This is a genomic window from Pseudonocardia sp. NPDC046786, from assembly GCF_040645415.1.
Lineage (GTDB): Bacteria > Actinomycetota > Actinomycetes > Mycobacteriales > Pseudonocardiaceae > Pseudonocardia > Pseudonocardia kongjuensis.
On the sequence record NZ_JBEYYF010000011.1, the window covers coordinates 1 to 57,671 of the forward strand.

Here is a 57,671-nt window from a genome sequence, read left to right on the forward strand (position 1 = left end):
CAGGAACAAGATCGACAGCCATGTCGAGCGACTCTGCCGCAGCTCAGTGAGTGTCTACAGCAGACACGCCGAACTCATTCTGAAACCATCTCTTACTCACGTGGGTGTCCTTCCCGACCACAGTGTTGATCACTGTGGTCGATCTTGGTCCACCCGCGGCTTACACACCTGCCGTGACACGCCCACGTGGGGGGGGCTCACCGCGCACCGCCGTCTGGCCCGCGACTACGAACGCCACCCCGCCGCATCCGAGGCCATGATCCGCTGGGCCGCGATCAACACCATCACCCACCGCCTCACCCGCGGCAAGCCGGCCACCCGCCAACAGAAGTACGCCTTCACCCGCGACTTGATCTTCTCAAACACGTTCTCAGCTACGTCGGGGCCGTCCTCCCTTCTCTGGGCGAGACCAGCGTGGTGTTCGCGACGCCCGGAACGCTGGTGTCCGGCCTGAACGCCACCGCCGAGGACTCCGCTCGGGCGAGGCCCATCAAGGGATCCACCTCCGCGGTGGACCTCGTCAGGGCCGCCGTCGCCGACCGCCAGGAGCTGCCATCCGAGCCAATACCTGTCGACCGGAGCCACGTCGATCTCCGTATCGACTCGGCACTGGTGTCACGAGTTCGCCGCTACACGCGCGACACCCGCATGTTGCACAACGACGGGAGCCCGACCCGGTTTCCCAGACACGAACGGTGTGGTGATCATGCCGCGGTAGCGGCGGTGGCGAAACCACAGGTCACGACACCGTCCCGGCCGGTCGTGGGGCTCAGCCCGCGGCGTTCTCCCGGGCCCGCAGGTCCTTGCGCAGGATCTTCCCGGAGGCCGACTTCGGGATCTGCTCGATGAACTCGACGACCCGCACCTTCTTGTGCGGCGCGACCTTCTCCGCGACGAACGCCATCACCTCGTCCTCGGTGAGGTCCGCGCCGGACGCCTGCTTCACCACGAACGCCTTCGGCACCTCCTCGCCCTCGGCGTCCTTGACGCCGATCACCGCGGTGTCGGCGATCTTGTCGTGGGTCAGCAGGAGCGCCTCCAGCTCGGCGGGCGGCACCTGGTAGCCCTTGTACTTGATCAGTTCCTTGACCCGGTCGACGATCGAGTACACGCCCTCCTCGTCGACGACGGCGATGTCGCCGGTGTGCAGGTAGCCCTCGGCGTCCTTGGTGGCGTCGGTGGCGTCGGTGTTGTTCAGGTACCCGACCATCACGTTCGGGCCCTTCACCCACAGCTCGCCGCGCTCGCCGACGCCGACCTCCCGGCCGGACTCCGGATCGACCAGCTTGCACTCGATGTTGGGCAGCGCGAAGCCGGACGAGTTGAGATCGAGATCGCCGCGGTCGTCGGGCATGCAGTGGCTGACCGGCGAGAGCTCGGTCATCCCGTAGCCCTGCAGCACCGTGCAGCCGAGCCGCTTCGCGACCGCGCGGCCGAGCTCGCCGTCCAGCGGCGCCGCACCGGAGAAGACCGTCTTCACGCAGGACAGGTCGTAGGAGTCGACGATCGGGTGCTTCGCCAGCGCGACCGCGACCGGCGGGGCGATGTAGAGCCGGTCGACCGAGTACTTCTGGGTGATCGACAGGAACTGCTCGAGATCGAACTTCGGCATCGTGACGACCGTGGCGCGGGCGTGCAGGCCCTGGTTCATCATCACGGTCATGCCGTAGATGTGGAAGAACGGCAGAAACGCCATGATCTTGGTCTGGTCGGTCACCTCGCCCATGACCTGCACCTGGAGCAGGTTCGCGACCAGGTTGCGGTGGGTCAGGATGACGCCCTTGGCGAGTCCGGTCGTGCCGGACGAGTAGGGCAGCACCGCGGTGTCGGTCGCGGTCGTGGTGAGCTCGGGGGCGGGCGCCCCGGACGAGACGAGATCGGCGAGCGAGTCGTGGCCCTCGACCTTGTCGATGGTCAGCACGGCGTCGGCGGACAGGCCCGCCTCCGTCGCGCCGGCCAGCGCGCGGTCCAGGAACGGCGACACGGTGATCAGCGTCGTGGCGCCGGAGTCCTTGAGCTGGTGTGCCAGCTCGCCGCCGGTGTACATCGAGTTCGCGCTGGTCACGATGCCGTTCGCGCGCAGGATGCCGTGGAACAGGGCCGCCCACTGGGGCAGGTTCGGCGCGAACAGCGCGACCACGTCGCCCTTGCCGATCCCGCGGGCGGCCAGCCCGCCGGCGATCTTCTCGACCAGACCGTGGAACTCGGTGAAGGTCAGCTGGTCGCCGGTGGTGCCGTCGAGGAACGCGGGCGCGTCGGCCCGGTCCCCGAATCCGTCGGCGAACAGGAACTCGGTCAGCGAGACATCCGGGATCTCGACGTCCGGGTACGGGCTGCGCATCGACAAGGCGTCGCTCCTTCGCGAGGTCCATCGGGAAGCCGGGCGGCGGGAGGCGCGCCCGGTGTTCCGCAACATGCTAGGCACTGCCGGCCGTCCCCGCCGCCGCGCGGTCGGAAAAAGTTACCCACGAGTCACCGCGGGACCCGGAGCGGCCGGTGACGAATCGCGCGGCGTCGGCCACCATGTCAGGACACAACGGCCCCCGATCCCGAGGCGGCACGCATGACGACACCGCGCGAGCCGTCGACTCTCCGGGCGGAGCTGCTGCGCCGCAAGCCGATCCGGCCGCCGAGCAGCGGATCGGGGCCGGACGAGCTGCGCCGCACGATCGGCACCTTCCAGCTCGCCGCGTTCGGCATCGGCGCCACCGTCGGCACCGGGATCTTCTTCGTGCTCTCCTCCGCCGTCCCGGACGCCGGGCCCGCCGTGGTGCTCTCGTTCGTGCTCGCCGGCGTCGCGGCCGGGCTCTCCGCGCTCTGCTACGCCGAGATGGCCTCGGCCGTCCCGGTGTCGGGCAGCACCTACTCCTACGCCTACGCCACGCTCGGCGAGGTGGTGGCGATGGGCGTCGCCGCCTGCCTGCTGCTGGAGTACGGCGTCTCCGCGGCCGCCGTCGCGGTCGGCTGGAGCGGCTACCTGAACGAGGCGCTGGTCAACATCACCGGCATCGAGCTGCCGCAGGCGATCCTGGCCGCACCCTGGGACGACGATCCCGGCGTGGTCAACCTGCCGGCCGTCGTCCTGGTCGGGCTGTGCATGGTGCTGCTGATCCGCGGGGCCAGCGAGTCCGCCCGGCTGAACGCGATCATGGTGGCGATCAAGCTGGCCGTGCTGGCGATGTTCGTGGTCATCGCCTTCACCGCGTTCGACGCCGACAACTTCGCCGACTTCGCACCGTTCGGCACCGCCGGGGTGGCGACCGCCGCCGGGGTCATCTTCTTCTCCTTCATCGGCCTGGACGCCGTGTCCACCGCGGGCGACGAGGTGCGCGACCCGCAGCGCACGATGCCGCGGGCGCTGCTGATCGCGCTCGCCGTCGTGATCACGTTCTACGTGCTGGTCGCGGTCTCCGCGGTCGGCACCCAGCCCTGGCAGGACTTCGAGGGCCAGTCCGAGGCCGGGCTGTCGCAGATCCTGAACAACGTCACCGGCTCCACCGTGTGGGGCACCGTGCTGGCCGTCGGCGCGGTCATCTCGATCTTCTCGGTGACCCTGGTGGTGCTCTACGGGCAGACCCGCATCCTGTTCGCGATGGGCCGCGACGGGATGCTGCCACCGGTGTTCTCCCGGGTCAGCCCGCGGACCCGGACGCCGGTGCAGAACACCGTCATCGTCTGCGCGGTGGTCGCGCTGCTGGCCGCTTTCGTCCCGCTGGACCATCTCGTCGACCTGGTCTCGATCGGCACCCTGACCGCGTTCATCGTGGTCTCGGTCGGCGTCATCGTGCTGCGCCGCCGCGAGCCGGACCTGCCGCGCGGCTTCACCGTGCCCGGCTACCCGGTGGTCCCGGTGCTGTCGGTGCTGGTCTGCGGCTACATCCTGATCAGCCTGCACTGGATCACCTGGCTGGTGTTCGCGGCCTGGGTCGCGCTGTTCCTGCTGCTCTACGCCCTGTACGGACGCCGGCACTCGGCACTGGCCCGGGAGAACGCATGACGGTCGTCGTCGGGTACCTCCCGCACCGCGGCGGGCCCGGGGCGCTCGATCTCGGGCTCCGCCTCGCCCACGCCCGCGGCGAACCGATGCTGGTGGTGACGGTCGTGCCACGGCAGTGGTCCACGCCGTCACCGGCGAAGGTGGACGCCGAGTTCGGCGAGTACGCCCGGCGAGTCGGCGAGGAGGCGACCGCCGCCGCCCGCGCGCACCTCACCGGGACCACCGTGCCCGTCGGCCATCGCGCGGTGCCCGGCCGGTCGGTCGCCTCCACCCTGGTGGACGTGGTGCAGGACGCCGGCGGGACGGTGCTCGTCGTCGGTTCCGCGGCCGGCGGGCCGGACGGCCGGATCGGGCTCGGCACGACCGCGCAGAAGCTGCTGCACGCCGCGCCGGTCGGCGTCGCGCTGGCCCCGCGCGGCGGCGGCTCACCAGGCTCCCCTGATCCCGGTGACGCGCCGTTCGGCCGGCTCACCGTCGCCTTCTCCGACAGCGACTCCTCGGTGCGCACCGTCGCCGCCGCCGCCGGCCTCGCCGCCCGGCTCGGCACCCCGCTGCGGGTGGCGAGCTTCGGCGTCCGCAACGCCACGATGTACCCGCCCGAGGTCGGCCTGCACGCCGAGGACTCGATCCTCGAGTCGTGGGCCGACCAGGCCGCCGAGGCGCAGCACAGGCTGGTCGCCGACGGCACCGTCGACGCCGGCGTGCCGTGCGTGATCGGCACCGGCACCGGCTGGGACGAGGCGGTCGCCGCCGTCGACTGGCGCAGCGACGAGCTGCTCGTCGTGGGATCGTCGGACTCCGGCCCGCTGGCCAGGGTGTTCCTCGGCTCGCGGGCGTCCAGGCTGATCCGGGCCGCACCGGTGCCGGTGCTGGTCCTGCCGCACCTGAGTTCGAGGAGCTGATGCCGGTGTCCGGGTTCGGTGTGCACTCCGAGGTGGGACGGCTGCGGCGCGTCCTGGTCTGCTCGCCCGGCCGGGCACACGAGCGGCTCACCCCGTCCAACTCCGACGCGCTGCTGTTCGACGACGTCATGTGGGTGCAGAACGCCCGGCGCGACCACGCCGCGTTCGTGTCCGCCATGCGCGGGCTCGGCGTCGAGGTGCTGGAGCTGCACGACGTGCTCGCCGAGACCCTCGCCGTGCCCGGCGCGCGGGCCTGGCTGCTCGACCGCAAGATCGTCCCGAACCAGGTCGGGCTCGGGCTGCTCGCCGAGACCAGGGCGTTCCTGGACGGCCTGACCGATCGCGAGCTGGCCGAGTTCCTGATCGGCGGGCTGTCCACCACGGACCTGCCCGGCGACCTCAGCTCGCCGTGGATCGCGCTCGCCGGCGGCACCGGCGGCCCGCCCGAGTACCTGATGCCGCCGCTGCCGAACACCCTCTACACCCGCGACACCACCTGCTGGATCTACGGCGGCGTCACCCTGAACCCGCTGTTCTGGCCGGCCCGGCACGGCGAGACGCTGCTGATGAAGGCCGTCTACACGTTCCACCCGGAGTTCATCGGCGCCCGCGTGTGGTGGGGCGATCCGGAGCTCGGCTGGGGTGCCGCGTCGATCGAGGGCGGCGACGTGATGCCGGTCGGGAACGGCGCCGTCCTGGTCGGGATGGGCGAGCGCACCTCCCGGCAGGCGATCACCCAGCTGGCCGCCGCACTGTTCGACGCGGGCGCGGCCACCCGGGTGGTGGTCGCCGGGATGCCGAAGCTGCGCGCCGCGATGCACCTGGACACCGTGTTCACCTTCGCCGACCGGGACGTCGCCACCGCCTACGGCGGCATCGTCGACGGCATCCGCACCTTCTCGCTGCGCCCCGGCGACCGCGGGCCGGAGGCGACCGAGGAGAAGGAGCCGTTCGTCGACGTCGTCGCCGACGCGCTCGGCCTGCCCGAGCTGCGGGTACTGCCCACCGGCGGCGACATGTACGCCAGCGAGCGCCAGCAGTGGGACTCCGGCAACAACGTGGTCGCCGTCGAGCCGGGCGTGGTGTTCGCCTACGACCGCAACACCCAGACCAACGAGATCCTGCGCCGGGCCGGGGTCACCGTCCACACCATCGTCGGGTCCGAGCTGGGCCGCGGCCGCGGCGGTGGGCACTGCATGACCTGCCCGCTGCTGCGCGATCCGGTGCGGTACTGAGCAGTCCGGACTATCCGTCGATCAAGTGCGCGAACGCCGCCAGGTTCGCGGTCGACTCGCCGTGCTCGCTGCGCCAGGCGTACTCGCGCCGGATCGAGGAGGCGAACCCCAGCTCCAGGAAGGTGTTGAAGTCGCCGTCAGCGGCCTGCAGCACCTGGCCGAGCACCCGGTCGATCTCGTCGGCGGTGATCGCGTGCAGCGGCAGCCTGCCGACCAGGTGGATGTCGCCGGCCCGGTCCAGGCAGTAGTGCACGCCGTAGAGCCGGGCGTTGCGCAGCAGCATGAACCGGTAAACGCCCTCGGCGTTCTCGTCAGGACGACGACAGACGAACGCCTGCACCCCGACGGTCTGCTCGCGCACCAGCAGCCAGGTCTGGGTCTGCAGCCGGGCCTCGCCGGGCAGCGTCACCAGCCACTGCCCGGGCCCGCGGTGGACGTGCTCGACGCCCATCCCGGCCAGCGCGTCGGCCACCACCGGATCGAGATCGGTCATCGCCTGCCCCCCTCCCGCACCTGGAACTCGGCGCGGGCCTCGTCGTAGGCGCCCAGCAGGGCCTCGGTCGTGCGGTCCCAGGAGAACCGGCGGGCGTGCCCGGCCGCGACGTCCGCCATCCGCTCGCGGCGGGCCCGGTCCAGGGCCAGCTCGCCGAGCGCGTCGGCCCAGTCGGAGATGTCGTGCCCGCTGACCAGCAGCCCGGACCGGCCCTCGGCGACGGCCACCGGCAGCCCGCCCACCCGGGTCGCGACCACCGGCGTGCCGCAGGCCTGCGCCTCCAGCGCGACCAGCCCGAACGACTCGTTGTAGCTGGGCACCGCCACCACGTCCGCGGCCCGGTAGACGGTGACCAGCTCCTCGCCGCCGCGCGGCGGCAGGAACCGGACGACGTCGGTCACGCCCAGCTCGGCGGCCAGCTCCTGCAGCGACGTCGGCTCGGCCAGGCCCGACCCGGACGGCCCGCCCGCGACCAGCACCACCAGCCGGTCCCGCAGCGACGGGGTCCGCGCGAGCAGCTCGGCGGCGGTCCGCAGCAGCACGTCCGGCGCCTTGAGCCGCTGGATCCGGCCGACGAACGCGAGCACCACGGCGTCCGCCGGGAGGTCCAGCGCGGCCCGGGCGGCGGCCCGGTCGCCCGGCCGGAACCGGTCGGTGTCGACGCCCGGCGGGATCGTGACGGTGCGCCGCGGATCGGCGTCGTAGAGGTCGATCAGCTGCTTGGCCTCGATCTCGGTGTTCGCGACCAGCCGGTCCGCCTCGGCGACGACCTGGTCCTCGCCGATCAGCCGGACCCGCGGCTCGGGGGTGTCCCCGGCGGCCAGCGCGGCGTTCTTCACCTTCGCGAGGGTGTGCGCGGTGTGCACCAGCGGCACCCCCCACCGGTCCCGGGCCAGCCACCCGACCTGGCCGGAGAGCCAGTAGTGCGAGTGCACGACGTCGTACCAGCCGGGATCGTGCCGGGCCTCGGCCCGCAGCACGCCCGCGGTGAACGCGCACAGCTGGGCGGGCAGGTCGTCCTTGCCGAGCCCCTCGAACGGACCCGCGGCGACGAACCGGACGGTCGCACCAGGGGCGAGCTCGACCGTCGGCGGCTGCTCCGACGACGTCGCGCGGGTGAAGATCTCCACCTCGACCCCGCGCCGGGCCATCCGGATCGCGGTCTGCGCGACGTAGACGTTCATGCCGCCTGCGTCGCCGGTGCCGGGCTGCTCGGTCGGGGAGGTGTGTACCGAGAGCACCGCGACCCGGCGCGGAAGCTCTGACGTCACGGCATCATCCTGACACGCCGCCGCTCGGCGAGCGCGGCCACCAGCGCCCGCAGCGGGTCCGACGCGTGCCACCCGCCGTCCGGCCCCGGCCAGGCCGGGACGATGACCGCGCCGCCGCCGTCCAGATCGACGACCAGCCGGTCGTGCCGCCGCAGCTCCCCGTCCGGCGGGTCGGCGCCGATCGCCCGGCAGGCCAGCACGATCTCGGCGTCCTCGGTCCAGCCGAGCGGCTCGCCCGCGCCGCGGACGGTGCCGGTCACCCGGGCCGAGGCGGCCGGCAGGTCGAGCAGCTCGGCGAGCGCGTCCGGGTCGTCGCCGCCGGGGACGGCCGGGACGTCGCCGAGCGCGGGCAGCACCCACGGCGTGTCCGCGACGACCGCGCGATCGGCCGGGACGACCGCGCCGGTCAGCGTCCGGACCTGATCGGGCGGGTCCAGATCGTCGAGCTCGAACACACCGGCGCGCAGCGCCGCGGCCAGCGCGGTGTGCACGATCCCGGCGACGTCGCCGGTGACCGGGCGGGCCGGGTCGGCGAGCCGGTCCAGCAGCTCCACCGCCTCGTCGGGGCCGCCGATCACGATCCCGGCCCGGACGCCGATCGCGGTGAGGACGGCGTCGTCGGCCGGACCGCCGAGACCGTCCAGCGGCGGGAGCGGATCGTAGAGACCGGCCAGCGTGGACGCCGAGGGCAGCCGCCAGGTCGACGGCAGCCGCCCGCCGATCCGCACGTGCCGGGACAGCCACCACGCGGTGTACCCGGTGAGCATCGCGGCCCGGGTGTCCCGGTCGGCGGCGAGCAGGGCCAGTGCGGCCGGCCAGGCGTCGTCGTCGACGAGATCGAGATCCCGGACGGCGGGGCCCACTGCCCCGCCGGCCCCGCCGCCGTCGTAGCGGTCGGCGTCGTAGCGGTCGGCGTCGTAGCGGTCGGCGTCGTGCAGCACCTCCGGATCGAACTCGGCCACCGCGAACCGGTCCAGCACGCCGGCCGCGACCAGCGCGTCCCGGCCGGCGTCCAGCCAGCGGGCGTCCAGGATCCCGACCGGGGCGTCCGGGTCGAGCAGGGCGCGCAGCGGCGCGTCGGGGAGCACCAGCTCGTCGGCCCGGGCCGGGGCGCCGTCGTCGGCGGTGAGGGCGAGCGCGCCGAACCGCGGATCGCGCGCCGCGGACGGCGTGTCCAGCAGCGCGAGCACCGCCCGGGCCAGCGGCTCGGTGTCCAGGCCGGCCTCGGCGTCGTCGACCGAGCGCTCGACGGCGTCGAGCAACGCGGGCGCGGCCAGCAGCGTCTCGGCGTCGGCGTCGGCGGCGCCGAGCCTGCGCAGCAGCGGGTGCGCGGCATCGGGATGGGCGATCCGCAGCTCCGGCAGCTCCGGGGTGGCGGCGTCGGCCAGCAGCACCGACGCCGGGCCGGGCACCAGGCGACCGTCGGCCAGCGGGACCGGCAGCGCGCCCAGCTCCGCGGAGAGGCCGGGGATCCGGTCGACGGCCGGGGCGAGCGCCGCGTAGAGCTCCCGCCACCAGGCCGGCGCCGTGTCGATCCCGGTCAGCCGCTCGGCCAGGCCCGCCGGGCCCAGCCGGTCGACGTGCAGGCCGGGCGGCGGGACGACGCCGGAGGCGACCAGCCGGTCGAACGCCGGACCGGCGGCGGCGAGCAGCTCCGGCAGGCCGGCCGGGGTGTCGCCGCCGAGATCGAGGTACTCGGCGCGGTCCGGGGCGAGCGCCCCGCCACCGGCCGCCGCGGGCAGCCACGGCGTGGAGCCGAGCTCGGCGTCGATCGCGGTGCGCAGCAGCCCGTCCAGCGGGGAGCGCGGGAAGCCCGGCTCGGGCACCAGGGCCGTCCGGAACTCCGGCCCGACCGCACCGACGAGCTCGGCGTAGGCCCGGGCGGCCTGCCCGACGAGCTCGCCGGTGGCCGGGTCGTCGGCGCGGATCCGACGGCGGTCCGGGTCCAGCGGGAACGGCGCGAGCAACCGGGCCGGCAGCGACAGCTGCTCCGCACTGGGGGTGGGGGCGTGCAGCACCTCGCCGGCGTCCGGCGGGTACGGGACCGGGCGGCCGTCGTCGTACGGGAGGGCCCAGCGCGCCGGATCACCGGCGAGCAGCAGCTCGCGGTCACCGATCCGGACCCGCCCGGCGCCGCGCTCGGTGCGGATCAGCGTGGTGTCCCCGGCGACCACCTCACCCAGCGCGGGCAGCGCGAGCATCAGATCGGCCGCGAGCCCGGCGAGCTCGGCGAGCAGCGTCGCAGGATCGGCGGCGTCGGGCCGCAGCCGGACCTCGGTGGCATAGCCGACCGGCGGTGGCTCCTCGTCCGTGGGCCAGCACAGCCGCAGCACCGGCACCCGCGGATCGCGGGCCAGCTCGTCGGCCGCGGCACCGCCCAGCGCCGCCACCTCGGCGGCCGTGCGCTGCGCGGAGAACGCGACCCCGCCGTCCGCGGTGACCAGCCGCGGCTGCGCGCAGATCGCGGACACCGCGGCGAACCCGACGCCAAACCGGCCGGTCGCGCCCGCGGCGTCGCGCTTCGCCGACGCGCGCAGCGCCGCCAGCGCGGCGACCCCGGCGGCGTCCAGCGGGGCACCGGTGTTCGCGATCCGCAGCTCGCCGTCGTGCACCCGGGCGAGCACCCGGCCCGGCACCCCGGCGGCGACGGCCGCATCCGAGGCGTTCTGCAGCAGCTCGGCGGCCCAGGTCCGGGCGTACCCGCCGCGGCGCAGGTCGTCCTCGGCGTTGACGTCCTCCCGGAACCGGGTCGGCGACGACGACCACGCCGCGAGCACCCCGGTCCGCAGCGCCGCGGTGCCGAACGGGTCGGCGGGAGGTCCGCTCAGTGGGAACCGACCGGTTCGAGGTCCACACCGTCGTCGTAGACCAGGGCCGAGACGTACACCGGAGACCCGGCCGGCTCGGTCACCGACGAGTGCGCGCCGCAGCCGAAACCGACCGCGACGACCTGCCCGTCCGCCGGGGCCGAGCCGTTGGCGCACACGCCGAACACCCCGCGCAGCGAACCGGCGATCGGCAGCATGAACCCGCAGGTCCCGCAGGACGCGGGCGCCGCCTTGGCCAGGTCGGCGGCCGGGCCGCGCTCGCCGTGCTGCCAGCGCTCGGCGGCCGCGGCGCGGCCGTCCGCGGACAGCACCCGCTCCCGGCCGAGCCCGACCTCGTGGGCCAGCTCCTCGAACGCCGGATCGCCGCTGTCGACGTAGCCGGGCACCAGCCGCGGGTCGTCGGCCGGCGGCGGCAGCAGGTCGCCCGGCTTGAGATCGCCGGGCCGGACCCGCTGGTCCCACGGCACCCAGCTGGGCGCGACGATGGCGGTGTCACCGGGCAGCAGCACCGACTCCGAGACCGTCGCCGGCTCGTGCGGCCCGGCACTGGCGACCGTGACGGCCCAGCGCCAGCCGCGGTAGCCGGGCAGCTCCGCGACGAACGAGTGCGTCACCGAGCCGTCGTCCTCGGCGGCGGCGCCAAGGTGCAGGCCCACCGCGGCGACGGCGTCCGCGCGGCCCAGCTCGTAGGCCGCCTCCTCGACGGCGGCGGCCCGGGCGACCTCGACGGCGTCGAACAGCTCCCGCGGCGCGACCCGCGCCTCCGGCGCTGCAAGCGGTGCAGGCGCCTCCGGCGCTGCAAGCGGTGCAGGCGCCTCCGGCTCTGCAAGCGGTGCAGGCGCCTCCGGCTCTGCAAGCGGTGCAGGCGCCTCCGGCGCTGCACCCGGTGCGGGCGCCTCCGGCACCGTGGCCCCCTCGGGGTGGGAGGTGTCGTCACCAGCAGTCACCTCACCAGTGTGCCACCCGGCTCCGGGCATCCTGGGCCGGTGCCCGTTGCGCTGCTGCTCCCCCTCGTCCTCGTGCTCGCGGCGTGCGGCGCCGCCGCACCGGCACCCGGATCCGCACCGGTGGTCCGCCCGGAGGTGCTGGCCGAGATCCCGCACGACCCGACGGCGTTCACCCAGGGCCTGGAGCTGCACGACGGCGTCCTCTACGAGGGCACCGGCCGGGTCGGCGAGTCCGAGATCCGGGCCCTGGACCCGGACACCGGGGCGCTGCGCGCGGCCACCCCGCTGCCGCCCTCCTACTTCGGCGAGGGGATCACCGCCGTCGGGGACGCGATCTGGCAGCTCACCTGGCGCGACGGCGTCGCCCTGGAGTGGGACCGGGACACCCTGGCGCTGCGCCGCGAGGTCCCGGTCGACGGCGAGGGCTGGGGCCTGTGCCTGGCAGACGACGGCCGCGTCGTCCGCTCCGACGGCACCGACCGGCTGCGCTTCCACGATCCGGACGACCTCGCCGAGACCGGCTCGGTCGCCGTCACCCGGGACGGCTCGCCGCAGCAGCAGCTCAACGAGCTGGAGTGCGTCGGCGACCGGGTGTGGGCGAACGTGTGGCAGAGCGACGAGATCGTCCGGATCGACCCGGCCACCGGCACGGTGGACCTGGTGGTGGACGCCTCCGGGCTGCTCGACCGGGCCCGCGGCCGGGACGCCGACGTGCTGAACGGGATCGCGCACGTCGCCGGGGACGAGTACCTGATCACCGGGAAGCTGTGGCCCGCGACGTTCCGGGTGCGGCTGGCGCCGCCGGCCTGAGCCCGGTGCGTCCGGCCGGGTGACGGCGCGCCGGGACCGCCCGGGGACGGCGAAACCGTCGGTGCCGCGGCGCACAATGGGGCCATGGCCCCGAACCCGTTCCGGCGCCGCCGCGACCGCACCGCGGGTCCCGACAGCTCCGGCGGGCGCACCGGGCGGGTCGCGCGGCCGGATCCGCGCACCACGCCGATCGCCTCGGACCCGTCGCTGCGCGAACCGGCCGGCGACGCCCGCACCGGCCCGCGGAAGCTGACCGTCACCCGGGTCGCGGTGCACCGCACCCGGGAGCTGACCGGGCGCGCCGTGGGCCTGTTCCGCCGGGCCGCCACCGCGGACGGCGCCGACGGCTCCGGGCTGACCGCGCTGACCTACGCCACGATGTTCACCTACGCGCTCGACGCGGCGGTCGCCGTGGCGCTGGCGAACACCCTGTTCTTCGCGGCGGCGACCGCCGAGTCGACCGCCAACGTCGCGCTCTACCTGGCGATCACGGTCGCCCCGTTCGCGCTGGTCGCGCCGGTGATCGGGCCGATGCTGGACCGCCTGCAGCGGGGCAGGCGGATCGCGATGGCCGTGTCCTGCGCCGGGCGGGCGGTGCTCGCCGTGGTGCTGGTGTTCCACCTGGACACCTGGGTGCTGTACCCGGCGGCGCTCGGGATCCTGGTGCTGAGCAAGTCGTTCCTGGTGCTGAAGGCCGCGGTGACCCCGCGGGTGCTGCCGTCGTCGATCACCCTGGCCACCACGAACTCCCGGCTCACCACGTTCGGGATGGCCGCGGGCGGCGTGGCCGGCGCGGTGGCCGCCGGTGCCGCCTGGGCGTTCGGCTCACCGGGCGCACTGTGGTGGACGGCGGCGCTCGGCGTCGCCGGCGCGGTGCTGTGCCTGCGCATCCCGCGCCGGGTGGAGTCGACCGCGGGCGAGGTCCCGGCAGCGGTGCCGGCCGCCCGGCCCGGGACCCGGCGCGCCAGGGTGCCGGCGACCCGCTCGGTGCTGGTGGCCCTGTGGGGCACCAGCACGGTCCGGGTGCTGACCGGCTTCCTGACGTTGTTCGTCGCGTTCGTCGTCAAGGCGGGCACCGAGCAGGCCGGCGGCGACCCGGCCCGGCAGGTGATCGTGATCGGCGTGGTCGGCGCGGCCGCGGGCACCGGCCTGTTCCTCGGCAACGCGGTCGGTGCGCGCAGCCGGTTCGGCCGGGTCGAGCCGGTGGTGCTCGCCGCGGCCGGCGCGGCCGTGCTGGCCGCGGCCGGCGCGGCGCTGGTGCCCGGGGTCCCGGCGGCGGTCGTCGTCGCGCTGATCGCATCCACGGCGAGCGCGCTGGCGAAGGTCTGCCTGGACGCGGTGATCCAGCGCGACCTGCCCGAGCACGCCAGGGCGTCCGCGTTCGGCCGGTCCGAGACGGTGCTGCAGCTGGCCTGGGTGCTGGGCGGCGCGATCGGCGTGCTGGCCCCGCACGACACCTTCCGGACCGGTTTCGTGATCGCCGCCTGCGTGATCGCGGTGTTCGCGCTGCAGGCGGCGATGGTCCGCCGCGGCAGCACCCTGGTCCCCGGCCTGGCGCCGCGCGCGGCGCCACCGGCCGCCGCTGCGGTGCGCTGACGTCGCGGATCGGGCGCCCGGCCGCGGTACGTAGGCTGGCCGCCGTGATCACCCGATCCCGCCGGTCCGGCCGCGCGCTCGCCGGGCTGCTCGCCGTCGCCACCGTCCTGCTCGCCGGCTGCGGGACGTCGCGGCCCACCGTCACGTTCGACGTCGACGGCACCTCGCTCACCGCCGCGCCGACCCAGTTCTGCGACAACCGGATGGAGAACTGCTCGGACGAGCCGAACTCTCGGGTCACCGCGGACGTGCCGCCCGGCACCCCGATCCGGATCACCGTGCCGGAGGAGGTCTCGGAGGGCCCGTGGCAGGTCGCCTACGCCTTCACCCGCGGCGACGACCCGGCCCCGATCGAGCAGCGCAGCGACATCGCCACCCCGGGCAGCCGCGGCGAGTACACGCTGATCCTTCCCTCCGAGACCGACCGGCTGGTCACCGCGCAGGTGCAGCTGTTCGGCGCGGCGCCGGCGATCGACCCGGAGACCGAGGAGCTGGAGTTCCCGGTCCGGGCGACCTGGGTGCTGGTCGGGGAGCAGCCGGCGGGCTGAGGGGCCTCGGGCGACGCCGGTCGTGAATCCCCTCAGCGCCCGGCGTGCGCCCGCCCGCCCACCAGCAGCCGGGCCAGCGCCGCGTCCGACGCGTCCAGCGCCTCCCGGTCCCAGGTCGACGAGCTGACCATCAGCTCGTCCGCGCCGGTCCGGGCCACCAGGTCGTCGAGCAGCTCCGCGACGGTGTCGGGATCCCCGGCCAGGGTCCGGGCCAGCGACCGGGCGACGGTGTCCCGCTGCCGCGCGGTGGTCCGGCGGCCCGGGTCGGGCGGCTCCAGCGGCGGGAACTCGCCGGTGGTGCGGGCGGCGGCGAGCGCCCACGCCTCGGACAGCGCGAGATCGGGGTGCCCGACCAGGATGTCGGCCGAGACGACCAGGTGCGCGGCGTCGCCGGCCCGCTCGCGGTAGCCCTCCAGCGCGGCGCGGTCGTCGAGCACCGGCCCGCCGACGACGGCCGGCAGCCCCAGCTCCCCGGCGAGCCGCAGTCCGGCGCCGGTCGCCAGCAGGAACAGCGGGACCGACCGTTCCGGACGCGGCCGGACGGTGACCGGGCCGGTGCCGTCCAGGAACGAGCGCAGCTCGGCGAGCTCGGCCCGGAAGGTGTCGTCGTCGGCGGCCGCGGCGCGCAGCGCACGCCGGACCGGCTCGGTGAAGCCGGGTGACCGTCCGATGCCGAGATCGATCCGGCCCGGGTAGAGCGCGGCGAGCATCGCGACCTGCTCGGCGACCACGATCGGCTGGTGGTTGGGCAGCATGATGCCGCCGGAGCCGACCCGGATCCGGTCGGTCGCCGCGGCCACCGCCGCCATCAGCACCGGCGGGCTGCCGGACGCGATCCCGGGCACCGCGTGGTGCTCTGCCACCCAGAACCGGTGGTAGCCGAGCTGCTCGACGCGCCGGGCCCGGGCCACGGTGTGCCGCAGCGCGGCCGAGTCGGGCTCGCCGGCCCGGGTCCGCGAACGATCCAGCAACGACAGGCGCACGCCTGCCGGAACGCCGCGCCGGCGCCCGGCATTTCCGGGCGCCCGGCGGGCGTCAGCCGTCCAGGTCGCGGGCGACCGCGCGGACCACCTCGGCGGCCAGCTTGCAGGTCTTGCGGTCGGGATAGCGGCCGTGCCGCAACGCGGGCTGGATCTTGTTGTCCAGCAGCCGCATCATGTCCTCGATCAGGCCGTGCAGCTCCTCCGCGGGGCGCCGGGTGTTCTCGACGGCGGACGGCTGCTTCTCGACCAGCCGAACCGACAGCGCCTGTGGCCCGCGCCGCCCCTCGGCCATACCGAACTCGACACGCTGACCGGACTTGAGCGCCTCCACCCCCGCCGGCAGTGCCGCCTTGCGGACGTAGACGTCCTCGCCGCCGTCCTGCGAGAGGAAGCCGAAGCCCTTCTCCGCGTCGTACCACTTCACCCTGCCGGTGGGCACCGTGCTCCTCGATTCACTGCGATTGCTGCGTGCACGACGAACGCGCCCGGATGGACCGTGACAAACCGTGCTCGGGTCACCCGGACGCGTCAGGTGCCCATCGTACCGTCCGCGGACGGCCGGAGTCAGGCGTTTCGGACGCCGGCCGCGGCCTCCAGGTCGAGCAGGCCGACCGAGCGCTCGCGCATCTCGACCTTGCGGACCTTGCCGGTGACCGTCATCGGGAACTCCTCGACGACGAGCACGTAGCGCGGGATCTTGTAGTGCGCGAGCCTGCCGGTGGCGAACTCCTTCAGCGTGTCCGCGGTCAGCTCGGCCGCGCCCTCGCGCAGGATCACCCAGGCGCACAGCTCCTCGCCGTAGCGCTCGTCCGGAACACCGATGACCTGGGCGTCGACCACGTCGGGATGGGTGTAGAGGAACTCCTCGATCTCCCGCGGGTACACGTTCTCGCCGCCCCGGATGACCATGTCCTTGATCCGGCCGGTGATGTTGAGGTAGCCGTCGTCGTCCATCACGGCGAGATCGCCGGTGTGCATCCAGCGGGCCGCGTCGATCGACTCGGCGGTCTTGTCCGGCTGGTTCCAGTAGCCCAGCATCACCGAGTAGCCGCGGGTGCACAGCTCCCCGGCCTCGCCGCGCGGCACGGTCTTCCCGGTCTCCGGGTCGACGACCTTGATCTCCAGGTGCGGGTGCACCCGGCCGACGGTGGAGACCCGGCGGTCCAGCGAGTCGTCCGCGCGGGTCTGGGTGGACACCGGCGACGTCTCGGTCATGCCGTAGCAGATCGTCACCTCGCCCATCCCCATCCGCTCGACGACCTGCTTCATCACCTCGACCGGGCACGGCGAGCCGGCCATGATCCCGGTGCGCAGGCTGGACAGGTCGAACGACTCGAAGTCGGGATCGTTGAGCTCGGCGATGAACATCGTCGGGACCCCGTAGAGCGAGGTGCAGCGCTCCTGCTCGACGGCCCGCAGGGTCGCCTTGGGATCGAAGCCCTGGGCCGGGATGACCATCGTCGCGCCGTTGGTGGTGCAGCCGAGGTTGCCCATCACCATGCCGAAGCAGTGGTAGAACGGCACCGGGATGCAGACCCGGTCGGCCTCGGTGTACCCGCACAGCTTCCCGACGTAGTAGCCGTTGTTCAGGATGTTGTGGTGCGACAGCGTCGCGCCCTTCGGGAATCCGGTGGTCCCCGAGGTGTACTGGATGTTGATCGGGTCGTCCGCGCCGAGCGACGACTGCACCTGCGCCAGCCGGACCCGGTCCGGCGCCGCGCCGCCGTCGGCCAGCGCGGTCCACTCGTCCGACCCGACGATCACGACCCGCTCCAGCTCCGGGCAGTTCGGCCGGACCTCGGCGATCATCTTCTCGTAGTTCGACGTCTTGAACTCCGACGCCGACACCAGGGTGGAGATCCCGGCCTGCTTGAGCACGAACTCCAGCTCGTGCGTCCGGTAGGACGGGTTGATGTTGACCAGGACGACGCCGATCTTCGCGGTGGCGTACTGGACGAGTGTCCACTCGGCGGTGTTCGGCGACCAGATCCCGAGCCGGTCCCCGGTCGCCACCCCGGCCGCGAGCAGGCCGCAGGCGAGCTTGTCGACGGCCTCGCGGAGCTGGGTGTAGGTCCAGCGGCGGCCGGTGGGCACGTCGACCAGCGCGTCGTTGTCGCCGAACGCGGCGGCGGTCCGGTCGAAGTTGTCGCCGATCGTGTCGCCGAGCAGCGGGGTGTCCGAGACCCCGGACGCGTACGACGGGACGGCGGGGGCTCCGGCGGCGGTGGAGGTCACGGCGATGTTCTCCTCGGCAGTGCTGGTGACGACGCCGGGTGCGGCGCAGTTCGGCGCGGTGCGGCGCCCGGAGGCGGCCGTCACATCCTGTCCCCGGAACCGGGCCGCTGCCAACACCCGGCTACCCACGTAAGGAGTGCACCCGAGGTTCAGGAGGACAGCCTGCGCCCGGCGCGCCGGCCCGACTCGGCCACCCGGGCGGCGCCCCGGCGGGCCCCGCGGGCGGCCCGGCGCAGCGGCCGCGGGGACGGCTCCGGCCACGGCCCGACCGGGACGAGCACGCGCTCGGCCGGGTCGAACCCGGCCGGGTAGCCGGGCTCCCGCCAGGTCCCGGCGGGCGCCTGCGGCGGCAGCCACTCCGGGCGCCACATCCCGAGCGCCAGGTCCAGGTCCTCCAGCCGGGGCCGCAGCTCGTCGGTCAGCTCGGTCCGCAGGTGCTCCGCCCACAACCGGACCCGCAGGTCGCGCACCTGGTCCCCGGTCGTCACCAGCGCCGCGCTCAGCTCGGTGTCGGTGCCGCGCATCGAGCGGGAGAAGAAGTTGGCCGACCCGACGGCGGCGTACACGTCGTCGACCAGCATCACCTTGGTGTGCACGGTGAGCCCCTCGATCCGGTGCATGATCACGTTCCCGCGGTCGGCCGGCGCCAGCTGGTCGATGACCCCGCGCTGCACGTCCCCGGTGACCCGGCGGCGGAACGTGTTGATCCCGGCGTCGGCCGGGTCCCGGCGGCCGGAGCAGACCAGCACGATCCGCACGCCGCGGGCGGCGGCGTTGCGCAGCAGGCCGTAGAGCCGGAACGCCCGCCGGCCGCCCGGCACCTCGAAGAAGTACTGGTCCTCCAGGTAGATGTAGTGCCGGGCGCCGCGGATCGCCGCGGAGAGCCCGTGGAACACCTCCTGCACGCCGTGCCGCGGCAGCACCGTCCAGTGCCGGCGGTAGAGCGTGCCGAAGTGGTCGATCTTCCACGGCCGCAGCGAGCGCAGGACCTGCACCGCGGTGCCGGGGGCGGACCGGGCCGGGGTCGGCGGCGACGGCGGCAGCGGCGGCGCGAACGGCTCCGGGTTCATCGGCTCCCAGCGCGCCGGCGGGCGGTAGAACGACCGCGGCGGCAGCGTCGCGGCCTCCGCCCAGCGGGCCCGGTACACCTCCCACACCCGGCCGGCGGCCGGGCCGCGCAGCCGGACGGCGCCGTCGTGCCAGCCCCAGCGCTCGTCGCCGATCGAGAGCCGGTCGTGCGGCTCGGCGTCGAACCGGTTCGCCGACAGGTCGAGACCGCCGACGAACGCGGTCAGCGTGCCCCCGACGTGCACCAGCACGATCTTCTGGTGGTGGCAGCCGATGCCGGAGCCGGACCAGTCGAGCAGCACCCGGCCGCGCAGCGACGGCCGCCGGCGCAGCTCCAGCGCGGCGAACGCGTTCGCCCGGAACGGCCTGATCGCGACCCCCGGCACCGACCCGGAGTACACCGCTGCGGTGAGCAGCACCCGCACGTCCACGCCGTCGTCGGCGAGCCGGGCCAGCCGGTCGGCGAGCGCCTCGTAGTCGTCGTCGCCGGGCTCGGCGCCGGTGAGGTCCATGTCCGGCTGCAGGTTCAGTCCGGTGATCAGCACCGAGTCGCCGGGGCCCGCCCGGTCGAACAGCCCGCACAGCTGGGCGAAGTAGTCGACGCCGTCGACGATCGCCCGCCACTCGGTGTCCTCCCGGAACGTCGGGCAGTCCGCGGTGCCGGGGGCCAGGTAGCCGGCCTCCAGTGCGGGCAGGTCCGCCGGGATGTCGTGCTGTCCGGGCATGACCGGAACGGTAGACGGCCGCCGGCTCAGAGGCCGCCGGACTGCAGCAGCCGGTTCGGCGTGTTGCCGGTGGAGCCGCCGTCGATCCGGCCGCCGACCGCATTGTCGATGATCCATTGCTTGACGGCGGGGCTGGGCCGGTCCCCCTGCGCCTGCTTGTACAGCGCCGCGACGCCGGCCGCGAACGGCGCGGCCATCGACGTCCCGCTGTAGGACGCGGTGCCCCCGCCGGGCACCGGCGCCACGATCCGGGTGCCCGGCGCGTAGAGCGACACGCAGCGCCCGGTCGAGGAGTTCGACGCCCGCCGGTCCTCGATCGTCGAGTTCGCCACCACCAGCACGCCGTCCACCGCCCGCGGCAGCGCGGTGCAGTCGTCGCCGCCGGTGTTGCCGGCCGACGACGCGGCGAACACCCCGGCGTCGAGCATCCGCTGCACCGCCTGGCGCAGCATCGGCGAGCTGCCGTAGCTCCAGGACATGACCGCGACCGACGGGCCGCGCTTGTTCTGCACCACCCAGTCCAGCCCGGCCAGCAGCGACGACAGCGTGCCGGTGCCGTTGCAGTCGAGCACCTTCACGCCGCGCACGTTCGCCCCGGGGGCCACGCCGTAGCTGTTCGACGCGGCGATGCCGGAGACGACGGTGCCGTGCCCGTCGCAGTCCTCGTCGCGGTCGTCGATCGTGTTGACCTCGAGCCGGGCCCGGCCGCCGAACTCCGGATGCCGCGCGTCCACCCCGGTGTCGAGCACGAAGACGTCCACCCCGGCGCCGGACGCGGTGCGCCGGTACTGCCCGTCCAGCGGCAGATCGGGCTGGTCGATCCGGTCGAGGCCCCAGTTCCCGGGCGCCTGCTCGGCGGTGGCTGTGCCGTCCGGGTCGTCCGGGTCCAGCGGGGCGCCCTGGTGGGCGGCCTGCGGGTCCAGCGGGGTGACGGTGCGGTCCTCCTCGACCCCGACGACGCCCGGCCGGTCACGCAGCTCGGCCGCCTGCGCCGGGTCGAGCGGGGCGGCGAACCCGTGCAGCACCGTGTCGAAGGTGACGCTCGGCTCCGCGCCGACCGCCTCCACCGCGGCCCGGGTCTGGCCGGCCGTCGCGGTCTGCACCAGGTACCCGGTGACCGCCCCGACGGCAGTGCTGTTGGCGGAGCCGGAGGTGTCCGGCGCGGCCGACGCGACCGGCGCGAGGAGAACACCGAGCGCGACGGTCATCGCACCAGCTGTGACCGCGACAGCGGCTCGGGAACGGTGGAGGCTCACGGAAAGCGACGATATGCGCGCGTTGCCGGTGGGGCGAGAGACACGATGGTGGCCCGGGTGAATCGTGTGACTCGTGGGGTGACGGATGTGTAGCCGCCGGATCAGCCCAGGCGCCCGTGCACCGCTACCTCCGCGGCCTTCACCGCGAACCACAGCTCGTGCCCCGGCTCCACCCCCAGCTCGGCGACCGCGGCCGGGGTGACGTCGGCGGCCAGCCCGTCCACCCAGTCCGGCCCGCCGTCGGGGGCGCCCGCCCGCAGTCGCACGGTGTCGCCGCGCGGCTCCAGCGCCGCCACCCGGACCCGGAAGACGTTGCGCGGGCTGCCCTCCGGCCGGCGCGCGTGCACCGACACCGCGGCGGGCGGGAACACCGCGACCGCAGGCTCGCCGATCGCGACCTCGATCGCGTGCCCGTGCAGCTCCACGCCGTCGTCGGTGCGCAGGCCGGCGCCGTCCGCGGTGCCGGGCACCAGGTCCAGGCCGGCGATCCGGGCCGAGAACGCGCTGCGCGGGCGGGCCAGCACCTCCCGGGCCGGGCCCTGCTCGACGATCCGGCCCGCCTCCAGCACGACGACCCGGTCGGCCAGCACCAGCGCGTCCAGCGCGTCGTGGGTGACCAGCAGCGCGGTCTGCCCGCCGTCGGCGATCACCCGGCGGAGCAGCGAGCGCATCGCCGGGGCGGCGTCGACGTCCAGCGCGGCGAGCGGCTCGTCGAGCAGCAGCAGGCCCGGCCGCGGGGCCAGCGCCCTGGCCAGCGCGACCCGCTGCTGCTGACCGCCGGACAGCTGCGCCGGGCGGCGGCCGGCGAGCTGCTCGACACCGACCGCGGCCAGCAGCCCGCGGGCCCGCTCGTCCGCCTCGGCCCGCGGCATCCCGTGCGCCCGCGGGCCGAACGCCACGTTCGCCAGCGCGGACAGGTGCGGGAACAGCAGCGGCTCCTGGGCGAGCAGACCCACCCCGCGCCGGTACGGCGGGACGAACCCGCCGGTCCCGGTGTCCAGCAGGGTCCGGCCGCCGACCGTCAACCGGCCGTGGTCGGGCCGCAGCAACCCGGACAGGACGCCGAGCAGGGTCGACTTCCCGGCCCCGTTCGGCCCGAGCACGGCCAGCACCTCCCCGTCGGCGACGGCGAGCTCCAGGTCGAGGGCGAACCCGTCGCGCTCCAGCCGGACGGCCAGCTCGACGCCGCTCATCCGCGGCCGTCCATCCCGCGCGGGCGGCCGACGACGATCACGACCAGCGACACCACGACGAGCAGCAGCGACAGCGCGACCGCGCCCGCGACGTCGGTCTCGCCCTGCAGGTAGACCAGCAGCGGCAGGGTCCGGGTGGTGCCCTCCAGGCTCCCGGCGAACGCGATCGTGGCGCCGAACTCGCCCATGCAGCGGGCGAACGCGAGCACCAGCCCGGACGCCAGGCCGGGCAGCACCAGCGGCACCGTCACCCGGCGGAAGGCGAGCCCGGGGGACGCACCCAGGGTCGCCGCCGTCGCCTCGTAGCGCTCCCCCGCCGTCCGCAGCGCACCCTCCAGCGAGACGATCAGGAACGGCATCGCCACGAACGTCTGGGCCAGGATCACCGCCACCGTGGTGAACGGGATGAAGATCCCGAACGCGGCGTCCAGTCCCTGCCCGACCAGGCCGTTCGCGCCGAGCAGGAACAGCAGGGCGAGTCCGCCGACGACCGGCGGCAGCACCAGCGGCAGCAGCACGATCGAGCGGACCGCACGCATCAGCCGGGGCAGCCGGTTGATCCGGCCGCGGGCCAGCACCACGGCGAGCGGACCGCCCAGCAGCAGGCACAGCGTCGTCGAGACGCCGGCGGTGACCAGCGACAGCCGCAGCGCCGAGAGCGCCGCGTCGCTGGTCAGCAGGGATGGCATCGCCGCCCAGTCGGCCTCCCACAGCAGGCCGAACACCGGCAGCGCGATCACCAGGAAGCCGAGCCCGGCCGGGATCCACATCCATACCGGCAGCCCGACGCCGGTGCCGTGCCGGTCGGCCGCCCGCTCCCGGCGAGCGGGAGCGGTCGTGGTCACAGAGCGCCGCCCGGCGTCTCCACGACGACGTTGGTGGACTTGATCACCGCCACGGCGAGCGCGCCGGGCTCCAGCCCGAGGTCGCGAGCGGCCTCGCTGCTCATCAGGGAGACCACCCGGTGCGGGCCGCACTGCATCTCCACCTGGGCCATCACGGTGTCCGCGATGACCGAGGTGACGAGGCCGACCATCCGGTTGCGGGCGGACCGCTGGACGACCGAGGGGTCCGGCGGCGCGGAGGCGTGCTCGCGCGCGAACTCGGCGAGCGCCGCGCCGTCGATGACCTTGCGATTGGACGCGTCGGCCTGCACCGGCAGCGTCCCCGCGTCCACCCAGCGGCGGACGGTGTCGTCGCTGACGCCGAGCAGGCGGGCGGCCTCGGAGATCCTGAAGTGCGGCACGTCGTGGATACTAAGGTCGCGCCTGCGGCGGTGCCACGGCGGATGTCACGCAGCTCCCGCCGGGCGTGTGCGCGCCCCGGCCGCGCCGGTGTGTTCTGATCGCGCCGTGGACTTCGCACCCAGTGCAGCGGCGACCGACTACACCGCGCGGATGCGCGCCTTCCTCGACGAGCGGGTGCTGCCCGCGGAGGCCGAGTACGACGCGTTCCGCGCACAGCGGCGGGGCACGCCGCAGGAGTGGGACCTGCCGCCGGTGGTGGAGTCGCTCAAGGAGGAGGCGCGCGGGCGCGGCCTGTGGAACCTGTTCCTGCCCTCGCTGTCGGGGCTGTCGAACCTGGAGTACGCGCCGGTCGCCGAGGTGTCGGGCTGGTCGCCGGTGATCGCGCCGGAGGCGATCAACTGCCAGGCCCCGGACACCGGCAACATGGAGACCCTGCACCTGTTCGGCACCGAGGCGCAGAAGCAGGAGTGGCTGGAGCCGCTGCTCGCCGGCGAGATCCGGTCGGCGTTCGCGATGACCGAGCCGGACGTGGCCTCCTCGGACGCCACCAACATCGAGACCAGGATCCGGCGCGACGGCGACGACTACGTGATCGACGGCCGGAAGTGGTGGATCTCCGGCGCCGCCGACGAGCGCTGCCGGATCTTCATCGTGATGGGCAAGACCTCCCCGGACTCCGACGGGTCCGTCTCGCCGCACCGCAGGCAGTCGATGGTCCTGGTCCCGCGGGACACCCCGGGCCTGCAGATCGTGCGGCACCTGCCGACGTTCGGCTACCAGGACCAGCACGGCCACTCCGAGCTGGTGCTCGACGGCGTGCGGGTGCCGGCGTCGAACATCCTGGGCGAGGAGGGCGGCGGGTTCGCCATCGCCCAGGCCCGGCTCGGCCCCGGCCGGATCCACCACTGCATGCGGCTGATCGGGATGGCCGAGCGGGCGCTGTCGCTGATGGTGCAGCGGGCACAGGCGCGGGTCGCGTTCGGGCGGCCGCTGGCCGACCAGGGCGTCGTGCGCGAGCAGATCGCGCTGTCCCGGATGGAGATCGAGCAGGCCCGGCTGCTGACCCTCAAGACGGCCTGGCTGATCGACGAGCACGGCGCCAAGGGGGCGCGCACCGAGATCGCCGCGATCAAGGTCGTGGTGCCGCGGACGGCCTGCGCGGTGATCGACCGGGCGATGCAGGTGCACGGCGGCGGCGCGATGAGCGACGACTTCCCGCTCGCCTACTTCTACGCCTGGGCGCGGGCGCTGCGGTTCGCCGACAGCCCGGACGAGGTGCACATCCGCTCGGTCGCGCGGCAGGAGCTCGCCGCGCACTCCTGAGGCGGTCACCGGACGAGCGGTTCCGGCCGAAGTAGTCGCGTTGTACCTATCCTTTCGACTAGGTACAGCGCGACTAGTTCCGCACCTGCGACGAGCCGCACCGGACCGCTCCCGCTGCTGCGGATCACCGCGTTGAGCTGCGGAAATCCGCGCTGTGCCGGTCGGTGCGACGGGGGCTAGCCTCGGGCCCATGACCACCCAGCTCGGCCTGCCGACGCTGCGCGGCGGCCCGTCCCGGGACCCGTCCCGCCCCGCCGACACCCGTCTCGTCGACGGGTTCGGCCGGGTCGCGACGGACCTGCGGATCTCGCTCACCGACCGCTGCAACCTGCGCTGCACCTACTGCATGCCCGCCGAGGGCCTGGACTGGATGCCGCGCGACGAGCAGCTCACCGACGACGAGCTCAACCGGCTCATCGCGGTCGCCGTGCACGAGCTCGGCATCGAGGAGCTGCGGTTCACCGGCGGCGAGCCGATGCTGCGCAAGGGCCTGGAGAACGTGCTGTCCGCGGCGTCGGCGCTGCACCCCCGGCCGGACATCTCGCTGACCACCAACGGCATCGGCCTGGCCCGGCGGGCCGGGGCCCTGGCCGCCGCCGGGGTGAACCGGCTCAACGTCTCGATGGACACCCTGCGCCCCGAGCGGTTCGCCGAGATCACCCGGCGGGACCGGCTGCAGGACGTGCTCGACGGGCTGGCCGCCGCGCACGCCGCCGGGCTGCGCCCGGTGAAGATCAACGCGGTGCTGCTCCGCGGGGTCAACGACGACGAGGCCGCCGATCTGCTGGAGTTCGCCCTGGCCCACGGCTACCAGCTGCGGTTCATCGAGCAGATGCCGCTCGACGCGCAGCACGGCTGGCGGCGCTCCGAGATGATCACCGCCGAGGAGATCCTGGCGCGGCTGGAGGAGCGGTTCGTGCTCCGGGAGTCCGGCGAGGACCGCGGCGGCGCCCCGGCCGAGAAGTTCGAGGTGCTGGGCCGGCACGACGGAGCACCGCTGCGCACCCCCGGCACGCCGGACACCGCGCCGACGGTCGGCGTGATCGCCTCGGTGACCCGGCCGTTCTGCGGTGCCTGCGACCGCACCCGGCTCACCGCCGACGGGCAGGTCCGCACCTGCCTGTTCGCCACCGGCGAGACCGACCTGCGGGCGATGCTGCGCGGCGGCGCGACCGACGCCGAGATCGCCGACACCTGGCGGTACGCGATGTGGGGCAAGAAGGCGGGGCACGGCATCGACGATCCCGGCTTCCTGCAGCCCACCCGTCCGATGAGCTCGATCGGAGGATGACCGGCATGACCACCGGCATCGACAGCCGCACCACCGGCCGCACCGGCACCGACGACGGCGCCGACGACGGCGGCACCGCGGCGCACCGCACGCTGACCGTGCGCTACTTCGCCGCCGCCAAGGCCGCCGCGGGCACCGCGGAGGAGACCGTCACGCTCCCGCCGGACGCGACCGTCGCCGACGCCGTCGCCCTGCTGCGGTCGGCGCACGGACCGGAGCTCGGCACCGTGCTCGACCGCTGCAGCTTCCTGCTCGACGAGTACGCGGTGCGCGATCGCTCCACCGTCCTGCGCGACGCCTCGGTGCTCGACGTGCTGCCGCCGTTCGCCGGCGGCTGACCGCAGCCGGCCGGCCGGGACTCAGCGGCCGATGTCGAGCACCGTCAGGGTCCCGCTCTTGAGGTTGCTGACGTAGGCCCGCTCGCCCGACGGCAGCACCGCGACACTCGTCGGGGCGTCCCCGACCGGGATCGTCGCCGTCACCACGTTCGCGTCGGCGCTGATCACCGAGACCGTGTCGTCCTCGACGTTCGCGGTGTAGGCGAACCGGCCGTCCGGCGACCAGGCGATGGCCTGCGGGTTCCGGCCGACCGGGACGGTCGCGACCACGGTGTTCGTGTCGGTGTCGGTGATCGACACCGAGGCCGAGTCGTAGTTGACGTTGGCCACCAGCGGGCGGGCCGGGTTCACCGCGATGCTGTGCGGGCTGATCCCGACCGGGACCTCCGCGATCACCTCGTTCGTCGCCGTGTCCAGCACGCTGATCAGGTTCGACTCGTGGTTGGCGGTGTAGGCCCGGCTCCCGTCGGCGGACAGCGCCACCCAGTGCGGGTTCGGCGCGACGGTGATCTCCGACTCCACCTCGTTCGTCGCGGTGTCGATCACCGAGACGGTCCCCGAGTCGTGGTTGGGGACGTAGACCCGCTTCGCGTCCGGCGTCACGACCAGCGCGTACGGGCGGGTCCGCACCGGGACGGTCGCGACCACCGAGTTCGTCCCGGTGTCCAGCACGGCGACCGCCGCGATCGTGCGGGCCTCGTCGAACACGCTGACGTAGACGTGCTGCCCGTCCGGCGCGAACGCGATGTACTGCGGCGGGCCGGCCGGGACCTCGATCGTCGCGACGACCCGGTCCACCGCGGTGTCCAGCACGGTCACCACCCCGGCCGCCCGGTTCGCCACGTAGGCGAGCCTGCCGTTCGGCGACACGGCGACGAATCCCGACGTCTGCCCGGCCGGGATCGTCTCGCCGATGGTCGGGATCGGGAGGGCGGCCGCGGTGGTGCCGGTGAACTGCGGCGGCACCGGGGTGATCGCCTCGCTCTCCCGGACCAGCAGGCCGTAGCCGCCGGTGCCGAAGAAGACGACGCCCGCCAGCAGCACCAGCGTCGCGACACCGGCGACGGCCAGCAGCCGGCGCCGGTTCCGGACGGGTGGTACCGGCTCGGTGTCTGTGCCGGTGCCGGTGCCGGTGCCGGTGCCGGTGCCGGTGCCGGCCGGCGGGACCGGGCCGTCCCCGCCGGCCGCGTCCGGGTGGCCGGGCCGGGTGGGTGGCGGCGCGCCGTTGCCCGCCGCTCCCTGGCCGGGTCCGGGAGGCCACGGGAAACCGGCCGGCGGCACCGCCGCCGCGCCGGGCCGGTGCGGGTCGCCCGCGGCGGCGCCGTCACCGGGGCGGGGCGTACCGGCCGGGGCAGCCGCACCGTCGTCCGGGCGCGGCGGGCCGCCCGGGCCCGCGCCGCCCGGACGGGTCGTCCCGCCCGCGGCCGCGTCGGCGGACCAGGGCGGGCCGCCCGCAGCCGCGTCGCCGGGCCGGGGCAGGCCGCCCGCCGCCCCGCCATCCGGCCGGCCGGCCGGCGATGCTCCCCCGCCCGGCCCGGCCCGGCGCGCGGCGGCGGACGGGTCGGTGGGACCCGCTCCGGTCGGGCCGCCGGGGCGCGGGATCCCGTCCGCGGAGTCCGCCGCGGTGCCGACCGGACGCGGCGGGCCGGCCGCCGCGGCGCCGCTGCCGGCACCCGGCCGAGGGATCCCGCCCGCGGCCGCCGCGCCGGCCCCGGCAGCCGCGGGGGCGTCGGACCAGGAGGCGCCCCGGTCCGGACGGGCCCCGGCGTCCCGGTCGGCGCGGGCCAGCTCGGCGGCACCCAGCGCCACGGCGTACTTCGGGTGCGTGTCGACCACGATCGGCCTGCCCAGCGACTCCGACAGCATCCGCCCGACCAGCGGGATCCGGGACGAGCCGCCGACCAGCAGCACCGCGGACAGCTCGTCCGGCGCGACGTGCGCGGACCGCAGGGTCCGGGTCAGCGCGCCGATCGTCGACTCGATCTGCGCGCGGATCATGCTCTCGAACTCGTCGGCGGTGAGGCGCACCTCGAAGTGCCGGTGCGGGAGGAACACCGGGATGGTGGTCTCGCTGTCGATCGACAGCGCCTCCTTGGCCAGCACGCAGTCCTGGCGCAGCCGGGCCATCGCGACCGAGGTCTGCAGGTCGCCCATGTCGAGCTCGGTCAGCGCGCCGCCGGCCTGGAAGTTGACGTGCGCCAGGATCGCCTCGTCGAAGTCGACCCCGCCGAGCCGCTCGATCCCCTCCGGCGTGCCCAGTATCTCGATGCCGTCGCCCTGCTTGCGCAGGACGGTCGCGTCGAAGGTGCCGCCGCCCAGGTCGTAGACGGCGACGACGTCGCCCTCGGCGAGCCGCCGGGACGCGGCGTAGTGCGCGGCGGCACCCTCCGGTTCGGTGACGGTGCGTAGCGGGACCGCGTCGGCGCCGGTGAGCCCGGCGAGCTCGGGGACCTCGTCGAACAGCTCGCGCCGGAACGGGCCCCAGTTCGCCGGGTGGGTCAGCACGATGCTCGCCGGGGACGCGCCCTCGGTGTCCCGGACCACCGCGACGACATCCCGCAGCACCGCGCCGAGCAGGTTCGTCACCGAGTGGGCGACCCCGCCGAGGATCACCGGGATCGGATCGCCGAGCCGGCGCTTGAACTCGCGGCCGACCCGGTCGGGCTTGGCCACCGCCTGTCGGACCGCGGCGTCGCCGGTGATCATCGTGCCGTCCTCGCGGACGTACACCGCCGACGGCGACACCACGCTCCGGTCACCGAGGGTGAACATCTCGACTTGCGAGTCGTGCGCGACCGCCGCGGCGACGAAGGTCGTCCCGAGATCGACACCCAGGCTGTAGCTCACGGCCGCGCCTCCTGTCCCGGCCCCCGCGGGGCACCCGTGCACCGGCGCTGACGGACCAGCCCGGTACTCGCGCAACCCGCCCGCGCGTTACACACCGACACGTGTCGGAACGCAAGGGTGCAGGCCCTACCCCGGGGTGGGGTGGGCACGCTTCCCCGGCGGTCCCGGGGCCGGGACGATCGACCGATGACGGTCGATCCCGCGCCCGGTGCCGCCGTGGACGACCCCGTGTCCGGCCGCGGTCAGTGGTCCCGACGCCGCGAGCTCGAACGCAGGCTGCACGACGGCGCCGCGCTGCGGATCTCGGCGCTCACCCTGCAGCTCGGCCTGTTCCGGCACCGGCTGCCCGCCGGGGAGGTCGAGCTGGACCGCGAGATCGACGTCCTGCAGGAGGAGCTGCACGTGGTGCTCCAGGAGCTGCGCGAGGTCGCCGCCGAGCTCTACCCGCCGCTGCTCGACGAGGCCGGGCTCGGCCCGGCGCTGCACGAGCTGTCCGGCCGGCTGGACCGGACGGTCACCGTCGACGTCCCGGACCGGCGGTTCGGGGCGGCGGCGGAGGGCGCGGCGTACTTCGCGCTGCTCGCCTGCCTGACCGGCCCGGGCGGAGACGGCGGGCCGGTCGCGGTGTCCGCCCGGGCCGACGGCACCGATCTGCTGCTGCACACCGAGGGCGCCGGGCCGCGGGCGGTCGCCCACTTCGCGGAGTTCGCCCGGCCGCTCGGCGGCAGCGCCGACGTCGTCCCCGGGCCCGTCCCCGGGGCCACCACGGTCATCGCGAGGTTCCCGTGCGTGTAGCGCTCGCCGAGGACGGCGCGCTGTTCCGGGAGGGCCTGCTGATGCTGCTGCAGGCGGCCGGTCACGAGGTCGTCGGCTGCGCCGCGGACGGCGACGAGCTCGTCGCGCTGCTCGGCCGGGACACCGCCGACGTCGCGATGCTCGACATCCGGATGCCGCCGGAGCCGGACGGCGGGCTGGTCACCGCGGAGCGGCTGCGGGCGCTGCACCCGAAGATGGGCCTGCTGTTCCTGTCGCACTACGCCGAGTCGCACTACCTGATGCGGATCCTGGACATCGGCACCGACGCGATCGGCTACCGGCTCAAGGAGAAGGTGGGCAGCGTCGAGGTGCTCACCGACACCCTCACCCGGATCCGGGACGGCGAGATCGTGATCGAGCCGGTGCTGGCGAAACGGCTGGTGGAGCGCCCGCGCGGGGACCGCCGCGACGCGCTCGCCGCGCTCACCGAGCGGGAGCTGGACGTGCTGAAGCTGATGGCGGAGGGCCGGTCGAACACCGGGATCGCCGGGCAGCTCTACGTCACGCCGAAGGCCGTCGAGAAGCACATCGCGAACATCTTCGCCAAGCTCGGGCTGCACGGCGAGTCCTCCGAGCAGCACCGGCGGGTGCTCGCCGTGCTCACCTACCTCCGTTCGCAGGACGACACCGGCTGACGAGGCACTAGCGTTGCGCCGCGCGATCCGGGCGGGCGGGGTGGGTGGTTGCGGATGGACCGGACGTTCGTGGTGCGCGGCCTGCGGACGCTGCTCGCCGTCGTCGCGGTGCTGGCGGCGTTCGCGGTGCCGCTCGGGCTGCTCGGCCCGGTACTCGGCGACTCGCCCGCCGGACTGCTGCTGCCGTTCGCGACCGCCGCGCTGGTCGCCGCGGCCGCCGGGACGGTGCTGCCCCGGCTGGACCGGTGGCTGCGACGGTGGAGCCCGCAGCTGCCCGGCAGCCCGTACTCCGCGCTCGCCACCGCGGCGGCCCGGGTCCGGGCCGGCAGCCTCGCCGAGGCGCTCCCCGGGCTGGTGCAGGTCGTCGCCGACGGCACCGGCGCGCGGCACGCCGCGCTGTGGCTGGTCGTCGGGGACCGGCTGGTCGCCGCGGCGGCGATCCCGCCGGCCGGGACCGACGAGCCGGTGACCGAACCGGGCCTGGCCGCGCTGCTCACCCGGCCGGACACCGACCACGTGGTGCCGGTGCTCGACGGCGACGCGCTGCGCGCGGCGCTGGCGATCGGCAAGGACCCGCTGCCGGTCACCGCGGCCGACCGGCAGCTGCTGCGCGACGTCGCGAACGGTGCCGGTGCGCTGCTGCGCGAGCTGGCCCGCGGCACCGAGCTGGAGGAGCGGGTGCGCCGCGCCGACGAGCTCGCCGACGAGGTGCAGCGGTCCCGGGAGCGGCTGAACCGGGCCCGCGACGTGGAGCGCCGCCGGCTGGTCGCCGAGCTCGGGCACGCCACGACCGGCCGGCTGGCCGCCCTGCGCGACGAGCTGGGCCGGGCCAGGTCGGGGCTCACCGGCGACGGCCCGGCCGCCGGGGAGGTGCCGGAGACGCTGCGCCGGGTCCGGGAGCTGCTCGACGAGCTGCTGGACCGGGTCCGGGTGATCGCCCGCGGCGTGCATCCCGCGGTGCTGCGCGACCAGGGCCCGGCGGCGGCGCTCGAGGAGCTGGTGGTCGACCTGCCCCGGCGGGTGCTGCTGGACGCGGAGCCGGACCGCAGGTTCGACTGGGAGATCGAGTCCGGGCTGTACTGGCTGGTGGCGTCCGCGGTGCAGCACCTGGCCACCGGTGACGGCGGCCCGGACCTGCGGGTGCTGCTGCGGCACGAGCGCGGCCGGTTGCTGGCCCGGGTCGAGGACCCGGATCCGCGGTCCGGCGCGGAGCGGCTGCGGGAGGCGCTGGCCGTCGACGTCGAGCGCCTCGCCGCGCTGGGCGGTGAGCTGCGGCTCGATCCGCGCGACGGCGGCGGGGTGCTGCTGCGGGCCCGGCTGCCGGACCGGCTCGATCCGCTGGGTGTTCCCCCGGCCGTGACGTCCGGCCAGGCGTCCGACCGGGCGTCCGACCGGGGGACGCCGTGGTGACCGCGGCCCCGTCCCGGGCCGGGACGGCCGGGTTCGCCGCCGCCGTCGTCGTCGGGTCGGTGTGCGCCGTCGGCTGGCTGCTGCTCGGGTCGGCCGCCGCGGTCGTCGGGTACCTGCCCGGCGCCGCCGGCCTGCTCCCGGCCGGCGACCGGGCGGGCGGGCTGCTCACCGCCGCATCCGCCGGCGCGCCGCTCGCGCAGGTCGTGCCGGACTACGCGTGCAGCGCGCTGAACCTGGCCGTCGCCGGGCTGCTGCTCGGCTCCGGCGCCCGGCAGTGGGCACTGCGGCTGTCGGTGCTCGCGATGATCGGTGCGGCCGCCGGGTTCAACCTGCAGGCGCGCACCGCGGCCGTGCTGCTGGACGCGGTCGCCGGGGTCCGGATCGGCACGCTGCTGCTGGTCGCGCTGCCGGTCCTCGCCTGCGCCTGCGCGGTGGCGGCGCTTCCCGCGTTCGCCGGCCGGTGGCGGGATCCGCTGTCGCTCGGTACCGCCGCCGTCGTGCTGTTGCTCTGCGGGACCGTGACCGTGACCGCCGGCCCGGTCGCCGGCTGCGTGCTGCTGTCCGGTCTGCTGGTGCCGGTGCTCGGGCTGGTCGTGCTGCGCGACGGCGGCCGCGGCCCGGGCGGCGACCGCACCCGGTCGCGGCTGGTCTCCTGCACCCTGCTCGCGATCCTGGTGACCGTCGCGGTGCTGCTCGCCGTGACGGTGGCCCTGGTCGTGCTGGGCGCGCCCGGCCTGACCGTCGACGTCCCGGTCGCTCCCGGCGCCGCACCGCAGGACGCGCCGGCCGCGCTGCTGTTCTGGTTCGCCCGGATCGCCTCCGCCGCGGTCGCGCCCGCGATGCTGGTGGCGGTCACCGGCACCCGCCGCCGACCGCTGCTGAGCCGGGGGATCGTCGTCGCGCTGGTCGCGGCGACCACCGGCGGCGCGGTGGCGGTCCTGCAGGCCGGTCTGGCCGCCGCCGGGCCGGGATCGGGCACCGGCTGGGCCGTCGTGGCCGCGGCGCTGCCGATCGCCGCGGTGCTGCTCCCGCTACGCGCCCGGGTGGAGGACGCCGTCGACCGGTACCTCTACGGCAGGCGGCCGACGCCGTACAGCGGGCTGGCCGGGATCGCCGCGCTGTCCCGCGACGGCGGCGACGGCTCCCCCGACCTGGCCCGGGCGACCGAGACGGTGGGCCGCGGCCTGGGCGCGTCGGTGTGCCGGCTGACCGTGCACCGGCCGGGGCTGCGGGACCGCACCTACGCCTGGACCGCCGACGGGGCCGGCCTGCCCACCGATCCGGACGCGCTGGTGCGGGTACCGGTCCGGCACGGCGACGACGACCTCGGCGAGGTCACGGTGGACCGGGCGGCGGTGGAGGGCCTGCGCACCGACCGCAACCGGCTGCTCGCCGACGTCGCGGACAGCCTGGCCGTCGTCCTGCAGGCCAGCCGGTCCGCGATCGAGCTGGAGCGGCAGCTGCGGGCGGCGGTCGCGCACGGCGAGCGGATCGCGACCGCCCGCCGGGACGCGGTCGCCGCGATGGACCGGGAACGCCGCCGGATCGAGCGGGACCTGCACGACGGCGCCCAGCACCATCTCGTCACCCTCGGCCTGGCGCTCGGGCTGGTCGAGCACGAGGCGGGCGCCGGTCGTACCGACCAGGCCGTGCAGCGGCTGGACATGCTGCTGGAACGGGTCGACGCCGCCGAGGCGGTGCTCGCCGAGACCGCGGGCGGCGTGTCCGCCGGGATCCGGGCCGAGCAGGGCCTGGTCACCGCGCTGCGGGACGCGCTGTCCGGGGGTGATCCCCCGGTCGTCGTCGCGCACGACGGGGTGCCCGCCGACCGGTGCTATCCCGGCGACATCGGCGACACCGCGTACTTCTGCTGCCTGGAGGCGGTCGGCAACGCCCGCAAGCACGCGCCCGGGGCGGCGGTGCGGGTCGACGTCGAGGAGAGCGGCGGGATGCTGCGGATGGCGGTCCGCGACGAGGGCCCCGGCTTCGAGCCGGGGCCCTCGTCGGCGCTCGCCGGGACGCCGGGGCGCGGATTGCGGAACCTCACCACCCGGCTGCTCGCGGTCGGCGGGACGGTCGCGGTGCGCTCGGCCCCGGGATCCGGGACGACGGTGATGTGGTCGCTGCCGGTGCCGGGCGGGACCGGGACCGGGGCGGCCGGAGTGGCCGCAGTGGCCGGAGTGGCCGGAGTGGCGGCAACGGAGCGGGAGCAGCGCGGGGTGCGGGCCGGGGAGCGGGCCAGGGTGGATCCGGGGGCGGCGGACACGGGGGGCCCGGCGACCGGGGCCGGACCGCACCCGCAGCCGGCCGGGGCGGACCGGGCCGGGGCCGACCGGACGCGCACCGGGCAGCTCACCGGATCCACCGACGGCGGGCTGGTCGGCCGGGTGCTGGAGCTGCTGCGGGCGGCGGAGGCGGTGCTCCCCGATCCGGGACCGGTGCGGGCCGCGGCCGAGCGGCTCGCCACCGCAGCGGGCGACGGACACACCGGCGGTAGTGCGAGCCGGGACAGGGCGAGCCGGGAGAACCCGGACCGGGTCGACGTGCACGCCGCGCGGACGGCGCTGCGCGCCCTGGAGGACGCGGTCGCACAGGCCCCCCGGGACCGTACCGAGGACCTGCGCTACCGGATCGAGCAGCTCCGCGCCGGGGCGCACGAGCTGGTCGAGGTGGAGCTGACCGAGATCCTGCGGGACGGCGGCGCGGTGCTCCCCGGCCAGGTCCGCGAGGCCGCGGAACGGATGCTGGGCGGGCACGGGACGGACCCGCGGGACCGGCTCGGGCTGCCCGCCGACGCGGACGCGGACGCGATCGGCCGGGCCGCGGCCGAGGAGCTGCTGCGCTGGCAGCGCCGGGCGGCGCATCCGGCGTCCACCGGCACCGTCCGGGACATCGCGCTGGTGGTGGTCCGGGTCTGCGAGCGGATCCTCACGCCGGGCGGATGAGCGGCGGCCCGCCGGGCCGACCGCGGCGCAGCCCCAGCGGTCGCCGTCAGGCCACGGCGACCGGGCGCAGGACGTCCTCGCCGTAGAGGTCCTCGACCCAGTGCTGCTGGTAGATGGTGTCCAGGTAGCGCTCGCCCAGGTCCGGGGCCAGCGCGACGGCGGTGGTGCCGGGGGTGCCGTACACGTCCAGCCAGGCGGCGGCCCCGCTGACGACGGTGCCGGTCGATCCGCCGAACAGGAACCCGGTGCGGGCCAGCGCGTGGCAGGTGCGCACGGTGTCCCGCTCCTCGACCAGCACCACGTCGTCGACCAGGGACTCGTCGAGCTGGGCCGGCCGGACACCGCTGCCGAGCCCGGGGATCATCCGGCGGGCGGCCGGGCCGCCGAAGGTGACCGACCCGACGCTGTCCACCGCGACGATCCGCACCGGCCGGTGCCACGCGCGGAAGAACCGAGCGCAGCCCATCAGGGTGCCGCAGGTGCCTGCACCGACGAACAGCACGTCCAGCTCGGGGAACTCGGCGGCGATCGCCGGGGCGGTGGTGGCGTGGTGGGCGCGCCAGGCGTTCGGGTTCGCGTACTGGTTGAGCCACACGAACCGGTCGTCGGAGGCGCACAGCGCGCGGACGTGGTTCATCCGGGCGCCGAGCAGGCCGTGCTCCGGGTCCGGCTCGGTGATCACGTGCACCTCGGTGCCCAGCGACTCCATCAGCCGCCGGGTGGCGAGGTTGCAGCGGTTGTCGGTGACGCAGACGAACCGGTAGCCGCGGTTCGCGGCGATCATGCTCAGGGCCACCCCGAGGTTCCCGGACGACGACTCGACCAGCGCCGAGCCGGGCTGCAGGATCCCGTCCCGCTCGGCGGCCTCGACCATCGCCGAGGCGGCCTTCAGCTTGACCGAGCCGGCGAAGTTGAAGCCCTCGCACTTGAGGTGGAGCGGGACGTCGACCAGCGACCGCAGGTCGACGTAGAGGTCGTCCTGGTTGAACTGCTGGGGGCCGGTGATGATCGTCATCGTGATCGCCTCGTTCCGCTCGTCGGGACCGGCCACCACAGTCCCGCCGCGGCGCGCGCCGCTCGATCGTGTGCACACCCCGACCCGCGGTGGCCGCCCCCGGAGCGGGGTGGGGACAACCCCAGGGGCCCACCCCGCCGACATCGCGGCCGTTCCGGCGCACGCTCGTCGGGTCCGGTCGTCCCGGACGCGACCCGCGAGGAGCGCCCGACCATGACCGTCGTCAGAACTGGCTATTCCGATCCCCCCGGCACGGACGCCCCCGGCCGGGGGTTCCGCCCGGACGACCCCGCTGAGCTGGCCGCTGTCCCCCGGACCGGCGACGACCGAGATCATCGGGCGGCGACCGGCGCGTTGACCGGCATCCCGGCCGGTGCCAGCCTCCCCGCTTGCGTCGAGTCCCGGCCGGCGGCGCCGGTCGTGCGCTCCTCACCGGGAGGAGGCCCCGTGTCCGCGCCGCCACGTCCCGGGCAGCCGACCCGCGACCGCACCGCACCGGCCCAGCAGGCCGGTCCCGCCGTGCCGCTGTCCCGGCTGGTGCTGGTCGACGAGCGCGAGGCCCAGGGTTCGCGGGTCCGCCGCGACGAGCGGCTCGACCACCTCTTCGAGCAGCGCTGCGACTGGATCGCCCGGTACGGCCGCGCCGACCGGCTGGCGATCGACTCCCCCGAGCTGTCGCTGACCTATCCCGGGCTGGACGTCCGCGCCAACCGGCTGGCCCGGTACCTGCGGCTGTGCGGGATCACCGCGGGCGACCGGGTGGCGCTGCTGATCGACGTCGCGGCCCTGGCGCACGTCGCCGTGCTGGCGGTGCTCAAGATCGGCGCGACCTACGTCGCGCTGGACCCGTCCGCACCGACCGGGCGGCTCGCCTGGATCGTCGAGGACTGCCGGGCCCGCGCTGTGCTCACCCTGTCCCACCTGGAGCACCGGGTGGCCGAGCTGGACCTGCTGGCCGCGGGCGGCGCGCAGCTGGTGCACCTGGACCGCGCGCAGCGGCTGATCGACGAGATGGACCCGCGCCGGCTGATCGACGCCGAGCGCGGCGTGCTCGACAATCCGCTCGCCTACATCAGCTACGCCTCGGTGTCCGGCCGGCCCGAGGGCGTCGCGATCTCGCACACCGCGATCTGCAACTTCGTGAAGGTCGCCGCGGAGATCTACGGCATCCGCTCCACCGACCGCGTCTACCAGGGGATCCCGCTCGCGTTCGACTTCTCGGTCGAGGAGATCTGGGTGTCCTGGGTCAGCGGCGCCACCCTGGTCCCCCGGCCGGCCGGCCCGGGGCCGCTCGGCGCCGAGCTGGCCGCGTTCCTGGGCACCCACCGGGTCACCGCGCTGTGCACCGTCCCGGAGGTGCTGGCCACCCTCGACGCCGAGCTGCCCGGACTGCGGTTCCTGCTGGTCTGCGGCAAGGACGCCCGGCCCGACGAGCTACGCCGCTGGCAGCGTCCGGGGCGGCGGCTGCTCAACGTGTACGGCCCGCCGGAGGCGACCGTGACCGCCACCTGGGCCGAGGTGCTGCCCGGCGCACCGGTCACGATCGGCATCCCGCTGCCCACCTACAGCACCGTCGTGCTGGACCCGGCCGATCCGCACCGCGCGCTGCCGCACGGCGAGGCGGGCGAGATCGGGATCGCCGGGATCGGCCTGGCCTGCGGCTACCTGGACCGCGACGACCTGACCGAGCAGGTGTTCGTCCGGGACGTCCTCGGCATCCCGGGCAACCCGTCGGGGCGGATCTACCGCACCGGCGATCTCGGCCGGGTCAACGCGCAGGGGCAGCTGGAGTACCTCGGCCCGCTGGGCGGCCGGGACCGGGCCCGGGACCGCTACCGGCCGGACGGGCCGGTCCCGGTGCCGGCCGCACCACTGCCGATGCCGATGCCGGCACCGGTGCCGGCCGGGGCGCCGGCGGGTGCGGCGGAGGCGCTGGCCGGGGTGCTGGCGGCCGTGCTGTCCGACGTGCTCGGCAGCCCGGTGACCGCGGGCAGGCACTTCTTCGACGACCTGGGTGCCGACTCGATGACGATGGCCCGGTTCTGCGCGCGGGCCCGCAGCCATCCCGGCCTGCCGCCGGTCTCGATGAAGGACGTCTACCGGTACCCGACCCTCGACACGCTCGCGGCGGCGCTGGCCGACGACGGCTCCAGCCCCGCCGAGCGCAGCCTGCTGGAGACGCTCGCCGAGGCGCTCGGCGGCGGGACCGGCGAGATCGGGCCGGAGCAGCACTTCTTCGACGATCTCGGTGCCGACTCGATGACGATGGCCCGGTTCTGCGCGCTGCTGCGCCGCCGGGTGGACCTGCCCACCGTCTCCATCAAGGACGTCTACCGCTGCCCCACCGTCCGCTCGCTCGCCGTCTCGCTCGGCGTCGCGGGCACCCCGGACGGCCCGGGGCCCCGACCGGCCGGGCCCGCCGAACCGGAGCTGCCCGAGCCGGTCGGCACGCCGCACCACCTGCTGTGCGGGGCGCTGCAGGTACTGGCGTTCCTCTGCTTCTCCTCGGTCGGCCCGCTGGTCGCCTACCTCGGCCTGCACTGGGTCGCCGCGGCCCCCGGCTGGGCCGGTCTCTACCTGCGCGCGGTGGCGTTCACCGGCGGATCGTTCCTGGTCCTGTGCACCCTGCCGATCCTCGCCAAGTGGGTGCTGATCGGGCGTTGGACACCCCGCCGGATCCGCGTCTGGAGCCTGCCCTACCTGCGGTTCTGGATCGTCCGCACGCTGGTCCGGTCCAGCCCGCTCGCGCTGTTCACCGGATCCCCGCTGCTGGTGCTGTACCTGCGCGCGCTGGGCGCCCGGATCGGGCCGGGGGTCACCCTGCTCACCCCGAACGTCCCGGTCTGCACCGACCTGATCTCGATCGGCGCGGGCACCGTGGTCCGCAAGGACGCGTTCCTGTCCGGCTACCGGGCCCGCGACGGCGTGATCGAGATCGGCCCGGTCACCCTCGGCCGGGACGTGCTCGTCGGGGAGAAGACGGTGCTCGACATCGGCAGCACGCTCGGCGACGGCGCCCAGCTCGGGCACACCTCGGCGCTGCACGCGGGCGGATCGGTGCCGGCCGGGCAGTGCTGGCACGGATCGCCCGCCCGGCCGGCCGGCACCGACTACCGGGTCGTCCCGGCGCTGCCGGTACCGACCGGGCGCCGGTTCTGGTTCGGGACGGCGCAGCTGGTCGCCCTGCTCGCGTTCTCCGCGCCGGTGCTGCTCGGCGTCGCCGCCGCACTGCTCACCCACGTCCCGGCGTTCAGCGCGCTGGCCGAGACCGACACGCCCCCGACCAGCGGCGCCTTCTACCTGGAGGGCCTGCTCGCGGCCGGCCTGCTGTTCGTGGCCTCGACGCTGGGCGGGCTGCTCGTCATCGGGACGCTGCCGCGGCTGCTGCGGCTCGCCGTCCGGCCGGACCGGGTGTACCCGCTGCACGGCGTGCACCACTGGCTGCACCGGCTCGTCACCCGGCTGACCAACCGGAAGTTCTTCACCGAGCTGCTCGGCGACAGCTCGTTCGTCGTCGGCTACCTGCGCTGGATCGGCTACCGGCTGACCCCGGTCGTGCAGACCGGGTCGAACTTCGGGATGGCGGTCGTGCACGAGACGCCGTACCTGTGCTCGGTCGGCCGCGGCACCGTCGTCGCCGACGGTCTGTCGATGCTCAGCGCCGACTACTCGGCGTCGTCGTTCCGGCTCTCGCCGGTCTCGATCGGCGCCGACAACTTCCTCGGCAACAACATCGCCTATCCGGCGCAGGGCCGCACCGGCGACGACTGCCTGCTCGCGACCAAGGTGATGGTCCCGATCGACGGGCCGGTCCGCTCCGGCGTCGGCCTGCTCGGCTCGCCCGCCTTCGAGATCCCGCGCTCGGTCGACCGGGACACCGGTCTCGATCTGCCGCCGGACGAGCAGGCCCGCAGGCTCGCCGCCAAGGACGTGCACAACGCCGTCAGCATCGGCCTGCGCCTGCTGACCCGGTGGCTGCACCTGGCGGGGGTGCTGCTGCTGACCACGGCGGCGTGGGACCTGTCGCGCACGGCCGGGGTGGTCGCGTTCCTGCCCCTCCCGGCGGCGGTGCTGCTGTTCACGGTGGTGTTCTACGTGCTCGTCGAGCGGCTCACCGATCCGCTGCAGGTGCTCGCGCCGGACGGCCGCTCGATCTACGACCGCGCGTTCTGGCGGCACGAACGCGCCTGGAAGGTGCCGTCCGAGGCGTACTTCACGCTGTTCGACGGCACCCCGCTCAAGCCGGTCCTGTGGCGGCTGCTGGGTGTGCGTATCGGCCGCCGGGTGTTCGACGACGGCTGTTTCCTCACCGAGCGTTCCTTCACCGCGATCGGCGACGGCGCCACCCTCAACGCCGGGAGCATCGTCCAGTGCCACTCCCAGGAGGACGGCGCGTTCAAGTCCGACCGCACCGCGATCGGGGCCGGCGTCACGCTCGGCGTCGGCGCCTTCGTCCACTACGGCGTGCGGCTCGGCGACGGCGCGGTACTCGCCCCGGACTCGTTCCTGATGAAGGGCGAGCAGGTGCCGCCCGGCGCCCACTGGGGCGGCAACCCCGCCGAGGAGCTCGCCCCCGGCCCGGCACCTGCACAGCCGGCCGACCCGACCCCCGTCCCCTCGATCCCCGGAAGGCCGATCCGATGACGTCACCCGCACGGTCCCGCGACCACTGGCGTCGCGTCCTGGAATCCGCAGGCCCCACGACGATCCCACTCTGGTGCACCGATCCGGTACCGGGCACCGCGGTGCACGAGGTCCCGCTGACCGGGACCGCGGTGGCCTGCCCGCCGGACGGCGCGGTGCTGCTGGCGGTGCACGCGGTCGTCCTCGCCGCCCTCACCGGCGATCCGGACGTGCTCGTCGGCTACCGCCCCGAACCCGACGGCCCGGTCCTGCCGTGCCCGGTCGCGGCCGGGGCACCGACCTGGCGCGAGCTGCTGGCCGGGGCGCGGGTCGCGGAGAGCGAGCTGCTCGCGCACCGGGAGACCGCCGCCGACGGCGTGCTGGCCGAGCTCGGCCTGCCCGCGATGCCGTTCGGCACGGTGCTCGATCCGGCCGGCGACGGCGGGGACCCGCCGCCCGGCGCGGTGCTCGCGGTCGCGCTCGTCCGGTCCGGCGGGCGGCCGCTGCTGCGGCTGCGGTACCGGACCGACGCCGTCGACGGCGGGTTCGCCGCCCGGATCGCCGGCTACCACCTGACGGCGCTGGACCGGATCGCCACCGCCCCGGACGCCGATCCGCGGCGGCCGGGCCTGCTCTCCGCCGGTGAGCTGCGGTTCCAGCTCGACGGACTGGCCGGACCGGACCGGGAGCTGCCCGACCGCCGCTTCCACGAGCTGTTCGAGGACCGGGTCGCGGCGCACCCGGACGCGGTCGCGATCGAGCTCGGCGACCGGCGCCGCACCTACCGGGAGCTCGACGAGCGGGCGAACCGCCTCGCGCACGGCCTGCTGCGCGCGGGCCTGCGGGCGGAGGACGTGGTCGCCGTCGTCACCGGGCGGAACCTGGACTGGGCGGCCGCGGTGCTCGCCGTGTTCAAGGCGGGCGGGGCGTACCTGCCGGTCGAGCCGCACTTCCCGGCCGAACGGATCGCGACGACGCTGTCCCGGGCGGACTGCCGGTTCGTGCTCACCGAGCCCGGCTCCACCGCGAACCTGGACCGCGCGGCGGCCGCCCGGCCGTCGATGCAGGTCCGGTCGATGGACGATCCGGCCCTCGACGATCTCCCGGCCACCGCGCCCGGCGTCGCGGTGCGCGCCGACCAGCTCGCCTACATCTACTTCACCTCCGGATCGACCGGCACCCCGAAGGGTGCGATGTGCGAGCACGGCGGGATGCTCAACCACCTGCTCGCCAAGATCGAGGACCTCGGCGTCGGCGAGGGGCAGGCGGTCGCCCAGACGGCGCCGCAGTGCTTCGACATCTCGCTGTGGCAGCTCGTCGCGGCGCTGCTGGTGGGCGGGCGCACCGTGCTCGTCGAGCAGGAGCTGATCCTCGATGTCGACCGCTACCTGGACCGGATCGAGCGGGCCGGCGTGCACGTGCTGCAGGTGGTGCCGTCGTACCTGGAGGTGCTGCTGTCCAGCCTGGACGCACACCCGCGGGAGCTGCCGGACCTGCACACCGTCTCCACCACCGGTGAGGCGCTCAAGTCCGAGCAGGCGCACCGCTGGTTCGCCGCGCGCCCCGGGATCCGGCTGGCGAACGCCTACGGCCTGACCGAGACCTCCGACGACGTCACCCACGAGATCCTGGAGCGGGTCCCGGCGAACGGCCGGATCCCGCTCGGCCGGCCGATCCGCAACACCACGGTGCTGGTGGTCGACGCCGACCTGGAACCGGTCCCGCTGGGCGCACCCGGCGAGATCGTCTGCGCCGGGATCTGCGTCGGGCGCGGGTACGTCAACGACCCGGACCGCACCCGGGCGGTGTTCGTCGACGACCCGCACCGGCCGGGGCGGCGGCTCTACCGCAGCGGCGACCACGGCCGCTGGCTGCCCACCGGCCGGCTGGAGTTCCTCGGCCGCCGCGACGCGCAGGTGAAGGTCCGCGGCTTCCGGATCGAGATCGGCGAGATCGAGAACGCGCTGACCAGGGTGCCCGGGGTGCGCGACGCCGCGGTCGTGGTCGACGGGCGCGGCACCGGCCTGGTCGCGTTCTACTCGGCCACCGGCCCGGTCACCGCGGACGCGCTCCGCGAGCGGCTGGCGGTGACCCTGCCGGAGTACATGGTGCCCTCGGTGTTCCACCGGCTCGACGCGCTGCCGCTCACCCCGAACAGCAAGATCGACACCAAGGCGCTGGCCGCGCTCGTCGCCGAGCCGGATCCCGACGACGGCGTCGAGCCACCCGCCACGCCCACCGAGCGGCGCGTCGCCGCGGTCTGGGCGACCGTGCTCGGCGTCGAGCGGATCGGCCGCGGCGATGACTTCTTCGCACTCGGCGGCAGCTCGCTGTCCGCGGTGAAGGTCGTGCTCGGCCTGGACCGGGTCGTCTCGCTCACGGAGCTGACCGAACACCCGGAACTGGCCGCGCTGGCCGCGCTCGTCGACCGCCGCACCGGCACCGCCGGCTCGGCCGGCTCTCCCGGCACCGCCGGCTCGGCCGGCTCTCCCGGCACCGCCGGGGACCACCCGCGCACCCCGGCCACCGATCTGCTCAGCACACCGTGAGCACCGACCGAACGGAGCATCCGATGACCCAGTCCTCCCTGCTCGACGTCGAGATCAGGCCGGGCCGCCCACCGCTGCTCCCGGCGTCGGCGATCCGCGGCATGCCGTGGGAGGAGTTCCGCGGCGCGCTGCGCAGCGCCGTCGTCGAGTACGGCTCGGTGATGGTCCGCGGGTTCGGCCTGACCGGCCCGGACGACGTCGCCGGCGTCTTCCGCGGGCTGGCCGACCGGCTGATGACCGAGCGGGAGGCGTTCGCCGCCCGCGACGTCGTCGCCGACGGCGTGTACACCTCCTCGGCATGGCCGGCCAACCAGCAGATGTGCATGCACCACGAGCTCAGCTACGCGCTCGACGCCCCCGGCCTGATGATGTTCGCCTGCCTCGCCGCCCCGGCCTCCGGCGGCACCACCGGCGTCGCCGACTCGGCCGCCGTGCTCGACGCGCTGCCGCCCGGCGTCGTCGAGCGGTTCGAGCGGGACGGGTGGCTGCTGGTCCGCAGCTACAACGACGAGATCGGGGCGACCGTCGCCGAGTCGTTCGGCACCGACGATCCGGCGGCCGTGGAGGCGTACTGCCGGGCCAACGCGATCGAGTTCGCCTGGCAGCCCGGCGGCGGCCTGCGCACCCGGCAGCGCCGCCCCGCCGTGCTGCGCCATCCGGTGACCGGGCGGCGCTGCTGGTTCAACCAGATCGCGTTCCTCAACGAGGCCACGATGGCCCCGGAGGTGCGCGAGTACCTGCTGGAGGTCTACGGGCCGGACGGCCTGCCCTTCACCACCCGCTTCGGCGACGGCGAGCCGCTGCATCCCGAGCTCGTCGAGCTGATCACCGACACCTACGAGCGGCACACCCTGCGCGAACCGTGGCAGGCCGGGGACCTGCTGCTGGTCGACAACGTCCGCACCGCGCACGGCCGGGACCCGTTCGACGGCGACCGCTCGGTGCTCGTCGCGATGGCCGACCCGATCCGTCCCGGCGGGCCGGCGTGACCGCCGGGACCGCCCCGGACGCGGGGCCGGCGCCGGCCGGTCCGCTCGCGCCGCCGCCGTTCGCCGTCGTCGGCGGGGCGCAGGTCGCCGCCGCGCTGGCCGGCCGGGAACGGGAGATCGTCGAGCTGGTCGCGGACACCTACCGGCTGCACGGCGCGGGCGCGACGGTGAACCCGCCGTCGTACTTCCTGCGGTTCCCGGACCGGCCGGCGTCGCGGATCATCGCGCTGCCCGCCTCGCTCGGCGGCGACGCCCCGGTCGACGGGCTGAAGTGGATCTCCAGCTTTCCCGGGAACGTGACCGCCGGGATCCCGCGCGCCTCCGCCGTGCTGATCCTCAACGACCACGACACCGGCTACCCGTTCGCGGTGCTGGAGAGCTCGATCATCAGCGCCACCCGGACCGCCGCGTCCGCCGCGCTGGCCGCCGACCTGCTCACCCGGGACCGGGCGCGGCCGCTGCGGATCGGGTTCGTCGGCACCGGGCTGATCGCCCGCTACGTGCACACCTTCCTCGCCGGGACCGGCTGGGAGTTCGCCGAGATCGGGCTGCACGACCTGTCGGCCGCCGGCACCGACGGGTTCGCCGGCTACCTGGCCCGGACCGGCGCGACCGGCCGGGTCACCGTGTACGACGACGCCGGGTCGCTGGTCCGGGCCGGCGACCTGGTCGTGTTCGCCACCGTCGCCGCCCGCCCGCACGTGCACGACCCGGACTGGTTCGCGCACCGTCCGGTGGTGCTGCACGTGTCGCTGCGCGACCTGGACCCGCGGATCCTGCTCGACGCCTGCAACGTCGTCGACGACATCGAGCACTGCCTGAAGGCCGAGACGTCACCGCACCTGGCCGAGCAGCTGACCGGCGGCCGCGACTTCCTGGACGGCACCCTGGACGACGTCATGTCCGGACGGCTGCGGGTCCCGGCCGACCGCACGGTGGTGTTCTCGCCGTTCGGACTCGGGGTGCTCGACCTGGCCGTCGGGGGCTGGGTGCACGACCGGGTCGCGCGGGACGGCGGGCTGCGGGTGGTCGACGACTTCTTCCACGAGCGGAGCAGGCACGGCTGACGCCCGGGCGCTCAGTCGTCCGGGATCGTCTCGACCCGCCCGGTGGGGGTGCCGTCGGCGCAGCTCAGGGTGACCCGGACGTCGGCGTCCTCGCCGTCGAACTCGACCTGGTTCGGCGCGAGATCGTCGTCGTCCTCGCGCTCGAAGCCCTGCGCCGGGTTCACCGACACCACGAACGGCGTCCCGCCCTCGCAGCGGACCAGGATCGTCCCGGCCTGCCCGGCCGGGACCACACCGACCGGCTCCGGCGCCGGCGCCGCCGGGGTGGGCGCGGCCCCCTGCCCGGGCGCGGGCGCGGCACCGGGATCACCGGGCGCGGCACCGGGATCACCGGGCGCGGCACCGGGCGCCGGTCCGCCGTGCCGGCCCAGCTCGGCCCGGACCTCCTCGGCGGCCAGTGGCTGCACCGTCGAACCGCCGGCCAGGCCGCTGCCGATGGCGCCGACCGCGGTCAGGCCCAGCAGCAGCGCGCCGGCCGCCGCGGCGATCCACAGTCCGGCGGCGAGCCCGATCCGGGTGGTGCGCTTGTTCGGGGGGTTCACCCGCACAGGATGCCCCGGCGGACGGTTAACGCATCCCTAAGGCAGCCCGAAAGCCCGTCCGCGGTGCGCGCCCGGACCGGTCCGGCAACTAGGTTCTGGATCCGTGGCCCAGATCCTGATCGTCGAGGACGACCCCGCCATCCGTGGCGCGCTGATCCGCGGGCTGGGCGAGCGCGGGCACGCCGTCGACTCGGCGCCGACCGCGATGGCCGGGCTGGAGTCGGCCGTCGGGAAGCGGCCGGACCTGGTGGTGCTCGATCTCGGCCTGCCCGACATGGACGGCACCACCATGCTGCGGATGCTGCGCGGCGCCAGCACCGTCCCGGTGATCGTGGCGACCGCCCGCGACGACGAGTCGGAGATCGTCGCGGTGCTCGACGCCGGCGCCGACGACTACCTGGTCAAACCGTTCTCCGCGGCGCAGCTGGACGCCCGCATCCGGGCCGTGCTGCGCCGGCTCGGCGACGGCACGCCGGACCCGACCGTCGTCGTCGGTGAGCTGTCGGTGGATCCGCGCTCGCGGCGCGCCCGGCTGGACGGCACCGAGCTGGAGCTGACCCCGCGCGAGTTCGACCTGCTGCACTACCTGGCCGCCCGCGCCGATCAGGTGGTCAGCAAGCGGGAGCTGGTCACCGAGGTGTGGCAGCAGCCCTACGGCGGCGCCGACAAGACCGTCGACGTGCACCTGTCCTGGCTGCGCCGCAAGCTCGGCGAGACCGCGCAGCAGGCCCGCTACCTGCACTCGGTGCGCGGGGTCGGGATCCGGCTGTCCGCCCCGGACGACCCGACCGGCGGCGGCTGATGCGGCGCCGCATCCTGGTGCTCGTCGGCGCGACCGTGCTGCTGGTGCTGGTGGCGTTCGCCGTCCCGTTGGCCGTGCTGGTGCGGACGGTCGCGGTGGACACCGCGCTGTCCACCGCGACCACCCAGGCGCAGTCACTGACCCCGCTGGTCGCGACCGCCGACCGGGCCACCATGGAACCCACCGTCGCGCTGGCCGACGACCGCAACGCCGGCGACGTGTCGGTGATCCTCGCCGACGGGACCGTCTTCGGGGCGCCCGCGCCGCGCAGCGACCTGGTCGAGCTGGGGCTGCGCGGGGTCAGCGCGTCGACCGAGGCACCCGGCGGGCGGGAGATGGTGTTCTCGGTGCAGGGCGCGACGGCCGGCAACAGCGTGATCCGGGTGTTCGTGCCGGACGCCGAGCTGACCCGCGGCGTCGCCCGGTCCTGGCTGCTGCTGGCCGGGCTGTCGGTCGTCCTGCTGGCCGGCGGGCTGCTGATCGCCGACCGGCTGGCCCGCTCCCTGGTGGACGCCACCACCGACCTGTCCGGGGTGTCCGAGCAGCTGGCCCGCGGCGATCTCGCCGCCCGCGCCGATCCGGACGCGCCGGCCGAGCTCGGCGTCGTCGCCCGCGCCCTGAACGGGCTCGCCGGGCGGATCTCGGAGCTGCTGCGGGAGGAACGGGAGAACGTCGCCGATCTCGCGCACCGGGTCCGCACCCCGCTGACCGCGCTGCGGCTGGACGCCGAGGCGCTGCGCGATCCCGACGAGTCCGGCCGGATCTCGGCCGGGGTGGACGCCGTGCAGCGGGCCGTCACCGGCGCGATCGAGCAGGCCCGGCGGCGCGGCGGCGAGGGCCGGGCTGCGGACGCCGCCGCCGTCGTCCGGGAGCGGGTCGCGTTCTGGCAGGTGCTCGCCGACGACACCGACCGGGCCGTCACCCTGGACCTGGCGGACGGCCCGCTGCCGGTCGGCTGCGCGCCCGGCGACCTGGAGGCGTGCGTGGACGCACTGCTCGGCAACGTCTTCGCACACACCCCGGACGGCACGGCGTTCGGCGTCGAGCTGAGCGGGCGCTCCGCGGGCGGCGCCCGGCTCGTCGTGTACGACGCGGGCCCCGGCCTGCCGCCGGGCACCGACCCGACCTCGCGCGGGGTGAGCGGCGGCGGGTCCACCGGCCTCGGGCTGGACATCGCGCGGCGGACCGCCGACTCGGCAGGGGGACGGCTGATCCTCTCCGGGCCGCCCGGGGCGGGACTGCAGGTGACCCTGGAGCTCGCCGGGCCGCAGCCCTGAGGGCCGTTACCCTCACCCCGGTGGGACGACGACTGCCCGGTCCGCGCGGGCCCGCCGCGACCCTGGGGACCACCGCCGGCTTCGCCACCCGGCCACACCACACCCTGCTCGGGCTGCGCGACCGGTACGGCCCGGTGGTGGAGTTCGGGATCGGTCCCGGGCCGAGGTGCTCACGGCCTGCGGTGACGCCCCGCCCACCCGCGACGACCTGCCCCGGCTGCCGTTCCTCGATCAGATCGTGCACGAGCGCTGCGGCTCTACCCGCCGGCGTCGATCAGCGGCCGGTACGTGCGGCGCGGGTTCACCGTCGCCGGCCACGACATCCCGCTGGCCCGGGCCCGGCGAGTTCCTGCCGTTCGGCGGCGGGGCGCACCGCTGCCCGGGGGCGGCGCTGGCCGTAGCCGAGCTCACCGTGCTGCTCGCCCGGCTGGTCGTGCGGGCCGAGCTGGAGCCGGTCCCGGCGCCGGTCCGGCCGTCCGGCTTCCTCGCGATGCGCCCGGTGCACGGGGTGCCGGTCCGGGTGCGGTCGGTCCGGCACCGCTGATCCCTAACCCGTCGTTAGGGATCGGGTAGCGCGGCGTTGGTTCGCGCGGCGGCATCGTTCCTCCCGACACGAGCGAGAGCCGCTCACCAGACGTCACGGAGGAAGATCCGCATGCGCACCAGGACGACCGTCGCCGCCGTCGCCGCCACCGGCCTGCTCCTGATCGGCGGGGGCACCGCGCTGGCACTGGGCTCCGGCTCCGGCGCCACCGGGGCCCCGGTCGCGCCGACCGCGGCGACCGCACCCGAGCTGCCCGTCCCCGGCTCGGCTCCCGACCCGGCTCCCGGGACCGCGCCCGGTGCCGGGCCGGCGCCGGGCGCGCCGCAGCCCGCCGTCGACCGGGCGACCGCCGAGCGGATCGCGCTGGAGCTGGCCGGCGGGGGCCGGGTCACCGAGGTGGAGTTCGACCGGGCCGACCGCGATGACGACGACGACCGCTACGACCGCGACCACTGGGAGATCGACATCCGGGACGGCGCCGTCGAGCACGAGATCGACGTGGACGCCACCACCGGCGAGATCCTCGACCACGACATCGACCGGGACGACGACTGACCTGCCCGACCGCCTCCGCGGAGACCCGTGTCCCGGGAGTGCCGGGTGCCGTTCGGAGCACCGGCACTCCCAGGACGCGGATCATGGTCCGGGCCCGAGGCCGTCCCGCCAGTCCCGGCCGGAGCCGAGCACCCGCCGGCCGACCGCCTCCTGGGCCATCCGCTGCCCGGCGGCGAACAGCTCGCGGACCGGGCCGCGCAGGCCCGGATCGAGCCACTCGACGTCGGTGTGGTCGGCCGGGCCGGCCGGTGCCGGGCGGCCGTGCGCGAGCAGCGCCCGGTAGAGGCCGGTCGCCGGGCGCACCGCGGGCAGTCCGCCGGCCCGCGCCACCGCGGACGCCCGCGCCGGGATCCGCAGCCCGGCGGCGTCGAGATCGCCGAAGTAGCGGATCGCGGCCGGCGGGTCCGCCGCGAGCGAGGGTACCGACGAGACGAACGCGTTCCCGGCGCCCCAGCCCAGCGTGCCGACCGGGCCCGGATCCGCGCGCAGCGCCAGCAGCAGCGAGTGGAACGTGTCGGCGTTCTCCACGACCAGCAGCACCGGGCCGCCGCCGGGGAGCCGTTCGCGGTGCATCGGCAGCGCGACCCGCTCCGCGCGGAGGATCTGCGGTGTCAGCGGGACGGGCAGGCCCGCGTCGAACGCCTTCTCGTCGCCGGTGATCTCCAGCGCGCGCTCCCGCAGCCCGGCGAGCGGGGCGCGCGTCCCACCGGCGAACAGCCACCGGTTGACCTGCCGCACCGCCTCCGCGGGGGCCCGCACGGCCGCCGCGGCGCTCAGCTCCGGATGCCAGGGATCGGCGGCCGGGCGCAGAGCGGGGGCCGCGGCCGGCCGGGTCAGCCGCACCGCGCGGGGCAGCGGCGGGCTGCCGTCGTCGGTGGCCGCGGTCGGGATCAGCGCCCCGGCGGCGGCCAGCTCGTCGAGCGCGGCGGCGAGCAGCCGGCGGGCGTCGGCCGAACCGTGCGCCGACGGGACGGCGTCGACGAACGCCCGCCACAGTCCGGCCCGGTCGATCCGGGTCCGGCCGGTGTCGCGCAGGACCGCCAGCAGCGCCGCGGCGGACCCGGCCGGCGTCATCCGGTCCCGGCCGGGCCGTCCGCGGCCGATCGCACCGCCGGATCGGGCCCGGCCGCGGGTCCTGCAGCCGGATCGGGGGACGCCACGGGCTCGGCAGCCGGGCCGGACGCCACCGCCGCGGGCTCGCCGGCCGGGCCGGTGGGTGCCGCCGCGGGTCCCTCGGCCTCGCCGGTCGGCGCCGCGGCCGCGGCGTCCGGGCGGCGGTAGACCCGCGCGGCGGTGATCCGGCCACCGCCCTCGCCCTCGGGCAGCGAGCGGGTGATCCGCTCGTCGACCGACAGGTACTTGCGGCCTGCGCGCAGGTCGGCGTCGTTGCGCAGCCGGATGAGCAGCGGGAACCCGGACAGCGCACCGGCGTCGAACAGCCCGGTCGTGTAGACCAGCTGCACCCCGAGCGCCTGCGCCACCCCGAACTGCAGCTCCAGCAGGTACCCCGCGGACGCCCGGCCGATCGGGTTGTCCAGGAACAGCACCCCGGCGTGCGCGCGCCTGCCGTGCCCGCGCTGGTGCGCGCGCAGCGCCGCCATCGTGCAGTACAGGACGATCGCCGCGGTCAGCTGCTGGCCGCCGGAGAACACGTCCTTGATCGCGGACACCCGCAGTCGCTCGGTCCGCAGCACCGCGTCCGGCTTGAGCATCTCGACCCGGACGCCCTTCGGCATCGCCGCGCGCACCCCGCGCAGCAGCATCGACATGCCGTCGCGCCGGTCCCGGGCGCGCCCGGAGCCGCCGGCCAGCCCGGAGGCGGTCCGGTCGACGACGAGGCCGAGCTCGTGGCGCAGCGCGGCGTCCGGCAGCTCCTCGAACCGGATCCGCAGGAACTGCTGGCCGGACCAGTCGCCGAGGCCGTCGGGCAGCTGGGAGAGCTTCTGCGCGAGCCGGACCGTGCGCAGCGCCTCGCCGACCATCCCGGACAGCCGGGTGACGATGCCGGAGCGGTGCCGCTCGATGTTGCCGAGATCGTCGTCGAGCGAGCGCAGCCGCGGCCGCAGCGCACCGATCCACTCCCGGGCCAGCCCGGGCATCTCGGTGCGGTCCACCCCGGCGATGTGCCGGTGCACCGGGGAGGAGAGGGTCGCGAACCGCGGGTCCTGGGCGAACCGGGCGACGGCGTCCACGCCGTCGCGCACCTTCCGCTCGGCCCGCGACCGGTCCCCGGCGACCTCGCGCAGCGCCGCCTGGTTCCGCTTCAGCGCGGCGAGCGCCCCGTCGACGTCGCCGCCGAACGGGATCCCGCCCGGCTCCGGGGTGTCCTCCAGACCGTCGACGACGTGCCCGAACCCGCGGGCCAGCTCGACCGCGGTCCGGTGGGCGTCCTCGGCCGTCTGCCGCGCCCGGCGGGCCCGCTCCAGCTCGCGCCAGGCCGCGTCCAGGTCGGCCGACGCCGCGGCGACCAGCTCGCGGCCGTGCTCGGCGTCGCGCGGCTGCTCGTAGGGGTCGATCGGGCGCGGCTCGGCCGGCAGCGACGCCAGCTCCCGGCGGAGCACCTCGACCTCGGTGTTCGCCTTCTGCCTGCGCTCCTCGGCCGCCTCGTAGGCGGCCCTGGCCTGCTCGGCGGCGGCCCGCCGGCTGGTCGCGTCGGCGCCGTCGGGGGTGTGCAGGAACGCGGTCGCCGCCTCCACCACCGAGCGGGGCAGGCCGTCGACGGCGATCCGCCGCTCGGCGGCGTCGGCCTCGGCGCGCTCCAGCGCGCCGCGCAGGTCGGTGTCGACGGCGGTCGAGGCGTAGGCGTCGCGGGCCCGCTGGAACGCGTCGCGCAGCTCGGCGAGCGAGGCGCCGGCCGGCCCGTCGGTGCCGGTGGCCGGCTCGGGGGCCTCCTCCAGCGGGAGCGCGGCCGCCTCGTCCCGCACGGTCGCCGCGATGCTGCGCTGCCGGTCCCGGATCTGCTGTGCGGCGGCGGCCTCCCGGCCCGCCCGGTCGGCGGCGGCGCCCGCGGCGTCGGCCTCCTCCCGCAGCCGGCCGGCGTCGGCGGCGCCGGTGCGGCGACGCTCCTCCAGGCCGGGCCGGCGGGCGAGCTCCTCGCGCAGCGCGGTGAGCGCCTCGGCGCGCCGGCGGGCCGCGGCGACGACCCGCTCCAGCTCGGGGCGGTCGGCGGTGAGCCGGTCGGCCCGCTCGTCGAGCGCCGCGACCTCGGCGCGGGCCTGCTCGTAGGCGTCGGCGGCGGCGGTCCGGGCGGCCTCGGCGTCCCGGGCCGCCGCGGTCAGCTCGTCGAGCGTCGGACGGCGGTCCCGCAGCGCGGTGAACCGGTCCCGCAACCGGCGGTCCTGCTCGGTCAGCTCCTCCAGCGCGGCGATCCGGGCGGCCCGCTCCGCGGTCTCGGCGACCAGCCGGACGCGGACCTCCTCGGCGGCGTCCTCGTCGTGCAGCGCCGGGTTCGGCGGGACGACGAGCTCGATCCCGGGCGCGACGGCGTCCGCCGCGGTCAGCGCGGCGGTGGAGCCGACGGCGACCAGGCAGGCCGGCAGCAGCCGGGCCCCGACGAGCGCGTCGCGGGCCCGGGCGGCGTCGGCCGGCTCGTTGAGCAGCACCCCGCCGGCCAGGTGCGGCAGCCGGTCGAGCACCGCCGCGCGGTCGCCGACCGGGAGCATCGCCAGGTAGCGGCGCCCGGACCAGGCGGTGATGCCGGCCTTCTCCAGCACCTGCAGCACCGACTCGATCTCCGGCGGATCGGGCAGCAGGCCGCCGTCGCCGAGCGCGGCCAGCGCGCGCTCGTCGCGGCGCTGGTCACCGAGCAGCGCGGTCCGTTCCCGCTCGGACCCGCGGATCGCGGTGCCGAGCGTCTCGACGACCAGCGCCGCGTCGGCGTCCGGGCGGACCGTGTCCAGTCCGAGCAGCTCGGCCGGGCGGACCTCGCCGGCCAGCTCGTCGCTCTCCCGGGCCGCGGCGGCGCGGACGGACTCCGCGGTCGCGGCGGCGGCCCGGGCGGTGGCGGCCGCGTCCTGGGCCGCGGTCCGGCGCTCCTCGGCCGCCCGGCGCTCCTCCCGGATCCCGGCGGCGGCGCCGTCGGCGTCGGCCAGTGCCCCGGCGGCCGCGGTCGCGTCCCGCTCCGCGGCGGGGGCCTCGTGCTCGACGTCGTCGGGTCCGGAGCCCTCCTTCAGGTGCCCGGCGGCGACCGCGGCCGCGATCCGCCGGTCCAGGTCGGCGAGCGCCTCGACTGCCGCCGACACCGAGCTCTCGGCGCGGGCGGCGTCGGCGGTGCGCTGCACCTGCTCGGCGCGGGCGGCGGCGGCCCGCTCCTCGGCGTCGGCGCGGGTGTCCTCGGCGGCCTCGGCGGCCGCCTCCGCCTCGGTCGCGGTGCGCAGCAGCGACGCGGCCAGCTCCCGGGCGGCGTCCTGCCGGGCCTGCAGCGCCGGGCGGGCCTTCTGCTCCTCCTCGTCGACCCGGGCCCGCAGCCGGCCGGCCTCGGCGGCCGCGACCCGGTGCGCGAGGACCGGTTCGACGGCGTCCCGCGCGGTCGAGACGGCCGCCGCCCCGTCCCGCTCCCGGGTGGCCTCGTCGGCGTCGGCGACCGCCGCGTCGACGGCCAGCACCGCGGTCAGCCTGCGCAGCTCGCCGACGGTGTCCTGCAACCGTTCGGCGACCCGGGCCGCCTCGTGCTCGGTGGCGACCGCCGCCTCGGCCTCGGTCGCAGTGCCGGCCGCGCGGGTGGTCTCGGCGACCCGGCGGGCGGCGATGGACTCGGCGGTGGTCCGCAGCGACTCGCGGGCGGCGCTCTCCGCGGCCCGCGCGGCCACGGCGGCGTCCTCCGCTGCGACCATCGGTTCGAGCAGCCCCAGGGTGCCGTCGACGAACTCGCGCTCGGACTCGAGCTCCTCGCGCTGGGCCAGCCGGTCGGCGTACCCGGCGACCAGCTCGGCGACGTTCTGCGGCTCCTCCGGATCGAGCACGGCGCGCAGCAGGAAGTCGACGAACGCCTCGTCGCCGGAGAACGAGAACGCCTCCGCCGCCTCGCCCTCGCCGGCGTTCATCGCCCGCTGGTAGCGGAACAGCTCCGGATCCAGGCCGACGTCGACGAGATGGCGGGTCCAGTCCCGGTGCCCGGTCTCCCAGGCCAGCTCGGACTCCGGGTGGTCGCGGTGCGCGGTGTGCAGCCGTTCCCGGAACGACGCGAGGGTGATCCGTTTCCGCTCGTGGGTGAAGGGCAGGTCGTCCATGCCGAACCCGGGCACCGGCCGGAAGGCGTACCAGGCGTCCGCCAGCTTCTCCGGGTCGGACGAGGCGACGTGCCCCCGCCACTCCGACACCTTGCCGGTGACCAGCAGCGCACCCGTCCCGACGTGCATCCACTCGCAGACGACGTGCGCGACGTCCTCGGCCAGTACGAAGTTCTCCAGCACCGTGGTGCTGGTCGTCCCGACCACCTGACGCCGGCCGGGCAGCAGCACCGAGAAGATCAGCTTGAGCAGGACGGACTTCCCGCCGCCGTTCTCCAGGAACAGCACCGAGGCCGGCGACGGCCGCCGCGGGGTGCTCCGGTCGATCGCGTCCGGGGCGAACAGGTCCTCCTGGACGGCCACCTTCACCGGCCGCCCGACGCCGCGCAGGTCGAGCGCGACGTCCTGGTAGCGGGCCGCGGTCGGGCCGACCGAGAACAGCCGGGCCCGGGTCAGCTCATACATCGGGGCCGTCCGTTCCGGCCGCCGGGACCGGGGTGTCCTGCGGCGCGGATCCGCTCACCGGGTGCGCGATCTCGTCCGGCGCGGGACCGCTGTCGAACGGCCCGGCCGGCTCCGCCACCAGCGAGCCCGCGGCCGCACCGACCGGGAGCACGTTCAGCGACAACAGCTCGTCGAACGCCCGCTGGGCGGCCAGCTCGCGGACCTGGACCTGGTAGCGCGGCGTCGTCCGGTAGGCGCCCTCGGCGCCGACCGGCACCAGGAACCCCTGGTCGGCGAGGAACCGCAGGGCCTTCCCGACGATGCCGCGGGTGGTGGACTCGCCGGCCCGGCCGTCCTTGGTCGCGGTGGCCTCCGGGCGGCGCAGCCACACCCGCCAGACCTCCTCGAGCTGCGGCGCGTCCGACTCCGGATCGGCCGGGCCCGCGGCGCGCTCGTTCAGCACCCGGCACGCCTCGCGGACGGCGCCGTCGACCAGCTCCACCGAGACGCGGCCGACGTAGGAGTCGTCGCCCAGGTCGTCGGGCCGCGGGAACGCCAGCGCGGCGACGGCGAGATGCGCGATGCCGTGCAGCACCTTGTCGGCGGCCCGGTTGGTCAGCGCCGTCCGGCGGGCGTAGCTGTCCATCCGGATCTCGAACACCGATCCCTCGGTCGCGGCGAGCACGATGCCCGGTGCCGGATCGACGGCCAGCACCACCAGCCCCAGTCCGGAGGCGATCCGCTGCACGGTGTCGCGGAACTCGTCGTCCTCCCGGTAGCGGCGCACCAGCTCGGCGTAGTCGGGATCGCGGCCGGGCAGCGCCTTGGGCCGCATCCCGTACGCGACGAGCCGGGCGGCGGTCTCGGTATCAGCCACGCGGTCCCACCCGGCGCTCCCCCTCGACACCGGCCGCGGCGAGCAGCAGATCGGCGCCGCCGTACTCCGGGTCGTCGAGCACGGTGCCGTCGTCGACCGCGATCAGCACCGACGGGTCGCCCTGGGTGCGGGCGGTGCCGATCGCCGTCCCGACGGCGTGCAGCGCGCGCAGCGCGACGAGCTGCGGCAGGTCCGGGCCGGCCGCCCGGGCCCGGGTGAGCGCCTCGGACAGCCGCACCGGCTGCTGCCCGGACGCCGGGAACACGTCGTCGACGAGCCGCCACGCCTGCTCCCCGAACCGCTCCCGGGGCTGCGGCGCCAGCTCGGGCTCGGGCACCTCGGAGCCGAACGGGTCCCGGTCGGTCGGCGGGGTCAGCAGCGTCTCGACCAGCCCGCCCAGGCTCGGCACCGACGGGTTCGCCACCCCGGTGCCGGCCGTGAACCAGGCGGTCACCGGGTCGTTCGCCGCGCCGACCCGCAGGCCGAGCGCGGGCCGCAGGAGCTGCCCGAAGACGTCGACCGACGCCCGTTTCGGCTTCCCGGAGAACTGCTGGCGGTCCTGCTCGGCCCGGAACGCCGATCCGGCCTCCTGCAGCCGGGCCTGCAGCTGGGTGTGCCGCTGGATGCAGTCGTCGACGACCTCGACCAGCTCGGCGGCCTGCCTGCGGCGCTCCGGCTCGACGGCCTCGTCGCGGGCGTCGGCGATGTTCGCCTTGATCACGGTCTCGGCGCGGTAGCGGGCCTCGATGTGGGTGAGGGCCTCGTCGAGCAACTGCGGGACGGCGTCCAGCCAGTCCACCGATCGGACGTCGCGCCGGGTCGCCTCCAGCTTGCGGCGCAGCGACTCGGCGTACTGCACGGTGCGGTAGCGGGCCTGCTCGGCGGCCAGCCGGGCGTCGCCGAGCCTGCCGCGCACGATCAGCGTCTCCAGCTTCGTCTCGGCCGCCTCCTGGGCCGACTCGACGTCGGTGTCCAGCGCCCCGACCAGCACGTTGATCGCCTCGTCGGAGGCGCGCAGGTACACCCCGCCGTCCGGCGCGGCGACCTCGACGAGCAGCTTGAAGTCGAACCGCCGGCGCTGGTACCGGCCCTGGGCGTCGGTGCTGCCGTACTCGACGGCGAAGCCGCGGTCGATGCTGCCGACGTTCACCAGGTTGTCGATCACCCACTGGGCGACCCTGGTGTGCTCCGCGCGGGGCGCCTGCGGCGCCTGCGCGGCGACGAAGGGCAGCAGCCGCCGGACGATCTCGGCGTGGTCGGCGCCGTGGTCGAAGTCCATCGCGAGGGTGACCTGGTCGATGGCCTGCAGCCCGATCTCGGCCATCTGGTAGCCGGCCGCGTCCCAGTCCAGCCGACCCTTGCGGGCGTCGAGGTCGTGCAGCGGCGCCGTGCAGGCCAGGGCCTTCAACCGGCGTGCCACGCCCTCGTCCGGACTGATGGTCGACACCCCGACGACTGTAGTTTGGGGGCCGGTGGCCGTCCCCCACCGGGCGTGCGAGCCGGCCCGGCGCGGCCGGGGCACGACGCCGCCCGAGCACGATCCCGGTTCATGGACCGCCGGTGAGCAGCGAGCCGTAGGAGGGCCGGTCCGGCGCGGCGTCCGCGGCGAGCAGCGCGTGCGCCACCGCGCGGGCGGTCACGTCCGCCGCGACGGCCTGCAGCAGGTAGGTGGCGTCCGGGTCCGGTGCGGGCCCGGTGCCGGTGGCGAGCCCGAAGGCGCAGTCGCCGTCCCGGATCGTGTGCACCGGGTGGATCGCGCGGGCCAGGCCGTCGTGCGCCGTCGTCGCGAGCCGGGTGCAGCCCGCCTTGTCCAGGGTGGCGTCGGTGGCGACGACGACCAGCGTCGTCGCGGTGCCCGGTGCGGGTGCGTGCGCGGCGTACAGCTCGGCGATCCGCTCCCGGGCGGCCGGTGCGGGCAGGTCGGCCGGGAACTCGCCGGGCAGCCCGGACCGGGCGCCCAGCAGCTCGCCGGTCCGCGGATCGATGCCGGACCCCGCGGAGTTGAGCACCACCAGCGCGGCGACCGTGGCGCCGGTGCCGAGCACCGCGGAGGCGGTGCCGATCCCGCCGCGCAGGCCGCCGGAGACGGCGCCGGTGCCCGCACCGGCCGAGCCCTGCGGAACCGGTCCGTCGTGTGCGGCGTCGTAGGCGGCGGCGCCGGTCGCGGCTGTGGGGCGGGCGGCCGGGTCCCCGCCCCGGCCGAGGTCGAACACGACCGCG

42 protein-coding genes and 1 pseudogene (1 of these 43 running past the window's edge) are annotated in these 57,671 nt (G+C 75.6%); 22 read left to right on the forward strand and 21 right to left on the reverse strand.

The annotated features are described in order from the left end of the window. Window positions 1–454, forward strand: a pseudogene (locus tag ABZ881_RS15510) (hypothetical protein); the annotation flags it as partial. Between the two features lie 315 nt (window positions 455–769). Here the strand turns inward: ABZ881_RS15510 and ABZ881_RS15515 are convergent. Beyond that, entirely contained in the window at window positions 770–2,341 is a 1,572-nt protein-coding gene (locus tag ABZ881_RS15515) for an AMP-binding protein (protein WP_358485079.1), read from the reverse strand. Window positions 2,342–2,563: 222 nt separating this feature from the next. Between ABZ881_RS15515 and ABZ881_RS15520 the strand changes: the two genes are divergently transcribed. Genes ABZ881_RS15520 through ABZ881_RS15530 form a run of 3 tightly spaced genes read left to right on the forward strand, consistent with a single transcriptional unit; the run spans window position 2,564 to window position 6,134 of the window. Continuing rightward, entirely contained in the window at window positions 2,564–3,997 is a 1,434-nt protein-coding gene (locus tag ABZ881_RS15520) for an amino acid permease (protein ID WP_344026913.1), read from the forward strand. Next, window positions 3,994–4,899 (forward strand): universal stress protein, encoded by a 906-nt coding sequence (locus ABZ881_RS15525; RefSeq protein ID WP_358485080.1) that lies wholly within the window; start codon window positions 3,994–3,996, stop codon window positions 4,897–4,899. The genes ABZ881_RS15520 and ABZ881_RS15525 overlap by 4 nt, the downstream gene beginning before the upstream one ends. A gap of 5 nt (window positions 4,900–4,904) precedes the next feature. Then, window positions 4,905–6,134: an arginine deiminase gene (locus ABZ881_RS15530; protein ID WP_358485083.1), complete on the forward strand. Its 1,230-nt coding sequence runs from the start codon at window positions 4,905–4,907 to the stop codon at window positions 6,132–6,134. Window positions 6,135–6,144: 10 nt separating this feature from the next. On the opposite strand, the gene ABZ881_RS15535 is transcribed toward ABZ881_RS15530, so the two are convergent. Genes ABZ881_RS15535 through ABZ881_RS15550 form a run of 4 tightly spaced genes read right to left on the reverse strand, consistent with a single transcriptional unit; the run spans window position 6,145 to window position 11,673 of the window. Next, the gene (locus ABZ881_RS15535) at window positions 6,145–6,627 is read right to left on the reverse strand and encodes a YbjN domain-containing protein (protein WP_358485085.1); all 483 of its coding nucleotides are present in this window, start codon (window positions 6,625–6,627) and stop codon (window positions 6,145–6,147) included. Beyond that, a complete protein-coding gene (mshA, locus tag ABZ881_RS15540; RefSeq protein ID WP_358485086.1) occupies window positions 6,624–7,898 on the reverse strand; it encodes a D-inositol-3-phosphate glycosyltransferase in 1,275 nt (424 codons plus the stop codon). Before mshA ends, ABZ881_RS15535 begins: the two co-directional genes overlap by 4 nt. After that, the gene (locus ABZ881_RS15545) at window positions 7,895–10,675 is read right to left on the reverse strand and encodes a hypothetical protein (protein ID WP_358485088.1); all 2,781 of its coding nucleotides are present in this window, start codon (window positions 10,673–10,675) and stop codon (window positions 7,895–7,897) included. The genes mshA and ABZ881_RS15545 overlap by 4 nt, the downstream gene beginning before the upstream one ends. 47 nt (window positions 10,676–10,722) lie before the next feature. Then, entirely contained in the window at window positions 10,723–11,673 is a 951-nt protein-coding gene (locus ABZ881_RS15550; RefSeq protein WP_358485091.1) for a DUF3027 domain-containing protein, read from the reverse strand. A 39-nt stretch (window positions 11,674–11,712) separates the two neighbouring features. Between ABZ881_RS15550 and ABZ881_RS15555 the strand changes: the two genes are divergently transcribed. The 3 genes from ABZ881_RS15555 (at window position 11,713) to ABZ881_RS15565 (ending at window position 14,627) form a co-directional block, all read left to right on the forward strand. Next, window positions 11,713–12,483 carry a glutaminyl-peptide cyclotransferase gene (locus tag ABZ881_RS15555; protein WP_358485092.1) on the forward strand — a complete coding sequence of 257 codons (771 nt, stop codon included), beginning with the start codon at window positions 11,713–11,715 and terminating at the stop codon, window positions 12,481–12,483. 84 nt (window positions 12,484–12,567) lie between these two features. Continuing rightward, on the forward strand, window positions 12,568–14,079 hold the full coding sequence (locus ABZ881_RS15560; RefSeq protein WP_358485093.1) for an MFS transporter: 1,512 nt from the start codon (window positions 12,568–12,570) through the stop codon (window positions 14,077–14,079). A gap of 44 nt (window positions 14,080–14,123) precedes the next feature. Then, window positions 14,124–14,627 carry a DUF2771 family protein gene (locus tag ABZ881_RS15565; protein WP_358485094.1) on the forward strand — a complete coding sequence of 168 codons (504 nt, stop codon included), beginning with the start codon at window positions 14,124–14,126 and terminating at the stop codon, window positions 14,625–14,627. A gap of 32 nt (window positions 14,628–14,659) precedes the next feature. On the opposite strand, the gene ABZ881_RS15570 is transcribed toward ABZ881_RS15565, so the two are convergent. The 8 genes from ABZ881_RS15570 to ABZ881_RS15605 all read right to left on the reverse strand — a co-directional run bounded on the left by ABZ881_RS15570 (window position 14,660) and on the right by ABZ881_RS15605 (window position 23,333). Beyond that, window positions 14,660–15,598: an MsnO8 family LLM class oxidoreductase gene (locus ABZ881_RS15570; protein WP_358485097.1), complete on the reverse strand. Its 939-nt coding sequence runs from the start codon at window positions 15,596–15,598 to the stop codon at window positions 14,660–14,662. Window positions 15,599–15,662: 64 nt separating this feature from the next. Further along, complete coding sequence (locus tag ABZ881_RS15575; RefSeq protein ID WP_344026891.1) at window positions 15,663–16,049, reverse strand: cold-shock protein; 387 nt, start codon at window positions 16,047–16,049, stop codon at window positions 15,663–15,665. 125 nt (window positions 16,050–16,174) lie between these two features. Next, window positions 16,175–17,845, reverse strand: coding sequence for an AMP-binding protein (locus ABZ881_RS15580; protein ID WP_358485325.1), 1,671 nt, complete (start codon window positions 17,843–17,845; stop codon window positions 16,175–16,177). Between the two features lie 149 nt (window positions 17,846–17,994). Continuing rightward, window positions 17,995–19,638: a phospholipase D-like domain-containing protein gene (locus tag ABZ881_RS15585; RefSeq protein WP_358485099.1), complete on the reverse strand. Its 1,644-nt coding sequence runs from the start codon at window positions 19,636–19,638 to the stop codon at window positions 17,995–17,997. Window positions 19,639–19,664: 26 nt separating this feature from the next. Next, on the reverse strand, window positions 19,665–20,846 hold the full coding sequence (locus ABZ881_RS15590) for a S8 family peptidase (RefSeq protein ID WP_358485101.1): 1,182 nt from the start codon (window positions 20,844–20,846) through the stop codon (window positions 19,665–19,667). 149 nt (window positions 20,847–20,995) lie between these two features. Next, window positions 20,996–22,087: an ABC transporter ATP-binding protein gene (locus ABZ881_RS15595; protein ID WP_358485102.1), complete on the reverse strand. Its 1,092-nt coding sequence runs from the start codon at window positions 22,085–22,087 to the stop codon at window positions 20,996–20,998. Further along, on the reverse strand, window positions 22,084–22,857 hold the full coding sequence (locus ABZ881_RS15600) for an ABC transporter permease (protein ID WP_358485326.1): 774 nt from the start codon (window positions 22,855–22,857) through the stop codon (window positions 22,084–22,086). The genes ABZ881_RS15595 and ABZ881_RS15600 overlap by 4 nt, the downstream gene beginning before the upstream one ends. Window positions 22,858–22,928: 71 nt before the next feature. Then, the gene (locus ABZ881_RS15605) at window positions 22,929–23,333 is read right to left on the reverse strand and encodes a helix-turn-helix transcriptional regulator (RefSeq protein WP_358485104.1); all 405 of its coding nucleotides are present in this window, start codon (window positions 23,331–23,333) and stop codon (window positions 22,929–22,931) included. 106 nt (window positions 23,334–23,439) lie between these two features. Here ABZ881_RS15605 and ABZ881_RS15610 point away from each other — a divergent pair, with 106 nt between their 5' ends. The 3 genes from ABZ881_RS15610 (at window position 23,440) to ABZ881_RS15620 (ending at window position 26,286) form a co-directional block, all read left to right on the forward strand. After that, the gene (locus ABZ881_RS15610; protein ID WP_358485106.1) at window positions 23,440–24,657 is read left to right on the forward strand and encodes an acyl-CoA dehydrogenase family protein; all 1,218 of its coding nucleotides are present in this window, start codon (window positions 23,440–23,442) and stop codon (window positions 24,655–24,657) included. 190 nt (window positions 24,658–24,847) lie between these two features. Continuing rightward, the gene (moaA, locus tag ABZ881_RS15615) at window positions 24,848–25,948 is read left to right on the forward strand and encodes a GTP 3',8-cyclase MoaA (RefSeq protein WP_358485108.1); all 1,101 of its coding nucleotides are present in this window, start codon (window positions 24,848–24,850) and stop codon (window positions 25,946–25,948) included. A 92-nt stretch (window positions 25,949–26,040) separates the two neighbouring features. Continuing rightward, entirely contained in the window at window positions 26,041–26,286 is a 246-nt protein-coding gene (locus ABZ881_RS15620) for a MoaD/ThiS family protein (RefSeq protein ID WP_358485328.1), read from the forward strand. Between the two features lie 21 nt (window positions 26,287–26,307). On the opposite strand, the gene ABZ881_RS15625 is transcribed toward ABZ881_RS15620, so the two are convergent. Continuing rightward, window positions 26,308–29,133 (reverse strand): Hsp70 family protein, encoded by a 2,826-nt coding sequence (locus ABZ881_RS15625; protein WP_358485110.1) that lies wholly within the window; start codon window positions 29,131–29,133, stop codon window positions 26,308–26,310. 186 nt (window positions 29,134–29,319) lie between these two features. Here ABZ881_RS15625 and ABZ881_RS15630 point away from each other — a divergent pair, with 186 nt between their 5' ends. From ABZ881_RS15630 to ABZ881_RS15645, 4 genes are read left to right on the forward strand one after another with little or no spacing between them, the layout of a single operon-like run. Continuing rightward, window positions 29,320–29,928, forward strand: coding sequence for a histidine kinase dimerization/phosphoacceptor domain-containing protein (locus ABZ881_RS15630; RefSeq protein ID WP_358485112.1), 609 nt, complete (start codon window positions 29,320–29,322; stop codon window positions 29,926–29,928). Next, complete coding sequence (locus ABZ881_RS15635) at window positions 29,919–30,584, forward strand: response regulator transcription factor (RefSeq protein ID WP_358485115.1); 666 nt, start codon at window positions 29,919–29,921, stop codon at window positions 30,582–30,584. Before ABZ881_RS15630 ends, ABZ881_RS15635 begins: the two co-directional genes overlap by 10 nt. Before the next feature lie 54 nt (window positions 30,585–30,638). Next, on the forward strand, window positions 30,639–31,994 hold the full coding sequence (locus ABZ881_RS15640) for a hypothetical protein (protein WP_358485116.1): 1,356 nt from the start codon (window positions 30,639–30,641) through the stop codon (window positions 31,992–31,994). Next, the gene (locus ABZ881_RS15645; protein ID WP_358485117.1) at window positions 31,991–34,939 is read left to right on the forward strand and encodes an ATP-binding protein; all 2,949 of its coding nucleotides are present in this window, start codon (window positions 31,991–31,993) and stop codon (window positions 34,937–34,939) included. Before ABZ881_RS15640 ends, ABZ881_RS15645 begins: the two co-directional genes overlap by 4 nt. A gap of 46 nt (window positions 34,940–34,985) precedes the next feature. On the opposite strand, the gene sbnA is transcribed toward ABZ881_RS15645, so the two are convergent. Further along, entirely contained in the window at window positions 34,986–35,954 is a 969-nt protein-coding gene (sbnA, locus tag ABZ881_RS15650; protein WP_358485330.1) for a 2,3-diaminopropionate biosynthesis protein SbnA, read from the reverse strand. Between the two features lie 447 nt (window positions 35,955–36,401). Here sbnA and ABZ881_RS15655 point away from each other — a divergent pair, with 447 nt between their 5' ends. The 4 genes from ABZ881_RS15655 to sbnB all read left to right on the forward strand — a co-directional run bounded on the left by ABZ881_RS15655 (window position 36,402) and on the right by sbnB (window position 45,182). Further along, entirely contained in the window at window positions 36,402–40,598 is a 4,197-nt protein-coding gene (locus tag ABZ881_RS15655) for a Pls/PosA family non-ribosomal peptide synthetase (protein WP_358485120.1), read from the forward strand. Between the two features lie 101 nt (window positions 40,599–40,699). Then, a complete protein-coding gene (locus ABZ881_RS15660) occupies window positions 40,700–43,126 on the forward strand; it encodes an amino acid adenylation domain-containing protein (protein ID WP_358485122.1) in 2,427 nt (808 codons plus the stop codon). A gap of 23 nt (window positions 43,127–43,149) precedes the next feature. Next, window positions 43,150–44,115: a TauD/TfdA family dioxygenase gene (locus tag ABZ881_RS15665; RefSeq protein ID WP_358485123.1), complete on the forward strand. Its 966-nt coding sequence runs from the start codon at window positions 43,150–43,152 to the stop codon at window positions 44,113–44,115. Then, on the forward strand, window positions 44,112–45,182 hold the full coding sequence (sbnB, locus tag ABZ881_RS15670; protein ID WP_358485124.1) for a 2,3-diaminopropionate biosynthesis protein SbnB: 1,071 nt from the start codon (window positions 44,112–44,114) through the stop codon (window positions 45,180–45,182). The genes ABZ881_RS15665 and sbnB overlap by 4 nt, the downstream gene beginning before the upstream one ends. An 11-nt stretch (window positions 45,183–45,193) precedes the next feature. Here sbnB and ABZ881_RS15675 read toward each other — a convergent pair whose 3' ends face one another. Further along, window positions 45,194–45,724, reverse strand: a complete 531-nt coding sequence (locus ABZ881_RS15675) for a hypothetical protein (RefSeq protein ID WP_358485126.1) — start codon at window positions 45,722–45,724, stop codon at window positions 45,194–45,196. 103 nt (window positions 45,725–45,827) lie between these two features. Here ABZ881_RS15675 and ABZ881_RS15680 point away from each other — a divergent pair, with 103 nt between their 5' ends. From ABZ881_RS15680 to ABZ881_RS15695, 4 genes are all read left to right on the forward strand, one after another. Then, the gene (locus ABZ881_RS15680) at window positions 45,828–46,526 is read left to right on the forward strand and encodes a response regulator transcription factor (RefSeq protein ID WP_358485128.1); all 699 of its coding nucleotides are present in this window, start codon (window positions 45,828–45,830) and stop codon (window positions 46,524–46,526) included. Beyond that, the gene (locus tag ABZ881_RS15685) at window positions 46,526–47,803 is read left to right on the forward strand and encodes a HAMP domain-containing sensor histidine kinase (RefSeq protein ID WP_358485129.1); all 1,278 of its coding nucleotides are present in this window, start codon (window positions 46,526–46,528) and stop codon (window positions 47,801–47,803) included. The genes ABZ881_RS15680 and ABZ881_RS15685 overlap by 1 nt, the downstream gene beginning before the upstream one ends. A gap of 166 nt (window positions 47,804–47,969) precedes the next feature. Further along, window positions 47,970–48,347 (forward strand): cytochrome P450, encoded by a 378-nt coding sequence (locus tag ABZ881_RS15690; RefSeq protein ID WP_358485133.1) that lies wholly within the window; start codon window positions 47,970–47,972, stop codon window positions 48,345–48,347. A gap of 111 nt (window positions 48,348–48,458) precedes the next feature. Further along, window positions 48,459–48,902, forward strand: coding sequence for a PepSY domain-containing protein (locus tag ABZ881_RS15695; RefSeq protein ID WP_358485134.1), 444 nt, complete (start codon window positions 48,459–48,461; stop codon window positions 48,900–48,902). An 81-nt stretch (window positions 48,903–48,983) separates the two neighbouring features. Here the strand turns inward: ABZ881_RS15695 and ABZ881_RS15700 are convergent, their stop codons facing one another. From ABZ881_RS15700 to ABZ881_RS15720, 5 genes are all read right to left on the reverse strand, one after another. Beyond that, complete coding sequence (locus tag ABZ881_RS15700) at window positions 48,984–49,976, reverse strand: hypothetical protein (RefSeq protein ID WP_358485136.1); 993 nt, start codon at window positions 49,974–49,976, stop codon at window positions 48,984–48,986. Next, window positions 49,973–54,595 (reverse strand): hypothetical protein, encoded by a 4,623-nt coding sequence (locus ABZ881_RS15705; RefSeq protein ID WP_358485139.1) that lies wholly within the window; start codon window positions 54,593–54,595, stop codon window positions 49,973–49,975. Before ABZ881_RS15705 ends, ABZ881_RS15700 begins: the two co-directional genes overlap by 4 nt. Continuing rightward, entirely contained in the window at window positions 54,588–55,409 is an 822-nt protein-coding gene (locus ABZ881_RS15710) for a hypothetical protein (RefSeq protein ID WP_358485332.1), read from the reverse strand. Before ABZ881_RS15710 ends, ABZ881_RS15705 begins: the two co-directional genes overlap by 8 nt. Window positions 55,410–55,443: 34 nt before the next feature. Continuing rightward, on the reverse strand, window positions 55,444–56,898 hold the full coding sequence (locus ABZ881_RS15715; RefSeq protein WP_358485141.1) for a hypothetical protein: 1,455 nt from the start codon (window positions 56,896–56,898) through the stop codon (window positions 55,444–55,446). A 100-nt stretch (window positions 56,899–56,998) separates the two neighbouring features. Further along, window positions 56,999–57,671, reverse strand: the 3' portion of a protein-coding gene (locus tag ABZ881_RS15720; protein WP_358485334.1) for a P1 family peptidase. The gene runs 353 nt beyond the window's last position; 673 of the gene's 1,026 nt are visible here — the last part of the coding sequence; its start codon lies off the right edge, out of view; it ends in the stop codon at window positions 56,999–57,001.

Bases quoted from the DNA above. Each gene is read 5' to 3' on its own strand.
- ABZ881_RS15515 (WP_358485079.1), bottom strand. From the start codon at position 2,341: ATGCGCAGCCCGTACCCGGACGTCGAGATCCCGGATGTCTCGCTGACC.
- ABZ881_RS15520 (WP_344026913.1), top strand. From the start codon at position 2,564: ATGACGACACCGCGCGAGCCGTCGACTCTCCGGGCGGAGCTGCTGCGC.
- ABZ881_RS15525 (WP_358485080.1), top strand. From the start codon at position 3,994: ATGACGGTCGTCGTCGGGTACCTCCCGCACCGCGGCGGGCCCGGGGCG.
- ABZ881_RS15535 (WP_358485085.1), bottom strand. From the start codon at position 6,627: ATGACCGATCTCGATCCGGTGGTGGCCGACGCGCTGGCCGGGATGGGC.
- ABZ881_RS15560 (WP_358485093.1), top strand. From the start codon at position 12,568: ATGGCCCCGAACCCGTTCCGGCGCCGCCGCGACCGCACCGCGGGTCCC.
- ABZ881_RS15585 (WP_358485099.1), bottom strand. From the start codon at position 19,638: ATGCCCGGACAGCACGACATCCCGGCGGACCTGCCCGCACTGGAGGCC.
- ABZ881_RS15590 (WP_358485101.1), bottom strand. From the start codon at position 20,846: ATGACCGTCGCGCTCGGTGTTCTCCTCGCGCCGGTCGCGTCGGCCGCG.
- ABZ881_RS15595 (WP_358485102.1), bottom strand. From the start codon at position 22,087: ATGAGCGGCGTCGAGCTGGCCGTCCGGCTGGAGCGCGACGGGTTCGCC.
- ABZ881_RS15600 (WP_358485326.1), bottom strand. From the start codon at position 22,857: ATGTGGATCCCGGCCGGGCTCGGCTTCCTGGTGATCGCGCTGCCGGTG.
- moaA (WP_358485108.1), top strand. From the start codon at position 24,848: ATGACCACCCAGCTCGGCCTGCCGACGCTGCGCGGCGGCCCGTCCCGG.
- ABZ881_RS15630 (WP_358485112.1), top strand. From the start codon at position 29,320: ATGACGGTCGATCCCGCGCCCGGTGCCGCCGTGGACGACCCCGTGTCC.
- ABZ881_RS15640 (WP_358485116.1), top strand. From the start codon at position 30,639: ATGGACCGGACGTTCGTGGTGCGCGGCCTGCGGACGCTGCTCGCCGTC.
- sbnA (WP_358485330.1), bottom strand. From the start codon at position 35,954: ATGACGATCATCACCGGCCCCCAGCAGTTCAACCAGGACGACCTCTAC.
- ABZ881_RS15665 (WP_358485123.1), top strand. From the start codon at position 43,150: ATGACCCAGTCCTCCCTGCTCGACGTCGAGATCAGGCCGGGCCGCCCA.
- ABZ881_RS15685 (WP_358485129.1), top strand. From the start codon at position 46,526: ATGCGGCGCCGCATCCTGGTGCTCGTCGGCGCGACCGTGCTGCTGGTG.
- ABZ881_RS15695 (WP_358485134.1), top strand. From the start codon at position 48,459: ATGCGCACCAGGACGACCGTCGCCGCCGTCGCCGCCACCGGCCTGCTC.
- ABZ881_RS15700 (WP_358485136.1), bottom strand. From the start codon at position 49,976: ATGACGCCGGCCGGGTCCGCCGCGGCGCTGCTGGCGGTCCTGCGCGAC.
- ABZ881_RS15705 (WP_358485139.1), bottom strand. From the start codon at position 54,595: ATGTATGAGCTGACCCGGGCCCGGCTGTTCTCGGTCGGCCCGACCGCG.
- ABZ881_RS15710 (WP_358485332.1), bottom strand. From the start codon at position 55,409: ATGCGGCCCAAGGCGCTGCCCGGCCGCGATCCCGACTACGCCGAGCTG.